Source organism: Pseudogemmobacter bohemicus (assembly GCF_003290025.1).
GTDB lineage: Bacteria > Pseudomonadota > Alphaproteobacteria > Rhodobacterales > Rhodobacteraceae > Pseudogemmobacter > Pseudogemmobacter bohemicus.
On the sequence record NZ_QNHG01000002.1, the window covers coordinates 55,758 to 110,476 of the forward strand.

Annotated in this window: 57 protein-coding genes, 1 pseudogene and 2 riboswitches (2 of these 60 cut by a window edge); of the genes and pseudogenes, 20 read left to right on the top strand and 38 right to left on the bottom strand. The window is 65.5% G+C overall.

All coding sequences use genetic code 11. The annotated features are described in order from the left end of the window. From DRF71_RS08275 to DRF71_RS08300, 6 genes and pseudogenes are all read right to left on the bottom strand, one after another. On the bottom strand, positions 1-36 hold the start of the coding sequence (locus tag DRF71_RS08275) for a 4a-hydroxytetrahydrobiopterin dehydratase (RefSeq protein WP_112310120.1). The gene continues 354 nt to the left of window position 1, outside the view; 36 of the gene's 390 nt are visible here — the first part of the coding sequence; its start codon is at positions 34-36; its stop codon lies beyond the left edge, outside the window. Between the two features lie 16 nt (positions 37-52). Continuing rightward, positions 53-1,210, bottom strand: coding sequence for a GNAT family N-acetyltransferase (locus DRF71_RS08280; RefSeq protein WP_112310121.1), 1,158 nt, complete (start codon positions 1,208-1,210; stop codon positions 53-55). Between the two features lie 60 nt (positions 1,211-1,270). Beyond that, on the bottom strand, positions 1,271-2,041 hold the full coding sequence (locus DRF71_RS08285; RefSeq protein WP_112310122.1) for a glycerophosphodiester phosphodiesterase family protein: 771 nt from the start codon (positions 2,039-2,041) through the stop codon (positions 1,271-1,273). A 2-nt stretch (positions 2,042-2,043) separates the two neighbouring features. Then, positions 2,044-2,502 carry a RidA family protein gene (locus DRF71_RS08290; protein WP_112310123.1) on the bottom strand — a complete coding sequence of 153 codons (459 nt, stop codon included), beginning with the start codon at positions 2,500-2,502 and terminating at the stop codon, positions 2,044-2,046. A 119-nt stretch (positions 2,503-2,621) separates the two neighbouring features. Continuing rightward, positions 2,622-3,941 (bottom strand): HlyD family type I secretion periplasmic adaptor subunit, encoded by a 1,320-nt coding sequence (locus DRF71_RS08295; RefSeq protein WP_112310124.1) that lies wholly within the window; start codon positions 3,939-3,941, stop codon positions 2,622-2,624. Further along, a pseudogene (locus DRF71_RS08300) lies at positions 3,938-4,882 on the bottom strand (type I secretion system permease/ATPase); the annotation flags it as partial. The gene DRF71_RS08295 and the pseudogene DRF71_RS08300, both read right to left, overlap by 4 nt. A 341-nt stretch (positions 4,883-5,223) precedes the next feature. Here DRF71_RS08300 and DRF71_RS08305 point away from each other — a divergent pair. Both DRF71_RS08305 and DRF71_RS08310 read left to right on the top strand, forming a co-directional pair. Further along, positions 5,224-6,012 (top strand): MlaA family lipoprotein, encoded by a 789-nt coding sequence (locus DRF71_RS08305; protein ID WP_112310126.1) that lies wholly within the window; start codon positions 5,224-5,226, stop codon positions 6,010-6,012. Positions 6,013-6,028: 16 nt separating this feature from the next. Next, a complete protein-coding gene (locus DRF71_RS08310) occupies positions 6,029-6,640 on the top strand; it encodes an MlaC/ttg2D family ABC transporter substrate-binding protein (RefSeq protein ID WP_112310127.1) in 612 nt (203 codons plus the stop codon). A gap of 210 nt (positions 6,641-6,850) precedes the next feature. Here DRF71_RS08310 and DRF71_RS08315 read toward each other — a convergent pair whose 3' ends face one another. Both DRF71_RS08315 and DRF71_RS08320 read right to left on the bottom strand, forming a co-directional pair. Next, positions 6,851-8,200, bottom strand: coding sequence for an ammonium transporter (locus DRF71_RS08315; protein WP_112310128.1), 1,350 nt, complete (start codon positions 8,198-8,200; stop codon positions 6,851-6,853). Between the two features lie 36 nt (positions 8,201-8,236). Next, positions 8,237-8,575, bottom strand: a complete 339-nt coding sequence (locus tag DRF71_RS08320; protein ID WP_112310129.1) for a P-II family nitrogen regulator — start codon at positions 8,573-8,575, stop codon at positions 8,237-8,239. A gap of 271 nt (positions 8,576-8,846) precedes the next feature. Between DRF71_RS08320 and DRF71_RS08325 the strand changes: the two genes are divergently transcribed. Continuing rightward, positions 8,847-11,159, top strand: coding sequence for a transglycosylase domain-containing protein (locus DRF71_RS08325; protein ID WP_112310130.1), 2,313 nt, complete (start codon positions 8,847-8,849; stop codon positions 11,157-11,159). Between the two features lie 134 nt (positions 11,160-11,293). Here the strand turns inward: DRF71_RS08325 and DRF71_RS08330 are convergent, their stop codons facing one another. From DRF71_RS08330 to dapA, 6 genes are all read right to left on the bottom strand, one after another. After that, entirely contained in the window at positions 11,294-12,469 is a 1,176-nt protein-coding gene (locus DRF71_RS08330; RefSeq protein WP_112310131.1) for an amino acid aminotransferase, read from the bottom strand. Between the two features lie 59 nt (positions 12,470-12,528). Then, positions 12,529-13,404, bottom strand: a complete 876-nt coding sequence (gene sseA / locus DRF71_RS08335; protein ID WP_112311222.1) for a 3-mercaptopyruvate sulfurtransferase — start codon at positions 13,402-13,404, stop codon at positions 12,529-12,531. A gap of 243 nt (positions 13,405-13,647) precedes the next feature. After that, entirely contained in the window at positions 13,648-13,938 is a 291-nt protein-coding gene (locus tag DRF71_RS08340) for a hypothetical protein (RefSeq protein WP_112310132.1), read from the bottom strand. 145 nt (positions 13,939-14,083) lie between these two features. Then, the gene (smpB, locus tag DRF71_RS08345; RefSeq protein WP_112310133.1) at positions 14,084-14,566 is read right to left on the bottom strand and encodes an SsrA-binding protein SmpB; all 483 of its coding nucleotides are present in this window, start codon (positions 14,564-14,566) and stop codon (positions 14,084-14,086) included. Positions 14,567-14,644: 78 nt separating this feature from the next. After that, a complete protein-coding gene (locus DRF71_RS08350) occupies positions 14,645-15,526 on the bottom strand; it encodes a DMT family transporter (RefSeq protein ID WP_198672118.1) in 882 nt (293 codons plus the stop codon). Between the two features lie 20 nt (positions 15,527-15,546). Beyond that, a complete protein-coding gene (dapA, locus tag DRF71_RS08355; protein WP_112310134.1) occupies positions 15,547-16,461 on the bottom strand; it encodes a 4-hydroxy-tetrahydrodipicolinate synthase in 915 nt (304 codons plus the stop codon). A gap of 157 nt (positions 16,462-16,618) precedes the next feature. Between dapA and DRF71_RS08360 the strand changes: the two genes are divergently transcribed. Continuing rightward, on the top strand, positions 16,619-18,535 hold the full coding sequence (locus DRF71_RS08360; RefSeq protein ID WP_112310135.1) for a lytic transglycosylase domain-containing protein: 1,917 nt from the start codon (positions 16,619-16,621) through the stop codon (positions 18,533-18,535). A 66-nt stretch (positions 18,536-18,601) separates the two neighbouring features. Here DRF71_RS08360 and DRF71_RS08365 read toward each other — a convergent pair whose 3' ends face one another. Then, on the bottom strand, positions 18,602-18,862 hold the full coding sequence (locus DRF71_RS08365; RefSeq protein WP_112310136.1) for a hypothetical protein: 261 nt from the start codon (positions 18,860-18,862) through the stop codon (positions 18,602-18,604). Positions 18,863-19,108: 246 nt separating this feature from the next. Between DRF71_RS08365 and cobF the strand changes: the two genes are divergently transcribed. After that, positions 19,109-19,870: a precorrin-6A synthase (deacetylating) gene (gene cobF / locus DRF71_RS08370; RefSeq protein WP_112310137.1), complete on the top strand. Its 762-nt coding sequence runs from the start codon at positions 19,109-19,111 to the stop codon at positions 19,868-19,870. A 35-nt stretch (positions 19,871-19,905) separates the two neighbouring features. Here cobF and DRF71_RS08375 read toward each other — a convergent pair whose 3' ends face one another. The 7 genes from DRF71_RS08375 to cbiE all read right to left on the bottom strand — a co-directional run bounded on the left by DRF71_RS08375 (position 19,906) and on the right by cbiE (position 25,470). Then, positions 19,906-20,670, bottom strand: a complete 765-nt coding sequence (locus tag DRF71_RS08375; RefSeq protein ID WP_112310138.1) for a CbtA family protein — start codon at positions 20,668-20,670, stop codon at positions 19,906-19,908. A 1-nt stretch (position 20,671) separates the two neighbouring features. After that, a complete protein-coding gene (locus DRF71_RS08380) occupies positions 20,672-20,842 on the bottom strand; it encodes a CbtB domain-containing protein (RefSeq protein WP_112310139.1) in 171 nt (56 codons plus the stop codon). 32 nt (positions 20,843-20,874) lie between these two features. Continuing rightward, positions 20,875-21,065, bottom strand: a riboswitch (cobalamin riboswitch). Between the two features lie 32 nt (positions 21,066-21,097). Continuing rightward, positions 21,098-21,817 carry a uroporphyrinogen-III C-methyltransferase gene (gene cobA, locus DRF71_RS08385; RefSeq protein WP_112310140.1) on the bottom strand — a complete coding sequence of 240 codons (720 nt, stop codon included), beginning with the start codon at positions 21,815-21,817 and terminating at the stop codon, positions 21,098-21,100. Continuing rightward, entirely contained in the window at positions 21,814-23,121 is a 1,308-nt protein-coding gene (locus DRF71_RS08390) for a cobyrinate a,c-diamide synthase (RefSeq protein ID WP_269814352.1), read from the bottom strand. The genes cobA and DRF71_RS08390 overlap by 4 nt, the downstream gene beginning before the upstream one ends. Then, on the bottom strand, positions 23,118-23,891 hold the full coding sequence (cobM, locus tag DRF71_RS08395; protein WP_112310142.1) for a precorrin-4 C(11)-methyltransferase: 774 nt from the start codon (positions 23,889-23,891) through the stop codon (positions 23,118-23,120). The genes DRF71_RS08390 and cobM overlap by 4 nt, the downstream gene beginning before the upstream one ends. Beyond that, positions 23,888-24,292 carry a cobalamin biosynthesis protein gene (locus tag DRF71_RS08400; protein WP_232831392.1) on the bottom strand — a complete coding sequence of 135 codons (405 nt, stop codon included), beginning with the start codon at positions 24,290-24,292 and terminating at the stop codon, positions 23,888-23,890. Before DRF71_RS08400 ends, cobM begins: the two co-directional genes overlap by 4 nt. Beyond that, entirely contained in the window at positions 24,289-25,470 is a 1,182-nt protein-coding gene (gene cbiE / locus DRF71_RS08405) for a precorrin-6y C5,15-methyltransferase (decarboxylating) subunit CbiE (RefSeq protein WP_112310143.1), read from the bottom strand. Before cbiE ends, DRF71_RS08400 begins: the two co-directional genes overlap by 4 nt. Between cbiE and DRF71_RS08410 the strand changes: the two genes are divergently transcribed. Continuing rightward, positions 25,469-26,212 (top strand): cobalt-precorrin-6A reductase, encoded by a 744-nt coding sequence (locus DRF71_RS08410; RefSeq protein WP_112310144.1) that lies wholly within the window; start codon positions 25,469-25,471, stop codon positions 26,210-26,212. The genes cbiE and DRF71_RS08410 overlap by 2 nt on opposite strands. Here DRF71_RS08410 and cobJ read toward each other — a convergent pair. From cobJ to DRF71_RS08445, 7 genes are all read right to left on the bottom strand, one after another. Further along, the gene (cobJ, locus tag DRF71_RS08415; protein WP_269814354.1) at positions 26,191-26,907 is read right to left on the bottom strand and encodes a precorrin-3B C(17)-methyltransferase; all 717 of its coding nucleotides are present in this window, start codon (positions 26,905-26,907) and stop codon (positions 26,191-26,193) included. The genes DRF71_RS08410 and cobJ overlap by 22 nt on opposite strands. A gap of 86 nt (positions 26,908-26,993) precedes the next feature. Then, positions 26,994-27,701, bottom strand: a complete 708-nt coding sequence (gene cobI / locus DRF71_RS08420) for a precorrin-2 C(20)-methyltransferase (RefSeq protein WP_112310145.1) — start codon at positions 27,699-27,701, stop codon at positions 26,994-26,996. Between the two features lie 2 nt (positions 27,702-27,703). Next, complete coding sequence (locus tag DRF71_RS08425) at positions 27,704-28,333, bottom strand: precorrin-8X methylmutase (RefSeq protein WP_112310146.1); 630 nt, start codon at positions 28,331-28,333, stop codon at positions 27,704-27,706. Continuing rightward, positions 28,317-29,459, bottom strand: coding sequence for a hypothetical protein (locus DRF71_RS08430; protein ID WP_112310147.1), 1,143 nt, complete (start codon positions 29,457-29,459; stop codon positions 28,317-28,319). The genes DRF71_RS08425 and DRF71_RS08430 overlap by 17 nt, the downstream gene beginning before the upstream one ends. Next, positions 29,456-32,776, bottom strand: coding sequence for a cobaltochelatase subunit CobN (cobN, locus tag DRF71_RS08435; protein WP_112310148.1), 3,321 nt, complete (start codon positions 32,774-32,776; stop codon positions 29,456-29,458). Before cobN ends, DRF71_RS08430 begins: the two co-directional genes overlap by 4 nt. Positions 32,777-32,785: 9 nt before the next feature. After that, entirely contained in the window at positions 32,786-33,802 is a 1,017-nt protein-coding gene (cobW, locus tag DRF71_RS08440) for a cobalamin biosynthesis protein CobW (RefSeq protein WP_112310149.1), read from the bottom strand. Between the two features lies 1 nt (position 33,803). After that, entirely contained in the window at positions 33,804-34,154 is a 351-nt protein-coding gene (locus DRF71_RS08445; RefSeq protein WP_112310150.1) for a DUF1636 domain-containing protein, read from the bottom strand. 107 nt (positions 34,155-34,261) lie between these two features. Next, a riboswitch (cobalamin riboswitch) is annotated at positions 34,262-34,468 on the bottom strand. Positions 34,469-34,504: 36 nt separating this feature from the next. On the opposite strand from DRF71_RS08445, the gene cobO reads away from it, so the two are divergent. The 8 genes from cobO (at position 34,505) to DRF71_RS08485 (ending at position 42,137) form a co-directional block, all read left to right on the top strand. Then, on the top strand, positions 34,505-35,131 hold the full coding sequence (gene cobO / locus DRF71_RS08450) for a cob(I)yrinic acid a,c-diamide adenosyltransferase (RefSeq protein ID WP_112310151.1): 627 nt from the start codon (positions 34,505-34,507) through the stop codon (positions 35,129-35,131). Further along, complete coding sequence (locus DRF71_RS08455; RefSeq protein WP_112310152.1) at positions 35,131-36,591, top strand: cobyric acid synthase; 1,461 nt, start codon at positions 35,131-35,133, stop codon at positions 36,589-36,591. The genes cobO and DRF71_RS08455 overlap by 1 nt, the downstream gene beginning before the upstream one ends. Positions 36,592-36,627: 36 nt before the next feature. Next, entirely contained in the window at positions 36,628-37,788 is a 1,161-nt protein-coding gene (locus DRF71_RS08460) for an HPP family protein (protein WP_112310153.1), read from the top strand. 3 nt (positions 37,789-37,791) lie between these two features. After that, positions 37,792-38,427: a flavin reductase family protein gene (locus DRF71_RS08465; RefSeq protein ID WP_198672120.1), complete on the top strand. Its 636-nt coding sequence runs from the start codon at positions 37,792-37,794 to the stop codon at positions 38,425-38,427. A 71-nt stretch (positions 38,428-38,498) separates the two neighbouring features. Then, positions 38,499-39,005 (top strand): flavin reductase family protein, encoded by a 507-nt coding sequence (locus tag DRF71_RS08470; protein WP_112310154.1) that lies wholly within the window; start codon positions 38,499-38,501, stop codon positions 39,003-39,005. Between the two features lie 984 nt (positions 39,006-39,989). Beyond that, complete coding sequence (locus tag DRF71_RS08475; RefSeq protein ID WP_112310155.1) at positions 39,990-41,336, top strand: hypothetical protein; 1,347 nt, start codon at positions 39,990-39,992, stop codon at positions 41,334-41,336. Continuing rightward, a complete protein-coding gene (locus DRF71_RS08480) occupies positions 41,333-41,860 on the top strand; it encodes a DUF2249 domain-containing protein (protein WP_112310156.1) in 528 nt (175 codons plus the stop codon). The genes DRF71_RS08475 and DRF71_RS08480 overlap by 4 nt, the downstream gene beginning before the upstream one ends. After that, positions 41,853-42,137, top strand: coding sequence for a metal-sulfur cluster assembly factor (locus DRF71_RS08485; RefSeq protein WP_112310157.1), 285 nt, complete (start codon positions 41,853-41,855; stop codon positions 42,135-42,137). Before DRF71_RS08480 ends, DRF71_RS08485 begins: the two co-directional genes overlap by 8 nt. A gap of 61 nt (positions 42,138-42,198) precedes the next feature. On the opposite strand, the gene DRF71_RS08490 is transcribed toward DRF71_RS08485, so the two are convergent. After that, positions 42,199-43,404 carry an NnrS family protein gene (locus DRF71_RS08490; protein WP_112310158.1) on the bottom strand — a complete coding sequence of 402 codons (1,206 nt, stop codon included), beginning with the start codon at positions 43,402-43,404 and terminating at the stop codon, positions 42,199-42,201. A gap of 206 nt (positions 43,405-43,610) precedes the next feature. Here DRF71_RS08490 and nirK point away from each other — a divergent pair, with 206 nt between their 5' ends. The 4 genes from nirK to DRF71_RS08510 all read left to right on the top strand — a co-directional run bounded on the left by nirK (position 43,611) and on the right by DRF71_RS08510 (position 47,016). Further along, positions 43,611-44,735: a copper-containing nitrite reductase gene (nirK, locus tag DRF71_RS08495; RefSeq protein WP_112310159.1), complete on the top strand. Its 1,125-nt coding sequence runs from the start codon at positions 43,611-43,613 to the stop codon at positions 44,733-44,735. Between the two features lie 83 nt (positions 44,736-44,818). Then, positions 44,819-45,646, top strand: a complete 828-nt coding sequence (locus DRF71_RS08500; protein ID WP_112310160.1) for an SUMF1/EgtB/PvdO family nonheme iron enzyme — start codon at positions 44,819-44,821, stop codon at positions 45,644-45,646. A gap of 106 nt (positions 45,647-45,752) precedes the next feature. Further along, positions 45,753-46,460, top strand: coding sequence for a Crp/Fnr family transcriptional regulator (locus DRF71_RS08505; RefSeq protein WP_232831394.1), 708 nt, complete (start codon positions 45,753-45,755; stop codon positions 46,458-46,460). A gap of 118 nt (positions 46,461-46,578) precedes the next feature. Continuing rightward, positions 46,579-47,016 carry a pseudoazurin gene (locus tag DRF71_RS08510; RefSeq protein WP_112310161.1) on the top strand — a complete coding sequence of 146 codons (438 nt, stop codon included), beginning with the start codon at positions 46,579-46,581 and terminating at the stop codon, positions 47,014-47,016. Between the two features lie 23 nt (positions 47,017-47,039). Here DRF71_RS08510 and DRF71_RS08515 read toward each other — a convergent pair whose 3' ends face one another. Then, complete coding sequence (locus DRF71_RS08515) at positions 47,040-47,705, bottom strand: NnrU family protein (protein ID WP_112310162.1); 666 nt, start codon at positions 47,703-47,705, stop codon at positions 47,040-47,042. Positions 47,706-47,737: 32 nt separating this feature from the next. Between DRF71_RS08515 and DRF71_RS08520 the strand changes: the two genes are divergently transcribed. Then, positions 47,738-48,454 (top strand): Crp/Fnr family transcriptional regulator, encoded by a 717-nt coding sequence (locus DRF71_RS08520; protein WP_112310163.1) that lies wholly within the window; start codon positions 47,738-47,740, stop codon positions 48,452-48,454. Here DRF71_RS08520 and DRF71_RS08525 read toward each other — a convergent pair. The 6 genes from DRF71_RS08525 to DRF71_RS08550 are packed head-to-tail and all read right to left on the bottom strand — an operon-like array spanning position 48,447 to position 53,833. Next, entirely contained in the window at positions 48,447-48,683 is a 237-nt protein-coding gene (locus tag DRF71_RS08525) for a cytochrome C oxidase subunit IV family protein (RefSeq protein WP_408634528.1), read from the bottom strand. The two genes, DRF71_RS08520 and DRF71_RS08525, sit on opposite strands and share 8 nt — an antisense overlap. A 14-nt stretch (positions 48,684-48,697) precedes the next feature. Next, positions 48,698-49,234: a cytochrome c oxidase subunit 3 gene (locus DRF71_RS08530; RefSeq protein WP_112310165.1), complete on the bottom strand. Its 537-nt coding sequence runs from the start codon at positions 49,232-49,234 to the stop codon at positions 48,698-48,700. Beyond that, positions 49,234-51,171: a nitric oxide reductase activation protein NorD gene (locus DRF71_RS08535; protein WP_232831396.1), complete on the bottom strand. Its 1,938-nt coding sequence runs from the start codon at positions 51,169-51,171 to the stop codon at positions 49,234-49,236. The genes DRF71_RS08530 and DRF71_RS08535 overlap by 1 nt, the downstream gene beginning before the upstream one ends. Positions 51,172-51,174: 3 nt before the next feature. Continuing rightward, positions 51,175-51,990 (bottom strand): CbbQ/NirQ/NorQ/GpvN family protein, encoded by an 816-nt coding sequence (locus DRF71_RS08540; protein ID WP_112310166.1) that lies wholly within the window; start codon positions 51,988-51,990, stop codon positions 51,175-51,177. A gap of 4 nt (positions 51,991-51,994) precedes the next feature. After that, on the bottom strand, positions 51,995-53,368 hold the full coding sequence (locus tag DRF71_RS08545) for a cbb3-type cytochrome c oxidase subunit I (RefSeq protein ID WP_112310167.1): 1,374 nt from the start codon (positions 53,366-53,368) through the stop codon (positions 51,995-51,997). Positions 53,369-53,380: 12 nt separating this feature from the next. Next, entirely contained in the window at positions 53,381-53,833 is a 453-nt protein-coding gene (locus DRF71_RS08550) for a c-type cytochrome (protein ID WP_112310168.1), read from the bottom strand. Positions 53,834-53,974: 141 nt separating this feature from the next. On the opposite strand from DRF71_RS08550, the gene DRF71_RS08555 reads away from it, so the two are divergent. Continuing rightward, entirely contained in the window at positions 53,975-54,235 is a 261-nt protein-coding gene (locus tag DRF71_RS08555) for a hypothetical protein (protein ID WP_112310169.1), read from the top strand. On the opposite strand, the gene DRF71_RS08560 is transcribed toward DRF71_RS08555, so the two are convergent. After that, positions 54,227-54,719 carry the 3' portion of an NnrS family protein gene (locus tag DRF71_RS08560; RefSeq protein WP_112310170.1) on the bottom strand. The gene runs 707 nt beyond the window's last position, so 493 of the gene's 1,200 nt are visible here — the last part of the coding sequence; the start codon falls outside the window, past its right edge — the gene reads right to left on this strand; the stop codon is at positions 54,227-54,229. The two genes, DRF71_RS08555 and DRF71_RS08560, sit on opposite strands and share 9 nt — an antisense overlap.

A 54,719-nucleotide genomic window follows, 5' to 3' on the forward strand; every position in this document is an offset into this window, starting at 1 on the left:
TTCTTCGCGTTCGGTTTTGGTCAGTGGCGTGGCCATGGCACCCTCCCTTTGGTCAATCGGCCTCTCCGCTGCGGCGGAACGGGCCGTAATGGGTGAGGATTTCGATCTCTTCATCCATTGCAAGCGATTCGCGTGCCACGAAATCGGCGACGGCGCAGCGGAAGCCCGGATCGGTGATATGGTGCAGGGACCAGGTCTCCTGGGGCAGGTAGCCGCGCGCGAGTTTGTGTTCGCCCTGGGCGCCGGCCTCGACCCGTTGCAGGCCCTGCGCGATGGCATAGTCGATGGCCTGGTAGTAGCAGAGCTCGAAATGCAGTGCCGGGTAATCGGCCAGCGCGCCCCAATAGCGGCCGAACAGCGTGTCGCGGCCGATGAAGTTCAGTGCGCCCGCCACCGGGGTAGCACCGTCAAAGGCCAGGACCAGCAGCATGTCATCCCGCATCGTCTGGTGAAACGCGCGGAATGCCTCGCGGGTAAGATAGGGGCGGCCCCATTTGCGGGACCCGGTATCCTGGTAGAAAGCCCAGAAAGCATTCCAGTGTTCGGGCTCGATCTGGTCGCCGCTGAGGGCGCGGATGGTCAGGCCATGGACGCGGGCGGCCTCGCGTTCTTTGCGGATCATCTTCCGTTTGCGCGAGGACAGATCGGCGAGAAAATCGTCAAAGCTGGCATAACCCCGGTTCAGCCAGTGGAATTGCTGGCTCTTGCGGGCGATGAGGTCCTGGAATCCTTCCAGGGCCTGCGCCTCTTCTGCGGTGCAGAAGGTGACATGCAGCGACGAGATCTGATTGCTGCCGGTGATCGAAATGGCGGCCTCGGCCAGCGCCTCGCGACAGCGGGCCGGGCCAAGGAGGCGCCGGCCGGTCACCGGGGTGAAGGGCACCGCCGCCTGGAGTTTCGGGTAATAGCGGCCGCCGGCGCGCTCATAAGCCTCGGCCCAGCCATGGTCGAAGATATATTCGCCCTGGCTGTGGGTCTTGAGCCAGAGCGGCATCAGCGCGGCGGGGCGGCCGCCCTCCGAGAGGATCAGGGGCTTCGGCAGCCAGCCGGTCTTGCCGCCGGTCGAACCGGAGACCTCCAGCGCCAGCAAAAAGCGATGGGTGGTGAACGGGTCGATGGGGCGGCCCCGGGCCTGTTCCGGCGCGGCAATCGCATCCCAGAGGGCGGCAGGGATTTCGGCCAGACTGTCAGCGAGGGTGATATCGGCCATCGCGATCCTGTTCCGGGGCGGGGTCTTCCTGCGGTTAAGATGGGGCGGGATGCCTTTGGGTCAAGCCGGGATCACCGCGAGATAGGATTCAAAGGTCACATTCTGCGCGATGGTGCGGGCCTTTGCCTCGGCCCCGGGCGAGCGGATCGTCCAGCACAGGATCGCTGCGCCCTGCCCCTTCAGCGCGGCCACACGCGGGCGGGCAAGATCGGCGGCCTCATGGCTGATGAAAGAGGCGCCTGTACAGTCGTAATCCGGAATGTCGCGCAGGCGGTCGCAGGTGGCCCGGTCCAGCGGCGCCCAGTCATCAGGGTCATAGGCCGATGTGGTGATCCCGCGCGGAACCTCGGGCGCGAGCCGGGCCATATGGGCGATGGAATGCGGGTTGAAGGACATCACCGCCACATCGCCCCGATAATCGGCCAGCAGGCGGGCAGTTTCGGCCTCCAGCCTGCCATCGGTGTCGGACATGGTCAGGCTCTGGTCCTTCAGCTCGATCAGCAGCGGCACCTGGCCGGCGACGAGATCCAGCACCTGGGCGAGGGTGGGAATGGGGTCCTCACCGTCTTTCAGGATGATCCGGCCCAGCTCTTCGGCTGTGCGTGCATTTACCGGGCCGGTCTCAGCGGTCAGACGGTCGAGACCCTCATCGTGAAAGACCATCGCCACACCGTCCTGCGACAGCTGCAGGTCGACCTCAATAGCATAGCCGGCACGAATGGCGGCCCGGATCGCGGCCGGAGAATTCTCGATGACCCCCCTGCCACGATCATGCAGCGCGCGATGGGCGACGGGCAGATGCAGGAACGAGGCCGGCAGGGGGATCCGCATGATCAGGCGATCTCGAAAATCGCGTCGATTTCCACCGCAACGCCAAGCGGCAGCGAGTTCGACGATACGGCAGCGCGGGCGTGGCGGCCTTTATCGCCCAGCACCTCGACCATGAAGTCGGAGGCGCCGTTGATCACCTTGGGCTGGTCGGTGAAATCGGGAGTGGAATTGACGAACCCGGTCAGTTTGACCAGCCGGATGATGCGGTTCAGATCACCGCCGCAGGCGGCTTTAGCCTGGGACAGGAGCGAGATCGCGCAACGCCGCGCGGCATTGGCGCCCTGTTCTACCGAGAGGTCAGAGCCCAGCTTGCCTTTGATCGGGCCGTTTTCGTCTGCACTGATCTGGCCGGAAACATAGACCAGAGTGCCGCTTTGCACGAATCCCACATAGTTCGCGACCGGGGCCGGCGCCTCGGGAAGGGTGACGCCGAGCGCTTTCAGACGGGCTTCGATGGACATGGGATTCTCCGCTGATGGGTTTCGCAGCAGAGCCTAGCCGCAGCCCGCCCGGGCGACAAGCAGGGCACCGCAAACGATTTCTTGCAAGAAATCGTGCCGGAGTTTTGCAAAACTCCGGCTCAGCTCTCGCGGAAAGCGCGGTTGAAATAGTCCATGAAGGGTTTCACCAGATAGCCGATCGGGGTGCGGGCATCGGTCTGGATAAAGGCTTCGACCGGCATCCCGGGCATCAGTTGCAACCCTTCAAGCTTGTCGATCTCGCCCTCGTCCGGCACGATCTCGACCCGGTAGTAGCTGGCTTGGGTCGCCTGATCACTGAAGGCATCCGCCGATACCACCGTCACCTTGCCCTGAAGATGCGGCGTGGTGCGCGAGGAAAAGGCCGAGAAGACCAGTTCCACCGCCTGGCCGACATGCAGCTGGTCAATGTCGATGGGGGAGACCTGGGCCGCAATCACCAGCGGCCGGTCCTGCGGCACGATATAAAGCAGCGGATCTGCGGGGCGGATCACGGCGCGGGGCGTGGTCACACCAAGCCCCAGCACAATCCCGGCCACCGGAGTGCGGATATCCAGCCGCGCCACCTGTTCGCGCAATGCGCGGCGGCGCTCGGCCAGTTCCAGCTCCATCGGCGCAATCTCGCGCAGCCGGTCGGTCGCTTCCTCGCGGCGGCGGATGTCGATGCTGCCGATCACCACATTGATCTCGGTGATGCGTTCCTCGGCCTGGGCGCGGGTGGAGATCAGGTCACCCGTCTGGCCCAGAAGCCGCGCCTCTTCGCGCTGCAACGCCAGCACCGAAGCCGCCTGGGTCAGCCCGCGTTCCAGGAGGCTCTTCTGGCTGGTCAGCTCCTGGCGGATCAGATCCAGCTGGATACGGATCGCCTCGGATTGCGCATCAATCCCGGTGATCCGCGCATTGATCTGGTCGATCTGGCGGATCAGCTGTTCCGCCTCTTTCGCCGAGGTCGCACGCCGCGCCTCGAACAGGCTGATCTGGCCGTCGATCTGGCCCTGTACCTCGGGGCGGATTTCAGCCTCGGCCAGCAAGTCTTCGGGGAATGCCAGTTCGGCGACATTGTCACGCTCGGCCTCAAGCCGCACCCGTTGCGAGATCACCTCGGAAAGCTGGCCTTCGACAATCGCCAGTTCCGAATGCAACAGCGTGCCGTCCAGCCGGATCAGCACATCGCCGGCCTCGACCTTCTGACCCTCGATCACCTCGATTGCGGCCACCACACCGCCATCAGGATGCTGGATGACCTGGCGGTTCTGTTCGACCTCGATCTGGCCGACGGCCACGATGGCGCCCGAAAGGCTGGCCATCGCGCCCCAGACGCCAAAACCGCCGATCAGCGCGAAAAGTGCCAGAAAGCCGATGATCATCGGGCCGCGCATCGACCATTGGCTCAGGCCGGTATCGGAAGCAGGCCCGCTCATTGCACGCCTCCCTGGCTGGCGGGGCTTTGCACGCCCTGGATCGGCCGCGCGATATCTCCGGCATTCTTGACCGCCTCGCGCAGCACCTGGTCACGCGGGCCGAAATTCTGCACCATTCCGTCTTTCATCAGCATCAGGAGCTCGCATTCCTGGATCGCCGCCGGCCGGTGCGCCATGATGAACACCGCGCAGCCATCGGCTTTGGCCTGGCGGATCGCCTGGTTCAGGGCCAGCGAGCCGTCATTGTCGAGATTGGAGTTCGGCTCATCCAGCACCAGCATTACCGGATTGCCGTAAAACGCCCGGGCAAGTCCGATCCGCTGGATCTGCCCGCCCGAAAGCTGGCCGCCCATGCTGGTCACCGGCGTGTCATAGCCCTTGGGCAGATGCAGGATCAGATCATGCACCGCCGCTTTCTTCGCCGCCTCGACGATCTTTTCCGGATCGGCCTTCTCATCAAGCCGCGAGATATTCTCGGCGATAGTGCCATCGAACAGGGTCACGCGCTGCGGCAGATAGCCGATATAGCTGCCCAGCACGTCCGGATCGTATTGATCCAGCGTCGCGCCATCCAGCCGGACCGTCCCCGCCGCCGCCGGCCAGACCCCGCAAAGCGCCCGCGCCAGAGAAGATTTCCCCGATCCCGACAGCCCGATCACCCCGATGGCCTGGCCCGGATCCACCCGGAAGGACACACCGCGCAACACGGGGCGGGTATCGCCGGGCGGCAGCACCGCAAGCCCTGCGACCTCGATCCGGCCGGTCGGGCGCGGCAATGCGGTGCGGGGCACCTCGCGCGGCACATCCGAGAGAAGCTTCGCCAGCCGGTCCCGCGCCGCCCGGGTTCTGGCCAGCATCGGCCATTGCCCGATGGTCTGCTCGATCGGCTGCAATGCGCGGCCAAGCAGGATCGAGCCCGCGATCATCGCCCCGGGGGACAATCTGCAGCATGTAAAGCGGCGAGGTCAGCATCAGCAGATTGGCAAAGACCGAGAAGAGGAATGCCGCCAGCAACGCCCCCCGCGAGAGCGACCGGACCGAGGCAAGCTCACTCAGCCCGGATTGCGTGCTGTCTTTGGCCAATGCAATTCTCCAGATGTCACAAAAATCTCTCAGTAAACGCCCGGATTTTGGCCGAAGCCTGCCGCCCCGGGCCGCGTCGCACGAATGTCCGTTGTCTTGAGCTTTGCCACACCGTAAGCCTCTGACGCAATATGCCTGCAATCTTGCCCGTGTTTTGTGGCCCCGGCCACCCGTCATATGCCGCCCCGAGATCCTGTTGATGACCGCAACCTGCCCGCCTTTTCCCTTTGCGCCCCGCCCCATTCTGCTCGCCCTCGGGCTGAGCGCATTGAGCGCCTGCGCCCAGGCGCCCTCGGCCGATGGCGTCAGTGACCCGCTTGAGCCGGTGAATCGCGGTGTTCACGCGGTGAATAAGGGGCTTGATACGGTAATCGTGCGGCCGGCCTCGAAAGCCTATGGCACGGTGGTGCCGGGGCCGGTGCGCCAGGGGGTTTCCAATGTGGCGGATACGCTGGATCTGCCGGGCGTGGTGGTGAATCAGGTGCTGCAGGCCCGGATCGGCGAGGCCACCACCAACACGCTGCGCCTTGCGGTGAATGCGACTGCGGGGATCGGCGGGCTGTTCGATGTGGCCTCGGTGCTGGGCATGCCGAAGACGGATGCCGATTTCGGCCAGACGCTCGCCGTCTGGGGTGTCGGCGAAGGCCCCTATGTCGAGCTGCCCATCGAAGGGCCCTCGACCGCGCGCGACACGGTCGGGCTTGTGGTCGATCTCGCGATGAACCCGCTGAACAATGTCTTCGACGGCAATGATGCGGATGCGACCCTGGCGATTGAGGGCCTGTCACGATTGAATGATCGCTACCGCTATTCCGATACGATCGATTCGATCCTATATGACAGCGCTGACAGCTATGCCCAGCTCCGGCTGCTTTACCTGCAGAACCGGCGGCATGAGATCGCGAAAGCGAAGGGTGGCACGGGCGGGGAAGATGGTGACTTCATCGACCCCTATGAGGAAGATTTCATTGATCCCTATGCGGATTGACGCTGCGAGGACTGACATGTCTGGTACTTTTGTTTCCGGCCTTTCGCGCCGCCACTTTCTCGGAACCGGGCTTGCGGCTGCCGCAGCCCTGGGTGCCATGCCCGCTTTCGCGCTGTCTGATGCCGAGGCACGGGCGCTGATCGACAAGGCAGTGGCTGATATCAACGCGATCATCAATTCGGGCCGCTCCGAGGCCCAGATGTATCCCGCCTTTGAGAAGCTCTTCGCGACCTATGCGGATGTGCCGCAAATCGCGCGCTCGGCGCTTGGCCCGGCGGCGAAGACGGCCTCCAAGGCGCAGCTCCAGTCCTTCACCACGGCCTATCAGGGCTATGTCAGCCGTAAATATGGCCGCCGCTTCCGCGAATTCATCGGCGGGCGGATCGAGGTGACCGGCGCCCGGCCGGTAAAAAGCTATTTCGAGGTGATCTCGACCGCCTATCTGAAAGGCGAAAGCCCCTTCGAGGTGCGCTGGCATGTCTCGAACAAAAGCGGCAAGAACCTGTTCTTCAATATCATCATCGAGGGTGTGAACATGCTCGCCTCGGAACGCACCGAGATTGGCGCGATGCTTGATAAGCGCAAAGGCGATGTCGATGCGCTGGTGCAGGATCTGCAAAGGGCCTGAGCCCCGCTTGCGACCAGCCGGGGAAGCCTCCGGCGGGAGTATTTGGGTCAAGAGGAAATGCCGTCTTCCTCTTGACGAAAATACTCCCCGCGGAGCGATCCGCAGCTGCGGCGATCACCACGCTTAACCCAGAGAAAAGCCCGCCGGATCCAATCCGGCGGGCTTTGTCTTCCGGGGCAGTACGGGGCCGCGCGGCCCCGCACCGTCTGATCAGTAGTGATAGGCGCGCTCGCCATGCGAGGTGAGGTCGAGGCCTTCCCGCTCGGCTTCTTCCTTGACGCGCAGACCACCGGTCACGGCGCCGACCACCTTGTAAAGGACAAAGGACAGCACCGCGCAGTAGATGATGGTGATCCCGACCGCAGCAATCTGGTAGTAGACCTGCTCTGCCATGCCGCGCTCGGCCGGATAGCCCTGACCGCCCAGCGACGGGGCTGCGAAGATGCCTGCGCCGACCGCGCCGACGATGCCGCCGATGCCGTGGATGCCGAAGACATCGAGGCTGTCATCATAGCCCAGTTTCACCTTCACGACGGCGACGAAGTAGTAAGCCGCAGCCGAAGCGATTGCGCCGAGGAAGATCGCGCCGATCGGGCCGACCGCTCCGGCGGCCGGGGTGATGGCGACGAGGCCCGCAATCATGCCCGAGACACCGCCCAGCATCGAGGCCTTGCCGCGCAGCAGTGCTTCAACCAGAACCCAGCCGAGAATGCCGCCGGCGGTTGCGGTGAAGGTGTTGATCATCGCGAGGCCTGCCAGCGGGCCGGCACCCAGAGCCGAGCCGACATTGAACCCGAACCAGCCAACGAAGAGGATCGAGGCGCCAACCATGGTCAGCGTCAGCGAGTGGGGCTGCATGTTCTCTTTGCCATAGCCGACGCGTTTTCCAACGCAGATCGCGCCAACCAGGGCCGCGATACCGGCATTGATGTGAACAACCGTGCCGCCTGCAAAGTCAAACACTTCCCAGCCGAAGAAGAGACCATTCGGGTCCCATGCCATATGCGCGACCGGGTAATAGACCACGGTGACCCACAGCAGCGAGAACAGAAGCGCCGCCGAGAATTTGATCCGCTCGGCAAAGGCGCCGATGATCAGCACCGGGGTGATTGAGGCGAAGGTCATCTGGAACGCGATGAAGACATATTCCGGGATGGTGCCCGAAAGGCTCTCCGGCCCCACACCGGCGAGGAAGAGTTTGCTGAAACCGCCGAAATAGGGGCCCTCGGCACCGCCAAAGGCAAAGGAATACCCGTAGACCACATAGGCGACCATCATCAGCGCGGCGATGGTGGTGGTCTGCATCAGCACGGAAAGCATGTTCTTGGTGCGGACAAGACCGCCATAGAACAGCGCGATCCCCGGGAAGATCATAAAGAGCACGATGACGGTCGAAACCATCATCCAGGCGGTGTCACCGGTATCAAGGGTCGGTGCGGCCTCGGCCACTTCGACAACCGCTTCCGCTGCCGCCTCGGTGGCTTCCTGAGCCAGGGCGGGCAGGCCGGCCACAAGCGACAATGCCGCCGCAAGACCGGTATATTTGACGAGTTTGTTCATTTTTACTGATTTCCCCTAATTCCCTCGGGTCCCTGTTCAGATCGCGTCGTCGCCGGTCTCGCCGGTGCGCACCCGCACGGCCTGTTCGACATCGAGCACAAAGATTTTGCCGTCGCCGATCTTGTCGGTCTTCGCGGTCTTCGCGATGGTCTCGACCACCTGTTCGGCCAGCGCATCGGCCACGACGATTTCCAGCCGGACCTTCGGCACGAAATTCACCGCATATTCGGCGCCACGATAGATTTCGGTATGACCTGATTGCAGGCCGAACCCTTTGATCTCGGTAACCATCATTCCGCGCACGCCGATCGTGGTCAGCGCCTCGCGAACCTCGTCAAGCTTGAACGGTTTCAGTGCAGCAATGATGAGTTTCACATCTGTCCCCTTCCTGAGAGCAAGCCCGGGGCGAGCGGGCCTCTGAGCGAAAGAAGGCGGCGTTTTGCAGGTGCAGCACAAGAAAACGGCGTGTTCTGAACGGGTGCTTTGCGGTGCAGTTGCAAATTTTTTGCACTAATCAAGGCATATGCCTGATTTTTAATCAGCGGATGGATTCGAATCGTCTCCACCTGCCCTTCGCAAAGCCGGCCGAACCCGCTATTCTCCGCCAGATTCAGAAAGAACACGCTTCGAGGCGGGCAGCAGGCATATGGCGACGAGTGGCGGGGGCAAAAGCCCTCTGGTGGCAGACAGACGATATCCCCCCCGTTCTTCCGGAGGGGCATCCTCGGGTGGCTCCGGTGGGGCGGGACGGGGTGGAAATGGTGGTGGCGGTGGCGGCAGGCCGCCGCAAAAGCCGGCCCCGCGTAAACCGGCGCCCAAACAGCCCCGGAAACCCACCCGCACCCGGCGCAAACACGGCTTTGTCCTTGGCACGATCCTGTTCTTCTGGCGGATGATCTGGGGCGTCCTGTGGCGCGTCACCGCCGTGGGGGCGCTGGTCGTCGGCGCGGTCGTGGCCTATTTTTACAGCCAGCTGCCACCGCTTGATGCACTGCTTGACGGTCGCGCGCGCGGCTCGGTCACCATGCTTGACCGCGACGGCAAGACCTTCGCCTGGCGCGGCGAGATGTTTGGCGGCCAGATCACTGCCGATACGGTCTCACCGCATCTCCTCAACGCCATCGTCGCGACCGAGGATAAACGTTTCTACTGGCATCTCGGCGTTTCGCCCCGGGGTATCGCCAGCGCGATCCGCATCAACCTCGCCGAAGGGCGCGGCGCGTTTCAGGGCAATGGCGGCTCGACCATCACGCAGCAGGTGGCGAAACTCCTGTGCCTTGGCGTGCCCTTCGATCCGGCGCAATGGAAGACCGAGACCGCTTATGAGGCAGATTGCCGGGGCGGCGGCATCAAGCGCAAGCTGAAAGAAGTGCCCTATGCCATCGCGATGGAGCTGAAATACTCCAAGAAAGACATCCTCTCGATCTATATGAACCGCGCCTATCTGGGTGCCGGCGCGCGTGGATTCGAGGCTGCGGCGCAGCGCTATTTCGGCAAATCCGCCTCCGAAGTGACCCCGGCCGAAGCGGCGATGCTGGCTGGCCTGTTGCAGGCCCCCTCGGCGCTGGCGCCAACGAACAACCTCGAACGCTCGCAAAACCGCGCCAATGTGGTGATCGGGCTGATGGAGGAACAGGGTTACCTGACCAAAGCCGAGGCTGACGAGGCCCGCGCCAACCCTGCCGCGCCGACCGAGGCCGCGCGGCAGAAATCCGGCGGCTATTTCGCCGATTGGGTGATGGAGACCACGCCGGGTTATCTCGCCCGCGACACCACCGAGGATGTGGTGATCGAGACGACGCTGGACCAGGAGTTGCAGCGCAAGGCCGAAGAGGCGCTGAAATACGTCTTTGACACCAAGGCGAAAGACGGCTCCTCTGCCCAGGCCGCAATTGTGGTGATGAGCTCGGACGGCGCGGTGCGCGCGATGGTTGGCGGGCGGGCGATCCCGCGCGCGGGCGATTTCAACCGCGCAACCCAGGCGCTGCGTCAGACCGGGTCCGCCTTCAAGCCCTTCGTTTATGCGGTGGCGCTGGATCTGGGTTACAGCCCGCTCGATTACGTCGATGACAGCCCCTATACGATCAACGTTCCAGGCTCCGGCCCCTATAGCCCCAAGAATTACGACGATCAGTTCAAGGGCATGATCACACTCGTCCAGGCGCTGAAGGAAAGCCGCAATATCCCGGCGGTGAAGATCTCTGAACTGGTCGGGCGCGATCTGGTGAAACAGGTGGCGTCGGAATTCGGCGTGGCGTCGAAAATGGCCGACGGCCCGGCGCTGGCGCTTGGTGCAAGCGAGTCGACCCTGATCGAGATGACCGGCGCCTATGCCGGCATCCTGAACGGCGGCTCCTCGGTGACGCCCTATGGCTTACGCGCCCTGAAACTCCGGGGCGAGAATGACGAGCTGTTCGGCCAGGGCGGCGGCATTGGCGAGCGGGTGATCTCGGAAACCGCAGCCCATGCGCTGATCTATATGATGACCGAGGTGATCAATTCCGGCACCGGCACCCGCGCCCGCCTGCCCGACCGTGAGGCCGCCGGCAAGACCGGCACGACGAACTCCGCCCGCGACGCCTGGTTTGTCGGCTTCACCTCGGATTATGTGGTCGGCGTCTGGCTCGGCTATGACGACAACCGCCCGCTGGCCGGGGTGACCGGCGGCGGGTTACCAGCCGATATCTGGCGCGAGGTGATGGTCAGGATCAACGAAGGCGTGCCGCCGATGCCGCTGCCGAAAGAGATCCCGCAAAACACCGTGCAAAACGGCGGCGCACTGGGCCCCTCTCCCGATATCGGTGGTGTCGAGCGCCCGATCCTGCCAGAGGAAGTGCCTTATTTCGACGGCTCCAACGCCCCGACCTATGATGGCGGCTCGGTCCAGCAGGGCACGCCCTCCTCGCAGAACCAGGAAGAAATCGACCGCGCCATCCGCGAAGCCATGGGGATGAACTGACCAGACCGCCCGGCCTCTTCCTCTTGAGAAAAATACTCCACGGGGGTGTGGGGGTGTGAAACCCCCACCACACCATCAGCCAAACGCAAAAGGGCGGGAGAAAGCTCCCGCCCTTCACACATCTGCCAACCGGCTTACAGCACCGAAGCAATCGCCCGCGCCAGAACCGGCACGGTATCCTTGTTCAGCCCGGCAATATTGATCCGCGAATCGCCGACCATATAGACACCGAATTCCTCACGCAGTCGGTTCACCTGCGCCTCGCTCAGCCCAAGGCGCGAGAACATGCCGCGGTGATCCGCCACGAAATCAAACCTATCCGAATTGGTCGCGCGGCGCAGTTCTTCCGCCAGCTGCACCCGCAGGCCCAGCATGTTGAGGCGCACCTCTTCCAGTTCGGCCTTCCAGTCGGCGGTCAGGGCGGCGTCTTCCAGAATGGTCGTCACGATCCGCGCGCCATGATCCGGCGGGAAGCTGAAATTCTGCCGGTTCAGGAAGTTCAGATTGCCCTGCACCACCGCTTTGCGCTCGGGCGAGGTCAGCGCGATCAGCACGCCGGTCCGCTCGCGATAGATACCGAAATTCTTCGAGCACGAGGCAGCGATCAGCATCTCGTCAAAAGCCGCCGCAACTTTGCGGGTGGCTTCCGCATCGGCATCCAGCCCGTCGCCAAAGCCCTGATAGGCCAGATCGACCAGCGGCACCGCCTTGCGCGCTTTCAGAACCGCAATCACCTCATCCCATTCTGCAGATGACAGGTTCGCTCCGGTCGGATTGTGGCAGCAGCCATGCAGCAACACGACATCGCCCTCGGCGACGCGGCCCAGATCCTCGATCAGACCGGCGAAATCCAGCCCCGAGCTCTTCACGTCGAAATAGCGGTACTCCGCCATCGCCATGCCGAGGAATTTCACGATCGAGGGATGGTTCGGCCAGGTCGGCGCGGAAAGCCACACCTTCGCCCCCGGATTGGCAAGCCGCACCAGTTCAAACCCCTGGCGCAGCGCGCCGGTGCCGCCCGGGGTCGAGACCGAGGCGGCGCGCTCGCCGTAACCCTCACCCAGGATCAGCGAGACAATCGCCGTATTATAGGCAGGCTCGCCGGCAAGGGCGGTATAGGTCTTGGTGGTCTCGGCCTCCCAGATCTTCTTTTCGGCCGCTTTCACCGCCCGCATCACCGGGGTCAGGCCGGTCGGGTCCTTATAGACACCGACGCCAAGGTCGATCTTGCCATCCCGCTTGTCCTCGCGGAACATCGCGATCAGTTGCAGGATCTTGTCCTGCGGCTGCTGGGTCAAAGCCTCAAGCATGTCTTCCTCACATCATCGGGCCATCCCAGGCCCCATTGCGCCCGTCCCGGCGGGTCTGCCTACGCAGCTGGGCCCGTCTCGACCGGCAAATCCTCATACATGCCCCATTCGGCCCAGGAACCGTCATAGAGCGCCCAGTTCCGGTGCCCGATCCGCTCCAGCGCCAGCGCCAGGATCGCGGCAGAGACCCCCGAGCCGCAGGTCGTGATCAGCGGTTGCGTCAGATCCACCCCCGCCTCCTGGAAAATCATCCGCAAAACGGCGGGGTCTTTCATGGTGCCGTCCTGGTTCAGCACCGATTGCCAGGGCAGATTGCGCGCGCCCGGAATATGGCCGGCACGCAGGCCGGGCCGCGGCTCGGCGGCCTCGCCCGCAAAACGCGCGGGGGGGCGGGCATCGACCACCACCGCCTGTTTCAGTTTCGCCGCATGGGCCACCTGGGTCACGTCTTTCACCAGCTGGTTCTGGCGCGCCGTGGTCATATGACGGTCGCGCACCACCGGAGCGAGGTCTTCGGTCTCGCGGCCCTCGGCCAGCCATTTCGGCAGGCCACCATCCAGCACAGCCACATCATTCTTGCCCATCAGCCGGAAGGTCCACCAGATGCGCGGCGCCGAAAAGAGGCCGGTCGAATCGTAGATCACCACCTGATGCCCGTCACCAACCCCCATAGCCCGCATCCGGGACATGAATTTCTCGACCGGGGGAGCCATATGCGGCAGGTTCGAGCGGTGATCGGAAATCTCTTCCAGATCGAAGAACCGCGCGCCCTGGATATGCGCCGCCTCATATTCCGCCTTCGCATCGCGATCGGTTCCGGGCAGGAACCAGCTGGCATCAAGGATCCTCAGATCGGGATCCTTCAGATGGCTGGCAAGCCATTCCGTCGAGACGAGGGTTTGCGGATCATCCTTCGGGGCGGGGGTCAGCGACATGGCGGCCTCGGAACAAAGGGGGCGGTTCAGGGTGAGCGGCACCTGCGGTTCCGCTGCGGTCACCGTCCTATAGCCCGCCTGTATGCGCGTGCAAGCCCGCAAGCAGGCGCCATTGCCCGGCCAGCGCCGCTTTGCCCGTAAAAGACAGAAATCCTGCCCGGAGTCTCCTCCGGACAGGATCATCATCCGAAACCGAACCCCGCAGGGCTGCCCGATCCGGTGGCCCGGCCCGGGCGTCGCCTCTTACTTCACCAGAGCTTTCTTGATCGCGCCGACAATGGCGACCAGAATGCCGCCACCGGCACCGCCGCCGACCACGCTCTGGAGGATCGCAGAAATATCAAGGTTCGACGCCGCTGCAGCCGCCTCGCCTGCACCACCCATGCCCAGCATGGACAGGATCTGCCCGCCGCCAAGCCCGCCAAGCAGACCGACAACCGAGTTCAGGATCGGACCCATGTTCAGGTTTTTCAGGGCCGAGCCCGCAGCATTGCCGCCGATAAGCCCAGCGATCAGTTGAATGATCATTTCCATTGAGAAGCATCCCTCTAAAGGACCGGTATGTTCCGGCCTTGCACCCGGCAAACTGGCTTATTTTTTGCGCGCCGGGCAGGGGGAATGCTGCCCTATCCTTCCCATCATGGCAAATACTGTATGAAGCAGGGATGAAAATACCAGATCAGCCCTGGTGACCCTGTTTCATAATGCGGGATTTCTGACGCTCCCAGTCGCGTTTCGCGCTGGTTTCGCGTTTGTCGGCATTGTTCTTGCCCTTTGCCACGCCGAGCGCGATCTTCACCATGCCGCGTTCGTTGAAATACATCCGCAAGGGTACGATGGTCATCCCCTCGCGCTTTGTCGCATTCCAGAGCCGCGAGAGCTCTTTCTTCGAGACCAGCAGCTTGCGGCGGCGGCGCTCTTCATGGCTGTCCCAGGCATTCGACTGCCGGTAAGGTGCGATATAGCCGTTGATCAGCCAGAGCTCGCCCCCTTCGACCGAAGCATAGCTGTCGGCGATGTTCGATCCACCCTGGCGCAGGCTTTTGACCTCGGATCCCTGCAGGATGACCCCGGCCTCAAGGTCGCTTTCGATATGGTAATCGAACCGCGCCCGGCGGTTTTCGGCGATGAGTTTGGAATTGGGATCGTGTTTCTTCTGCATGATCGCGCAGAGATAGGGGATGGAAGGGCCTGAGTAAAGGCGCCCCTCTGAGTAAAGGCCCTCGCGCGCGCGGCGCTTTCAGCCCGGAATGGCGCGTTTACGCGCGCGGGTCAGGGTATAAAGCCCGCTTGCCACGATGATGGCGCTGCCTGTCAGCGTCAGACGGTCGGGCATCTCGTTCAGGAAAATCATCGCAAGGATCATTGCAAAGACAAGACGGGTATAGCGGAACGGGGTGACCGCCGCGACTTCGCCCGTCCGCATCGCAGAGGTCAGGAAGTTATAGCCGACCAGGCCGAAAGCTGTGGCGCCGAGGATCAGGCCGGCGCCGGTGGCATCCGGCCAATGCGCGCCGCCGGTAAAGCCAAGCACGATCAGCCCGGCAGTCCCCAACATTGAAAAGCCAAGAATACCCAGCTGACGGTTCGACATGGTCTTCGGCGCGGCGCGGGTGGCAAGGTCGCGCCCGGCAAAGCCCGCCATACCGGCAACCGCCAGCAGCGACATGACCGAGAAACCGTCAAGCCCGGGACGCAGCACGATCATCACTCCAAGGAAGCCAACCGCCACCGCCGTCCAGCGCCGCCAGCCGACCTTTTCGCCAAAGATCAGCGCCGCCCCGGCCAGCACGACAAGCGGCGTCGCCTGCAAAATGGCAACCGTGGTGGACATGGCGGTCAGCGCGATGGCGAGGCTGTAGAAAAGCCGCCCGGCGATCTCGAATCCCGAGCGCACCAGCATCGCCCGGGACAGAAAGACCCGGGGGAAAACCGGCTCACGCGCCGCCAGGGCCAGCAGCGCGAAGATACAGGCGCCGCCAAAGCCCATCATCGCCATGACCTGCCCCACCGGCACATGGGCCGAGGCCTTGCGGATAAAGAGATCCTCGACCGCAAAGCCCGCCATGGCCGCCGTCATCAGCGCCGCACCACGCAAATTCGGCGAAATGCCCTCAGCCATGCCGCGCGCCTCCGGAGTTTTCAAAAACTCCGGGCCGGTTCCTGTTCAGGAACCGGGCGCTGGTTGATAAGCCCGGCATGGATCATGGCCGCGCGGATCTTTGCCTTCGTCTCATCGGCGAGGCCGACCAGCGGCAGACGGACCTCTTCGCTGCAACGGCCCAGCAGCGAAAGCGCATATTTCGCGCCGACCAGCCCCGGCTCGATAAAGATCGCTTCATGCAACGGGAAAAGCCGGTCCTGGTAGTCCAGCGCCGTGGCGTAATCACCGCGCAACGTCGCGGCCTGGAATTCTGCGCAGAGCTTCGGCGCCACATTGGCGGTCACCGAGATCGCACCCCGGCCGCCATGCGCGTTGAACGCCAGTGCCGTATCGTCATTGCCGGAAAGCTGGATGAAATCCGCGCCGCAGGTCTCGCGCTGCTGGCTGACCTTGCCGATATTGCCGGTTGCATCCTTCACGCCCACGATGCGCGGCAGTTTCGCCAGTTCGCCCATGGTCGCAGGCGACATATCGACCACCGAGCGGCCCGGGATATTGTAGATGATGATCGGTAAAGTGCAGGCCTCGTGCAGCGCCTTGTAATGCGCGATCAGCCCGGCCTGGTTCGGCTTGTTGTAATAGGGCGTCACCACCAGCGCCGCATCGGCGCCGACGCGCTCGGCATGCCGGATCAGCCGGATGCCCTCGACCGTGTTGTTCGAGCCCGCCCCGGCAATCACCGGCACCCGACCGGCGGCGAATTTCACCACCGCCTCGACTACGGCCTCATGCTCTTCATGGCTCAGCGTCGGGCTTTCGCCGGTGGTCCCCACCGGCACCAGCCCGGTCGAGCCCTCGGCGATCTGCCAGTCGACAAGTTTCCTGAGCGTGCCCATATCCACCGCGCCGTCCTTGAACGGCGTCACCAAAGCGGGAATCGACCCCTGGATCATGGCACGCGTCTCCTCATCTGGGGGCCCTTCGCCCCTGGCTGCAACGGGCTTTCCTTACTCTTGCAAAAGCCCCTTGCCAAGCGCCGCATGCGGCGATGACACCTTCTGACAGGATCGTGGCTTGTGGCGGTCCGGTCGCTTTGGCAGAGTCGCCGCCATGACCCTTCTCATCCGCCTTGCCCTTGTCCTGACCCTGATTTTCCCCACCACCTCCCGCGCCGATCAGGTGCAGGAGATGCGCGCCGCGCTGGAGCTTGTGCGCCAGAAAGACTGGGCCGCCGCGCTGGCTGCAGCCCCTGCCGGTCCGGGCAGGGATTTCGTGCTCTGGAGCCAGCTGCGCGACGGAGAGGGGCGGCTGAGCGATTACGAGGATTTCCTTGCCCGCCGCAGCGACTGGCCCGGCCTCGCGCTTTTGCGCCAGAAGGGCGAAGAGGCGGTGGCCCGCTCCGAGACGCCCTCGCGGGTGGTGGAATATTTCCGCCAGTCTCCGCCGCGCACCGGCCCGGGCGCGGTGGCGCTGGTTCGCGCCCATAAGGCGCTTGGCCAGATCGGCATGGCCGAGACCGAGGCGATGCGCGCCTGGGCTGAACTCTCGCTGACCGCCGATCAGGAGGCCGAGCTGCAGCTTCTGATGCCGGAGGCGGTGGCGATGGTGAATGAGCTGCGCCTTGAAAACCTGCTCTGGGAGGGGCGCCGGGCAGAGGCTTTGCGCATGTTGCCCCGGGTGCCCGAGGCAAAGCGCAAACTGGCCGAGGCCCGGCTCGCCTTGCGCGCGGGCCAGGCCGGGGTCGATACCCTGGTCACCGCTGTCCCCGAGGCGCTGAAATCCGATCCGGGTCTGGCTTATGAACGCTTCCTGTGGCGGATGAAGCGTGATCTTTACCCCGAGGCGGCCGAGCTGATCCTCTCGGTGGCGCCGGAAAACCTGGGGCGGCCCGAGGAATGGGCCCAGAGGCGCGCGCTGCTGGCGCGCTGGCTGATGCGGCAGGGGCGTGCGCAGGATGCTTATCGCGTTGCGGCGCGGCATGGGATGACATCGGGCAGCGCTTATGCCGATCTGGAATTTCTGGCGGGGTTTATCGCGCTCAGGCAGCTGAATGATCCCGACACTGCGCTGAAGCATTTCGCGCATCTGCGGGCCGGTGTTTCCACCGCGATCTCGGTGGCGCGGGCCGATTACTGGCAGGGCCGCGCCGATGAGGCGGCCGGGCGCGGCGACAGCGCGAAGGCGTATTTCCAGCGCGCGGCGCAGCATCAGACCGCCTATTACGGGCTGCTGTCGGCGGAGAAGCTGGGCCTCTCGCTGGACCCGGCGCTTCTGAACAACAGCCCGGCTGCCGGCTGGCAGCAATCCTCCTTTGCCGGATCTTCGGTTCTGGCGATGGGGCGGCTTTTGCTGGCTGCGGACAACCGGGTCGAGGGCAAGCGGTTCCTGTTGCACCTCGCCGAGGGGCAGGATGTCCAGGGCGTGGCGCAGCTGGCGGATATGGCGCTGGAGATGGGGCAGCCGCATATCGCGCTGGTGCTGGCAAAACAGGCGGCAGAACGCGGTGCGATCCTGCCGCGGACCTATTACCCGGTCCCCGATCTGGTTCCGGACGGATTGCATGTCAGCCGGGCGCTGGCGCTGGCGATTGCGCGCCGTGAAAGCGAATTCGAGCCGATGGCGCGCTCGGGCGCCAATGCGCGCGGGCTGATGCAGGTGCTGCCCGAGACCGCCGAGCGGATGGCGAAGGGGCTTGGCCTCGAATACGCGCTTTCAAAGCTTTATGAGCCGTCGTTCAACACCCAGGTGGGATCGGCCTATCTGGCGAAGATGGTCGAGGAATTCGGGCCGTCGATTGCGCTGATCGCCTCGGGCTATAATGCCGGGCCGGGGCGCCCCCGGCGCTGGATCGGCGAGCTGGGCGATCCGCGCCTGCCCGGGGTGGATGTGGTCGACTGGGTCGAGATGATCCCGATCGGCGAGACGCGGACCTATGTGATGCGGGTGGTCGAGGGCGTGGTGATCTACCGCGCCAAGCTGCGTGGCTCGGTCGGGCCGGTCAGGGTGACGGAAGAGCTGAAAGGGTAAGCGACGCGCCTTGTGTTGGCGGCGGATGCCTCCGGCGGGAGTATTTTCATCAAGAGGAAATACGGATCACCCGGCCTTGCGGCTGCGGGTAATATGGCTGGGGATCGTGATGGCGATCAGCCCGCCGATGACGGTGAGATGGTTCTCGCTTGCCGGTTTTTCCTGGATCGCGACGGCGCCGGCCATAGTCCACCAGGCATGCAGCATCGGGATGGTTTCCAGCGTGAAGACCACCAGCATCCCGGCACCATACCAGGCGAAGCGTCCATGGATCACCAGCGCCGCGATGGTCAGCGCGGCGCTGGTGGTGAAGCCCTCGGCCTGCATGGTGGCGCTGGCGCCCTGAAAGTCGGACAGGAAGCCAGGCCCCGCATATCAATACATGAAGGTTCCGGGGATCCGGGCAAGGATCCAGCTTGCGGGATTTTCGGGGATAGGATTGGCGATCCGGCGTTCCATGGCTCTCTTTGTAAACGGGAAACTGGTGTATCGGGCAATGCCCTTGCCGCAGAAAGGGTTCCCTTCCACCCTGCAAACTGGTTTCTGGGCCGAAAGGCAGCAGGAGGCGCGGCGATGGAGCTTGTTCTGATCGGCATTGGCACCGGCAATCCGGATCATCTGACTCTGCAGGCGGTCAAGGCGCTGAATGCGGTCGATCTGATCCTGATCCCGGAAAAGGGAGAGGAGAAGGCCGATCTGGCCGGGCTCCGCCGGGCGATCTGTGCCGATGTGCTTACCAATCCGGCGGTGAAGATCGTGGGGTTTGAGATGCCGGTGCGAGATCCGGCGAACCCCGGCTATCTGTCGCGGGTCAATGACTGGCATGATGAGATCGCCGGGGCCTGGGAGGCGGCGATTGCGGCGTATCCCGGGACACGGCGGGTGGCCTTGCTGGTCTGGGGTGACCCCTCGCTTTACGACAGCACACTCAGGATCGCGGCGCGGCTCTCCGGGGATCTCTGCGGAATTGAGGTCAGCGTGGTGCCGGGGATCATGTCGCCCCAGGTGCTGGCGGCGGCGCATCGCATTCCGCTGAACGGGCTTGGGGCGCCGTTTCTGGTGACCACGGGGCGGCGGCTGCGGGAAGAGGGCTGGCCCCCGGGTGTCGACCGGGTGGTGGTGATGCTGGATGGCGGCTGCGCCTTTCAGGACCTGCCGCCCGAGGGGGTCACGATCTGGTGGGGCGCCTTTGTCGGCATGGCGAATGAGATCACCGAATCCGGACCTCTGGCCGAGGCCGGGCCGCGTATCCTGGCCCGCCGCGAGGCGGCGCGGGCGGAACATGGCTGGCTGATGGATATCTATATTATGGAACGCAAGACCCCGGCGGAGTGAACCGCCGGGGCTTTGGTTGTCCGGGTCTTCGGGGGTTATGCTTCGCGGCTGCGGCTCCAGAGCCAGGCGGCAAAGAGGCCGAGGATGGTCCAGGAGACGAGGCCCACGCCGATCGCACGGCCCGCAAATTGCGCGGCAAGTTCAGGCGGCGTCGGACCGGCATAAGCACTCGGTTGCGGCGCCCCTATGAGGTGGGGAGCGGCCACCAGCGCGATTGCAGCCGCGAATGCGACCCAATTCCTTCCGAAAGCAATCAGCCAGAAGCCAATGGTGCTGGCGACCACCGTTGCCACCCACCAGACAGCGCGGGTGGTGGTGTCAGCCGCTGCCATACCCGGCATCCCTGGCGCGAGACCAAAGGCCGGAGCCATCTGCACCGCTGCGAAACCCGCGATACCCCAGATCAGGCCCTGACGCGCCGTGATCTTTTGGCCGTTATTCTCTGCAAATGCCATGGCGGCGACCAGCATCAACCCATAACCCGCATAGACCATGATCGTGAACAGGATCGACAGCCCGTCACGCGGCGCGTCAAAGCCGATACCGGGAGCCCCGGCCGCGCTGCCGTTATCCTGCGGGACGGGGGCGGCATGGCCCTGATCCGCAGGTGCCGTGGCATCCGGGTCAGCCTCGGCCCCGTGATCAGGCCCGGACGGGGCAACGAAATGCGTTCGCTCTCCACCCTCATAAAGTTCGGCATGAAGCAGCACGGGCTGCACGAAAACAAGCTGCAACAGGGCGGCAATCAGCCCCACAGCAGCGCCAGCGATCAACGCGCTGGTCAACAGTCTTTGCAGCATGTCAGTGGCAGGGGAATCCGACCGCGTGACGCACATCATGGGCGGCGTCATGCAGGGTTTCCGACTGGGCAAGACCGGCGACGAAGATCAGCGCAGCGCCCAAAAGCGCCACGACGATGATATTCGCCAGCTTGACATCAGCCTTCTCCCCAGAGCGGGCAATGGTGGACATATGAATAACTCCTTGCCGTCATCCCCGACGGCGGTTCCATCAACGCGAAGGTCGGTCTCCTGACTTGCAGGTCATTGCCTCTGCCCTCCTTCCCATGGATCGCTCCACAGTGGTTAACGGGGTTGGCTCGCTGCGCACAGTCGCGGGGGCGGTCGGGTCGGGGATTGCGCACCCCGCCCTGTTCCCATGCCGGTTGCCCGACACCTTCACGACAATGAGAGTGACAGGCCCGTGACGCCTGGTCAAGATGGCCGGTCAGGAAGCCAGCGCGCCGTAAAGGATGAGCGTCGGTGCCGGATCGGGGGCGGCGCCTTCCAGATGCGCGGCGAGGCCCTGAACCGTGTCACGGCGGAAGGATTGTGCCGGCGTAGAGACGCCTTGCGCCATCAGCGCGGGTGTCCCGGGCGGCAATCCGGCGGCGATCAGCTTTGCCGCCAGCTGCGGGAAGGTTGCCCGCGCCATAAAGACCGAGGTGATGGCCTGCGGGTCTGCCAGCGCCGCCCAGTTCAGGCTTTCGGGCAGGGCACCTGTCACATCATGGCCGGTCACGAATTGCACACGCCGCGCATTCACCCGCCGCGTCAGCGGGATCCCTGCCGCCGCAGCAGCGGCCGAGGGCGCGGTGACGCCGGGCACGATCTCATAGCCGATACCCGCCTCGCGCAGCGCGGTGATCTCCTCCTCAAGCCTGCCGAACATGCCGGAATCGCCGGATTTCAGCCGCACGACCTTCAGCCCGGATCGCGCGTGATCCACCAGCAGCCGGCTGACATGATCCTGTCTGGGCGAGGCCCGCCCGGCGCGTTTCCCCACCGAAATCAGATCGGCATCGGGCGGTGCCAGATCAAGGATCGGCCCGGCGGAGAGGTCATCATAAAGCACCACCTCGGCCTCTTGCAGCCGTTTGACGGCGCGGACGGTCAGCAGATCGGGATCGCCGGGGCCGGAAGAGACGAAGCTGACGAAATCGCTCATGTGGCTGCTCCGATCAGATGGAAGAAGGTGCCGGTGACCTGGCCTTTGCGCGATCCGGTCTCGGGAACCGGCGCGCCTTCGGCATCCCCGACGCGGGCCAGGGCAGCATCGGGCTGGGCGAGGATGGTGGAATAGTGGAACTCATGGCCGCGCAGACGCGCGCCGGCCTGGTGGCCCGGGATCGGCGCGGCAAGCTCGGCCAGCCGGTAGCCCAGATGCATCCTGCGCTTCTCGTAGGAGGTCACGAGGCCCAGCAGCCCTGCCATCTGATGCCTTGTGCCTGCGGCATCGACCAGCGCCTCACCCAGCACCATATAACCGCCGCATTCGCCATGGACGGGCTTTGTCGCCGCGAAATCGCGCAGTCCGGACAGGAAGCGGCTGGCCGATGCCAGCCTGCCCGCATGCAGTTCGGGATAGCCGCCGGGCAGCCAGCAGAGATCGGCCCCGGGGGGCGGCTGATCGGCCAGCGGCGAGAACGGGAGCACCTCGGCCCCGGCCTTGTGCCAGGCGTCCAGCAAATGCGGATAGGTGAAGGAAAACGCCTCGTCCCGGGCGAGTGCGATGCGCTGGCCGGGTGGTTTCGGGGCCTTGCCGGGGTTCAGGACCATCCCGCCCGCCGCCGCCGCCTTCAGCGCGTCAAGATCGGTATGGGCGCGCAAAAAGCCGGCATAGTCACTGATGGCGCGTTCCAGATCGGGGTGTTCAACGGCCTGGACAAGGCCCAGATGCCGCTCGGGCAGGGTCAGGTCGCCACGCCGGGGCAGCGCGCCGAAAACCGGCAGGCCAACCGCCTCCATGCCCAGCCGGCAGAGCCGCTCATGCCGGGGCGAGGCGACGCGATTCAGGATCACCCCCGCGACCCTCACATCCTTGCGGTAAGCCGCCATCCCCGCAGCCATGGCCGCCACCGTCTGCGCAGCACCCGAGACATCCAGCACAATGATCACCGGCCAGCCGGTCAGCGCCGCGATATCGGCGCTGGCGCCGGTGCCGGTCTCGCCCCTGAACGCCACGCCATCGAACAGCCCCATCGAGCCCTCGGCCAGCGCCATCCCGCCCCCCCGCGCCAGCTGCGCGGCCATGAGATCCGGCGCCATCGCCCAGCTGTCGAGGTTGAACGACGCCCTCCCCGAGGCCGCCAGGTGAAAGGCCGGGTCGATATAGTCAGGCCCGCATTTATAGGGCTGCACCGCGATGCCATCATCGCGCAAGGCCCTGAGCAGCCCCAGCATCACCGTCGTCTTGCCCGCGCCCGAACGCGGGGCGGAAATGATCAGGCCTGGTGTTTTATAACCCGTCACGATTTCACCGCATCAGCCCGGCCCGCGCGGAAACGGCGGTCATAATCGGTGGAATAGAGACTGGATTCGATGAACCCCTCCTGCCCCAGAGACGGGCCGACCAGGATCAGCGCAGTGCGCTCCATTGTGTCGCCGACCAGCCCGGCGATGGTCGCCAGCGTGCCGCGCAGCACCCGCTCATCGGGCCATGAGGCACGCCAGACCACCGCCACCGGACAATCAGCGCCGTAATACGGGATAAGCTCCGCCGCCGTCTCCTCCAGCCGGTGGATCGAGAGGTGGATGGCCAGCGTCGCGCCGGTCGCCGCGAAAGCGGCCAGCGTCTCACGCTCTGGCATCGCCGAGGCACGGCCCGGGGTGCGGGTCAGGACAAGGCTCTGCGCAAGGCCCGGCAGCGTCAGCTCCATCCCGAGGGTCGCGGCGGCGGCGGCGAAAGAGGGCACGCCGGGCGTCACGTCAAAGGGGATCCCTTCGGCCTTCAGCCGGCGGATCTGCTCGCCCATCGCCGACCAGACCGAAAGATCGCCGGAATGCAGCCGTGCCACATCAAGCCCGGCCTGATATGCGGTGCGGATCTCGGCGATGATCGCATCCAGATCCAGTGGCGCGGTGTTGATGATTTTCGCGCCGGGCGGGCAATGGGCCAGCACTGCCTCGGGGATCAGCGAGCCGGCGTAAAGACAGACCGGCGAGGCCGCGATCAGATCCCGCCCGCGCAGCGTCAGAAGATCGGGCGCACCGGGGCCGGCGCCGATGAAATGGACGGTCATGGCGCGGCTCCTTGCGACAGGTCTTCTGGGGGGGACGGGTCTTTTTGGGCGATGGCAGCGGTGGCCCTGCCATCGGCGGAAATCTCACGCGGTGCGGCGAGCGAGGCGCCCGGGCCAAGCGCTGCGAGGGCGCAGGCCTCGGAAACCGAGCCCGTGCCATGCGCCGCGCGCGAGGCGGCGCTGTCGGTCAGGGTGGCGGGCGCGGCCAGCGCGGCGGCGGAAACCGGGTGCAGCTGATAGCCCAGCCGCGACAGCTGCATCGCCGCATGGTGGCGCGCCTTGACCGCCGGCAGCGCGATATGGCGCAGGTCGCCCGCTCCGGCCCGTTCAAGCGCATCAAGGATCGATTCGACCTGGGCGGTCTCGCGAAAGCCGATACCGGCAATGCGGGAGGGCATCATCGCGTCACACTCCATTGCACGACCGGGTAGCTGGATTTCCAGCCCCGCCTGCGGCCCAGCGGGGCGGCCTCGGCCAGCTCGAATCGGAACAACTGGCCGCCTTTCGCCCCATGCCAGGCCGCCAGCAGCGCCTCGGTTTCCAGTGTCACGCCATGCGCGACCAGCCGAACGCCCTGCGGCAGGCAGGCCCAGAGCGCGTTCAACAGATTGTCATCCGCGCCGCCGCCGATGAAAACCGCATCGGGGCGCGGCAGCAAGGGCAGCAGTTCCAGCGCCCGCCCCTCGCGTATTTCCAGCCGGTCGACGCCCAGCCGCGTGGCATTCCCCCGCGCCCGCGCCGCCCGGGTCGGGTCGAATTCGACGCCGATCGCCCGCATCGCAGCATGGGACAGCAGCCATTCGATCCCGACAGAGCCCGAACCCGCGCCGATATCCCACAGAAGTTCCCCGGCGCGCGGCGCCAGCGCTGACAAAGCCAGCGCCCGGATCGGGCGTTTGGTGATCTGGCCATCGTGGTCGAACAGGTCATCCGCCCGGCCCGAGGCCAGCGTCGCCGCCCGGCCAGCCCCCCGGATCTCAATCGCCGCAACCACCAGATCGGCCGGCTTCTCCGCTGCGAAGGCTGCGGCTGTGGTTTCGCGCACCCGCTCCTGCGGCCCGCCCAGATGTTCGAAAAGCGTCACCAGGCTTGCGGAAAAGCCACATTCCTGCAGGAATTCCGCCAGCGCTGCCGGAGCCTGGCCATCGCGCAGCGTCACGATCAGCCGCTGGCCAGGCGCCAGATGCGGAGCAAGCCGCGACAAAGGTGCGGCGTGAAGACCCAGACAGGTGGTCTCCTCCAGCCGCCAGCCCTTGCGCGCCGCCACCAGCGAAAAGACCGGAGGCGCGGGCCAGGCCCGCCATTCCCCCGGCATCAGGTCACGCGCCAGGCTGCCGCCCGCGCCGAACCAGAACGGATCACCCGAGGCCAGCACCGCCACCCTTTGCCCGCGCAGGGCCAGCACCGGCGCCGGGGTAAAAGGCACCGGCCAGGGCCGCTTGTCGGGATGCCCGATCATCGCCAGGTGACGCGGGCCGCCAAAGACGACATTGGCCGCCGCCAGCGCCTGACGGCTTGCATCCGACAGCCCCGCCGCGCCATCTTCGCCAATACCGATGATCGAAAGCCATTCAGCCATGAACCCGACCCTTCTCATCCTTGGCGGCACCACCGAGGCAAGCCAGCTTGCCCGACTGGTCGCGGATCGCGGGATCGGCGCCACGCTCTCTTATGCCGGCCGGGTGGAAAGCCCACGCGCCCAGCCGGTGCCGGTCAGAACCGGAGGCTTTGGCGGCGGCGAAGGCCTTGCCGACTGGATCAGGGCGCATCGGGTCACCCATCTGATCGACGCGACCCATCCTTTTGCCGCGCAGATGAGCCGGAACGCCCATGCGGCAGCGGCGCTGACCGGGATCCCACTCTTGCGCCTGATGCGCCCGGCCTGGACACCCGGCCCGGGCGATGACTGGACCAGCCTGCCAGACCTCGCCGCTGCGGTGGCGCGGCTTGGCGGACCGTCGCGCCGGATCTTCCTCGCCATCGGCCGCCTGCATCTCGCGAATTTCGCCAGCCAGCCGCAGCATGATTATCTTCTGCGCCTCGTCGATCCGCCGGGGGATTTGCCTCTGCCTCAGGTGACGCTGGAAATCGCGCGCGGCCCCTTTGACCTCGCCTCCGACCTCGCGCTGCTGCGCAGCCACCGGAGCGATCTGATCATCGCCAAAAACGCCGGCGGCTGCGGAGCGCGCGCCAAACTTGACGCGGCGCGGCAACTGGGCCTGCCGGTCTGGCTGATCGACCGCCCCGCCTTGCCGCCCGCTGACACCGTCTCCGACCCGGCGGAAATCCTCGCCCGGCTTCATGCCGACCTCGGCGTATAGACAAAGCGCCCGACCCGCCGCGTCAGCGATGAGCCGACCAGAACCATGGTCCGCATATCGACCATCTCTGGCTCCAGATCGCGCAATTCCACCACCCGCAACTCCTGCTCAGAGGTCGAGACCGCGCGGGCCAGCACCACCAGCCGCCCCGGCTCACAGCCCTCGCGCAGCACTTCAATCACCCGCTCGAACCGCCCCGGTCGCGATTTCGAACGCGGGTTGTAAAACCCCATGGCGAAATCGCCCTCTACCGCCAGGCGCAGCCGCTTTTCGACCAGCTCAAACGGCTTAAGGTTATCCGAAAGGTTGATCGCACAGAAATCATGGCCCAGCGGAGCCCCCGCCGCCGCCGCCGCCGCCAGCATGGCGGTGATCCCCGGCAGGATCCGCACATCCGTCTCGCGCCAGACCTCCGGCCCCGCCTCCATCGCCTCGAACAAAGCCGATGCCATGGCGAAAACCCCCGGATCGCCCGACGACACCACGACAACGCGCCGCCCCGTCGCCGCCAGGTCAAAGGCGTGACGCGCCCGGTCCAGCTCGACCCGGTTATCGGTCGGGTGCTTCACCAGCCCGTCGCGATCCGCCACCCGCGCCACATAGGGGATATAGCCGATCACATCCGTGGCCTCAGCCAGAGCCGCCACCACTTCCGGCGTCACCATCGCTTCTGCCCCGGGCCCGAGACCGGCCACAACGACCCATCCTTTCCTCTTGGCAGAAATACTCCGGGGGGAGTCGCCTCCGGCGACGGGGGGCTGGCCCCCCCTGTCCACATCACTCACGGTCGCCGCCCTTTCCCATGAATGATCGCAATCGAGAAATAGGGCGCCTCATCGCCAACTTCCGCCAGCAGCCGTACCCGTTCCGCCGGCATGGTGCCATGTTCCACCAGCCAGGCATCGGGCAAGCGCCCCGCCGCATCCAGCACCCGCCGCAGCTTGGAAAGATTGCGGCCAATCTTCATCACCACCAGCGCATCGGTATCCGCCACCCGCCGCGCCAGTTCCGCCTCGGGAAGCGTCGCAGGCAGCACCGTCAGCACATCATCGCCCCAGGTCACCGGCTGACCGGTCGCATGCCAGCAGCCGACCATGCCGGGAATACCCGGCACCACCTCGACCATGCCCTCCGGCAGCCGCGACTGCAGATGCATGAACGAGCCGTAGAGGAAAGGATCCCCCTCACACAGCACCACGACATCCTGCCCGGCAGCCGCCAGTCGTGCCGCCCAGCCGTCGTAAAACGGCGCCAGCGCGGCGTTATAGCCGGGATCATGCACCGGAATCTCGGTCGTCACCGGATATTCCATCGGCCATTCCTCGGCATCCGGGGCCAGCAGCCCCTCGACCATCCGCCGCGCCTGTCCCTCACGCCCGGGCTTGCGGAAATAGGCCACGATCCGCGCCGAGGTCAGCAGCCGATGCGCTTTGACGCTCATCAGCTCCGGATCACCCGGCCCTAGGCCGATGCAGATTACCCTCGCCATGCTCACTCCTTGCGGCTGGCCAGCGCGTTGACCGCCGCCACCGTGATCGCCGAACCGCCGAGGCGCCCATCCACCACACACCAGGGCAGCGGATTGTCCTGCGCCAGAGCCTCTTTTGATTCCGCCGCGCCGATGAAACCGACCGGACAGCCAATGATCGCCGCGGGGCGCGGGAAATCCGGGTCTTGCAGCAGATTCAGAAGGTGGAAAAGCGCGGTCGGCGCATTGCCGATCGCCACCACGGCGCCAGCGAGATGTGGCCGCCACAGCTCCACCGCCGCAGCCGAGCGGGTATTGCCGATCTGTGCCGCCAGCCCCGGCACCGAAGGATCCTGCAGCGTGCAGATCACCGCGTTCTTCGCCGGCAGTCGTGCGCGGGTGATCCCTTCACTGACCATCTTCGCGTCGCACAGGATCGGCGCACCGGCCTCCAGCGCTGCCCGCGCCGCCACCGCAAAATCCGGAGCAAAACGGATATGCGGCGCGAGTTCGACCATGCCGCTGGCATGGATCATGCGGACGGCAACCACCTCTTCCTCGGGGGTAAAACGCGCAAGCTCCGCCTCGGCGCGGATCGTCGCGAAAGAGGCGAGATAGATCTTCGCGCCGTCGGTTTCATAGCTGTGGGTCAAGGCGGCCTCGCAAAATTGCCGGAATATCATCGGGGGAAAGCCCGCGCAGAACGGGGGTGGCAGAGGCCGGGCCATTCTCGATCAGATCGAAGCCGCCCACGCCGGCGGTCAGGGTCAGACGGGCCGCTCCGGGATGGGCGCAGCCCTTGGCGCAGCCCGAGACATGCAGATGCCGCCCGCGCGGCACCAGCGGCGCCAGCGCGCGGGCCAGATCCCGCACCGGCGCCGCAGCCGACAGGCATCCCGGCGCGCCGGTACAGGCCGCGACGCGCAACAACGGATCATCCGCCGTCTCGATCAGGCCCTGGACCGGCGCCGCGCCAACCCCTTCAAGGATAACCGAACGCCAGGGCGTCAGCCGCAAAGGCGCAATGGCCAGCGCCCGCAACATATCGGCCTGCAACTGGCCAAAGGGCAGCGCGAGGCAGAGCCCGGCCCCGGTCATCCCCGGCGACAGCGCGGGACCGCTCAGCGGTGCTTCGGTCGCGGCCAGCGGCGGCGTGGCGGTCAGCCGGGCCATCCGGGTCGCGCTGCCCTGCGCAAGGAACCAGCCGAGGATCTCCATCAGGCGCGGAATGGCGGTGGCGGCGGTGACAGGCTCACCCCGCACCATTCCTTCGGCGCGCAGAATCAGCCCGCTGGCGGCGCGCTCGATCCGGAGATCGGCCGAGGCAGACCCAAGGATCGCCCGCGCGCCGGTATCCACTGCAAAGCCGAATTTCGCGGGCAAGGGCGGCGCCTCGCGCAGAGCCTCTTCCAGGGCCGCGACCAGCGCGAGGGTCTCATCGCCATCGCGATGCAGCGGTGTGGTCAGGATATTGCGCCGTGCCTCGGCCTCGGCGCTGGAATCAAGCAGATCCAGCTGTAACAGAGACTGATGCAGCGCCGGCAGCCCGGCCTCTGTCACGCCGCGCAGCTGCAGATGGGCGCGCGATCCAAGGTCGATCAGCCCGTTGCCATGGGTCCCGGCCAGATCGGCCAGCGCCCGCGCCTGCGCCGCGCCAAGCCGGCCGGCATGGGGGCGGATGCGCACCACCAGCCCATCGCCCGAAACCATCGGCCGGAGCGCGCCGGGACACCAGCCCTTGATCTGGCCGCTGATCTGGTCCTGCACCCTGCCGCTCATGCCGCGCCCTCCGGAGAGAGCCTTGCGGCACGGGAATTGGAGCGGCTTTGCCACAGGCCCGCCGCCGCCAGCGCGCTGAAACAATCCTCCATCGCGGCCAGGGCATCGGGGTTGGCGCTTTCCAGAAAGGCGCGGATGGCGGGATCGTCCAGCGTCGCATCGCGGTAGAGGTCGAAAAGATGCGAGGGCACCACGCGGGCGAGATGGGCAAAGGCCGCGAGATGCTCCAGCGTGGCGGCGATCTCGGCGGCCCCCCGGAACCCGTGCCGGGTCATTGAGGCCAGCCAGACCGGGCTGGCGGCGCGGGCGCGGGTGACACGGGCGATTTCTTCGGTCAGGGCGCGGGCGCGGGGCTGGTCGGGGCGGGTGGCGTCAAGGTGGTAAAGCGCCGGTTCTGCCGCACCCAGCCGCGCCATCGCGGCGGCGAAGCCGCCCTCATGGCTGGCATAATCCATCGCGAGCAGCAGATCGGTTTCCGGCATGTCCTGGGCGTGGATAAAGGCATCCGCGCCGCGCAGCCTTGCCTCAAGCAGATCGCGGGCAGGCAGACCTTCGGCGGAATGATCCGAAGCGGCAAGCCAGGCCTCGCCCGCAGCCTGGCGGGCGCTGTCGCTGTAATCGCTGTCCCTTATGCCCAGCCCATAGCTGCCCGGCGCCGGGGCAAAGACCCGGGCGCCGCGCAGCGCGGTGGTATAGGGGTTCATATCGGCGGCCTCGTCGCGCTCGGCCAGGGCCTCGCAACCGGCATCGAACAGCCGGGCGAGATCTGGGAAAACGTCTCTGAACAGGCCGGAAGCGCGGATCGAGACCTCGATCCGGGGGCGATCCATCAGGGTCAGCGGCACGATGCCGAAACCGGTGACGCGATCAGAACCTTCGTCCCATATCGGCTCCAGCCCGGCGAGGTGGAGCGCCATGGCAAATTCCTCGCCCGCCGTGCGCATGGTGGCCGAGCCCCAGAGGTTGAGGATCAGCCCACGCGGGTAATCGCCATGATCCTGGAGATGGCGGCGGATGAGCTCTTCGGCAAGCCTGATACCCTGGGCATGGGCGGCGCGGGACGGCACCGCGCGCGGATCGGTTCCGTAGAGATTGCGCCCGGTGGGCAGCACATCGGCCCGGCCCCGCCAGGGTGAGCCGGAGGGGCCAGGCGGAACCGGCTGGCCGTTCAGCGCGGCGATGAGATTGTCGCGTTCGGAGGTCAGAGAGGCGGGATCGCCTGTGGCTGGCCGCCTGGGGCTCTGTCCCAGGAACCCCGGGATATTTTCCGACAGATGAAACGGGGTTCCAGCGGGCGTTCCTCTGGCCCAGATGTGCAGGCCTTCACCGAACTGGCTTTCTTTCAGGTCGCAGACGAAACGGTCGATCCTGGGGATGGCTTCGGCGGGCGAGGCCTCCTCGGGGATGTCGAGATCCTGTTCGACATGGGCGGCGCGGGCCTCTTGCCGGATGGCGGCGATCAGGCGGTCGCGGCGGGCCGGGTCGAGACCATCGGCGGTGGAATATTCGTCGAGCAGCCGTTCCAGTCGGGCCAGCGCCGGCGGCATCGCGGCATCGGACAAGGGCGGCGTGAGATGGCCAAGCGTCACCGCGCCGATGCGGCGGCGGGCCTGGGCGGCCTCGCCAGGGTCATTGACGATGAAAGGGTAGAGGACGGGGAGCGGCGCGATCAGCGCTTCGGGCCAGCAGGCGTCGGAAAGCGCCACCGCCTTGCCCGGCAACCATTCGAGCGTGCCATGGGCACCAATATGGAGAAGCACATCGGATTGCGCCCTGAGCCAGAGATAGAAGGCCACATAGGCATGCGAAGGGACGCGCGACGTATCATGGTATTCGCTGTCACGGTCGGGGCGACGGCTGCGCTCAGGCTGCAGGGCGATCAGCAGATTACCGCGCCTTGTGGCCGGAAAGGCGAAGGCGCCCGCCCGGATCAGCGGATCGTCTTCCGGGCGGCCATGTGTCTCTGTGAGGGCGGTTTTCAGGGTTTCAGGCAGCGAGGCCAGGGCCGCGCGATAGGCGCCCAGTGGCCAGGAGAGAGTCTCTGTCTGCAGCACCTGATCAAGGGGGGCGCCCTGGCTGATGGAGAAACCGGCGGCGGTGAGATCTTCGGCCATCGCCCCGGCAGAGGCCAGCACGTCAAGACCGACCGCATGCGCCATGCGCCAGGATTTGCCGGGATAGGTCGAGAGAACCATGGCGATGCGGCGCCGGGCGGGCGGCTCGGAGGCCAGCCGGAGCCAGGCCATCACCTTCGCCACCACGGCCCCGATCCGCCCGGGGTCGGGCGCGTGGCTGGTGCGGGCAAATTGCAGATCGGGATCGCGTGGCGCCTCGTCCTTGAACGAGATCACGCCGGCGGTGATGCGGCCATCGACCTCGGGCAGCGCCACATGCATGGCGAGATCGGCGGGGGAAAGGCCGCGCCCGGCGGCCTCCCAGGCCGCGCGGGTCGAGGTGGCGTGGATGACCTGGAAGACCGGCACACCGGCAGAGTCAAGCGGCGAGCCGTGACTGGCGCGGGCGGAAAAGGCGGTGGCATTGACAAGCGCCGCCGGCGCAAGGCCGGGAAGGGTCTCGCGCAGCCAGGCGGCGGCGGCAGGGTCTTTCAGGCTGGGCAGGAAGACACCGGCAGCACAGAGCCCATCTGCCTCGAAAGCGCGGATCAGCGCGTCGATGGCGGCGGTGTCGCCGGCGGCGGCCCAGGCGCGGTAGAACGGGATCAGGATCAGCGGCGCCTCGCCTGCGGCCACCGCGCGCAGCACCCCGGCTGAGGGATGCCAGAAGCCGAAAGCCGGCAGCGATTTGGCCCCCGGGACCGGACCGGCATAAAGACCGGCGGCCAGCGCCAGTTGCGCCAGCGCGCCCTGGGCGGCAACCGCGCCGCCAGCCTCACACAGCGCCGACAGCCGGCGCAGCGTGGCGACCGGCAGCGTCGATGCCGCATCAAGGCCCGGATCGGGGCGTCCGTCAGCGGGCAGCAGCGCCAGCGCAATTCCGCGCGATCTGGCAAGCTCAGAGACTTGTTCGACGCCGTAGGACCAGTAATTCACCCCACCGATCAGCCGGATCAGGATACCCTTCACCCCCGGCAGCGCCTGGTCGATCCAGGTATCGACCGACAGCGGATGCGTCAGCCGCGACAGGTTCGCAAGTCTCAGCGTGGGCAGGCTGTCTCTGCCCCGTCGCCACCCCGCCGCGAAAGCGCCGAGGTCACTGTCGGAAAACGACAACACCACCAGATCCGCGGGCGTCTGCCCGAGATCCTGCGGTGTGTCGGTCTCGGCAAGACCATGGCTTTCGCGGAAGAGGACGTGCATCGGCCCCCCTTATGCCCCAAGCGCCGCGCGGACTTCGGCGGCGTTGATATTGCCGTGTTCGGCAATCACCACCAGCTGCGAGCGGCGCGGGCTGTTGCCCCAGGCGCGGTCGAACTGATGGCGCACACGCGGGCCGACCGCCTGGATCAACAGGCGCAGCGGCTTGCCCTGAACCGCGACATAGCCCTTGACGCGCAGGATATTTTGCGACGCGGCCAGCGCGGCCACGCGGGCGGCCAGCGCCTCGGGATCGGTGATCTCGGGCAGGTCAACGACGATGGTGTCGAAATCGTCATGGTCGTGATCGTCCTCGCCATCGTGATGCGAGGGACGGGCGCCCAGGTCATCCTCGGCCGCCGCGCCGATCCCCAGCACCACACGGGCGTCGATCACGCCTTCGGTCAGCGGCAGCATCGGCAGCGGGCGGGGTGCCTCGGCCCCGATCACCGCCTTTGCTTTGGCAATGCCCTCATCCCCGGCGAGATCGGCCTTGGACAAAAGCACGATATCGGCGCAGGCGATCTGATCCTCGAACACCTCGGAAAGGGGCGTCTCGTGATCGGCCTCGCCGTCGCCGGGATGGGCCGGATCGGGCGCGAAAAGGCCCGCAGCCACGGCCTCGGCATCGGCAACCACAACCACCCCGTCAATGGTGATCTTTGAACGCAAGGCCGGCCAGTCAAACGCCTTCAGCAGCGGTTTCGGCAGCGCGAGGCCCGAGGTTTCGATCACGATATGATCCGGGCGCGGCTCCATCGCCATCAGCTTTTCGATCGAGGGGATGAACTCGTCGGCGACGGTGCAGCAGATGCAGCCATTGGTCAGCTCGAGGATCGCGCTTTCCGGGCAATTGGCATCCGCGCAATCGCGGATCAGGTCGCCATCGACGCCGACATCGCCAAATTCATTGACCAGAACCGCCAGGCGCCGACCGCCCGGGTTTTGCAGCAGATGCCGGATCAGCGTGGTCTTCCCGGCGCCAAGGAAGCCGGTGATGACGGTTACGGGGGTTTTCTCAAGTGACATGTCAGATCTCCATCGGAGGGATACGGGCGATTGTGTTCTTGCGGATGACCTCGGGCCGTTCGCGCCAGGGGACGATGCCATCCGGCGTCGCCGCAAAGGCGCGATACATGGTGACAAGGTCGTCCAGGTGCAGATCGGGGTCGAGACGGCCCTGCACATAGGTCCAGCGGCCGGGGCCGCGCAGCACCACGGCACAGCCGTTCGAACAGGCGGAAAGGCATTCCTGGCGGCGATGCGCCACGCCCCCGGCGCTCAGCGCATCGGAAAGCCGCGCACCGTCGCGCGGCGCTTCGGGGCTGCTGCCCGGCAATCTGCATGTGGTACAGACCACAAGCTCGGCTTCACCCGCCATCTGCCCCTCCGGCATGGCTCTGGCGGGCGGGGTGCAGGTGGCGCTGCGCGGGTCGCACGGCACAACCTGCGGCCACCCCGGCCGCCCGTTACGACTGATGCGCCACGGGGGCGGCACCGGCGCTGGCAGGTCTCCCGGCTTGCGGATTTCGGGGATACCCCCTGCGGGCGCCCTGCCTTCCCGGCCTGGCGGCCAGTGGCGGTTGGGCGACCTTTCCGGTCACGGTCGCGGGGGCGGCTGCGCCTGGGCCTTTCGGCCTGTCGCATTCCCTCTTCGCCTGCTGTATTGCAGGAACCAGCGATGGCCACAGCCAAGCCACCAGCGCCACAGAATGTCAAGCGAGGCCAGGAATGACTGACGCTCCCGATCCCATCTCCGAGACCGCGCGCCACGCCGCGAAAAAGGCGAAGATCAAGGCCGCGCGCGACAGGATGATGGCGGAAAAGACCGGCGAGAAGGGGCTGATCATCGTCCATACCGGGCCGGGAAAGGGCAAAAGCTCGTCGGCCTTCGGGATGATCCTGCGTTGCATCGCGCATGGGATGCCCTGCGGCGTGGTGCAGTTCATCAAGGGCGCGATGTCGACCGGAGAGCGCGATCTGATCCTGAAGAACTTTGGCGGACTTTGCCAGTTCTACACCATGGGTGAGGGCTTTACTTGGGAGACTCAGGATCTGGAGCGCGACCGTGCCGCCGCCGCCCGGGCCTGGGAAAAGGCGCAAGAGCTGATCCGGGACGAGCGAAACCGCATGGTGCTGCTGGATGAGATCAATATCGCGCTGCGCTATGACTATCTCGACCTCGGCGAGGTGCTGACATTCTTGCGTGATGAGAAACCGCCGATGACCCATGTTGTGCTGACCGGACGCAATGCAAAGCCGGAACTGGTGGAACTGGCCGACCTGGTGACGGAAATGGCGATGGTGAAGCACCCGTTCCGTGCCGGTGTGAAGGCCCAGGCGGGGGTTGAATTCTGATGCCTGACCAGACAGCCGGCCGCGCCCTGATGATCCAGGGCACCGGCTCGAATGTGGGGAAATCGCTGCTGGTCGCGGGGCTCTGCCGGGTGGCGCGGCGGCGCGGGCTGGTGGTGCGGCCCTTCAAGCCGCAAAACATGTCGAACAATGCCGCCGTGACGGTGGACGGCGGCGAGATCGGGCGCGCCCAGGCGCTGCAGGCGCTGGCCTGCGGGGTCGGGCCGCATAGCGATATGAACCCGGTTCTTCTGAAACCCGAGACCGATACCGGTGCACAGGTGGTGGTGCAGGGGCGTCGGCTGACTTCGGTACGGGCAAAGGACTATGCCGCCCTGAAACCAAAGATCGCCGAGGCCGTGCAGGAGAGTTTCCGGCGCCTGAAATCCCGGGCCGATCTGGTCATTGTCGAGGGCGCCGGCAGCCCGGCCGAGGTCAATCTGCGCCAGAATGACATCGCCAATATGGGCTTTGCTCTGGCCGCCGATGTGCCGGTGGTGCTGGCGGGCGATATCGACCGGGGCGGCGTGATTGCGCAGATCATCGGCACCCAGGCCGTGCTGGACCAGGCCGACAATGCGCAGATCGCGGGCTTTCTCGTGAACCGTTTTCGCGGCGACCCCTCGCTGTTCGAGGATGGCTACCGGCTGATCGCAGCCCGCACCGGCTGGCGCGGCTTTGGCGTGCTGCCCTGGTTTCGCGATGCGCGGCTTTTGCCGGCGGAAGATGCGCTGGATCTGGCACCTTCGGGCAACGGGCGAGTGAAAGTGGCCTGCCTCGCGCTGAGCCGGATCGCGAATTTCGACGATCTCGACCCGCTGAAGCTGGAGCCCGATCTGACGGTTCAGATGATCCTTCCCGGCCAGCCGATACCGGGGGATACCGATCTGGTGGTGATCCCCGGCTCGAAATCGACGCGCGGAGACCTCGCGTTTTTGCGCGAACAGGGCTGGGATATCGACATTCTGGCGCACCACCGGCGCGGCGGGCGGATCCTGGGCGTCTGCGGCGGCTATCAGATGCTGGGCCGCCAGGTCGCCGACCCGGACGGAATCGAGGGCGAACCGGGGGTGACGCCGGGCCTTGGCCTTCTCGATGTCGAAACGGTGATGAGCGGCGATAAAAGGCTGGCGCGGGTCACGGCCCGCCATGCCGCCACCGGCCTCGATGTTGACGGCTACGAGATCCATATCGGCGTGACCTCCGGCCCCGACCGCGCCCGCCCCTTCGCCTTTCTCGGCGATCAGCCGGAAGGCGCGCGCTCGGCGGATGGCCGGGTCGAGGGCAGCTATCTGCACGGGCTGTTCACCAGCGACGCCTTCCGCACCGCCTGGCTGAAACAGTTCGGCATCACCGCCGGCGCCACGCAATACAGCGCCGGGGTAGAGCAGATCCTCGACCGCCTTGCCGATCACATGGAAACCCATCTCGATTGTGACGGGCTGCTTGCGCTCGCCCGCTGATCGGGCAGAGTGGCCCGCGCAACAGGGAACCCGGCCATGAGATCATTTCTGAGGCAGACCCTCCGCCATGCCGGCCCTGCCATGGGGTTCACCGGCTGGACCGAGAGCCTTCGCGCCACCGCCGGCATGTTTGTCGGCATGGTGGCGCTGATCCTGTTTCTCAGCCCCGACCCGGGCGCCTCGGCCTGGGGTCTGTTTGTCATCGCGCCCTTCGGGGCCAGCGCGGTGCTTCTCTTCGCACTGCCGAACAGCCCGCTGGCACAGCCCTGGTCGGCGGTGGTGGGAAATGCGGTCTCGGCGCTGGTGGGGGTAGCGCTGGTGCTGACCATCGACGTGGCGGATCTGCGGGTGGTGCTGGCGCCGGCGCTGGCGGTTCTGGCCATGCATCTGTGTCGCGCGCTGCATCCGCCTGGGGGCGCCGTGGCGCTGGCCACCGTGCTGTCCCCGCATGCGGCCGAAGAGCTGGGCTTCCTTTATGTACTGATGCCGGTAGCGCTAGGCACAGCGGCGCTGGTGCCGGTGGCGGCGCTTGCGGCGGCGATGACCGGCCGGCGCTATCCCTTTCGCCAGCCCAGCCAGCCCGGCCCCCAGGGCACCACCGATCCGCGCCCGCTGGAACGCCTTGGCGTCTCGCGCGCCGAACTTGCCGGGCTTTTGCAGGATTTCCGCCAGAGCGCCAATATCGGCGTTGAAGACCTTGCGCGGCTGATCTCGGCTGCCGAGCTCCTTGCGGCGCAGCACCATTCCGAGGGCGTCACCTGCGGCGAGATCATGTCGCGCGACCTCGTGACCGTGCGCCCCGATACGCCTTTGACCGAGGTGGCCGCGATCTTTCGCAGCCGGGGTTTCACCTCGTTGCCGGTGGTCGAGGCCGATGGCAGCTATAAGGGCGTGATCTTCCAGATCCACCTGATCCGGCGCGGTGTCGAAGAGGCACAGCTGCGCGGCACCCGCTTTGTTGCCGGCCTTGCGCGGATGCTGGGCGCCGGCGGCAGTCCTGTCGTCAGGGCCCGCGATGTGATGGACCCGCATGTGCCGGTGCGAACAAGTGAGACGCCGATCCACGCGCTGCTGCCGCTGCTGGCCGAAGGGCCGAATGACGCGGTGCCCATCCTTTCGGGCGCGCGCATCGCCGGTATCGTCACCCGCACCGATCTGATTGCCGCGCTGGCCCATCAGCGCAAAGAGGAGGGCTGAGCCTTGCATTTCGATCTGGACAGCACAGGACCCGGCATCGCCTATAAGCTGCTGGTCGCGACCGTCATGCCGCGCCCCATCGCCTGGGTGGTGACGAAATCCGCCGCTGGCATCGTGAACCTCGCCCCGTTCAGCTTTTTCAACGTGATGGGGGATGAGCCGCCGACCGTCGTACTGGGGATCAGCCCGGGCCGCGATGGCGGGCTGAAACATTCGGCGCAGAATATCCTGGACAGCGGCGAATTCGTGGTGAACCTGGTGCCCTTCGCGCTGGCCGGAGCGATGAACCTGACCTCGATCGACGCGCCCGCCGGGGTCAGCGAGGCAGAGCTTGCCGGCCTTGATCTGACGCCATCGGCCAAGGTCGCCCCGCCCCGGGTCACCGCCAGCCCGGTCGCGCTGGAATGCCGGCTCTCTCACCGGCTGGATACCGGGCCGCGCCAGATGCTGCTGGTGGGCGAGGTGCTGTCGATCCATATCGAGGACCGTTTCGTGCTGAATGCCGCGCGCGGCCATGTCGATACGCCGGGGCTTGATCTGGTTGGTCGCTCTTTTGGCGCAGATTATGTGCGCACAGGCGAGGTCTTCAGTCTGGAGCGCCCGCTCTGGCGGGATTACACCCCGAAAGACCGCGCCTGAGCCGCAATTTTCGCTGGCTTTCCTCGCCGGTGCGATGCAATGTAATTGTACAAACGTACAGGAGTCTGAGAATGGACCCGGAACTGCGCAGATGCTTTGTCGAAGGCATGAGCCGGGCGGCGACCTTTGTTGCCGTCGCCACCACCGATGGCGAGGCCGGGCGCTTTGGCGTGACGATCTCTTCGCTGACCTCGGTTTCGGCGGATGGCGACCATCCCTCGCTGCTGGCCTGTATCCATCACCGCAGCTCGACCGCGACAGCGATCCTGAAGAACCGCGCCTTCTGCGCCAATCTGCTGCATGAGGGCCAGCATGAGGTCGCCAATATCTTTGCCGGCCGCAGCGGTATGGCCGATCATGGCGAGCGGTTTTCCCAGGTGCCCTGGCAGCCCGGCAATCTGGGTCAGCCCAATATCGCCGGCGCAACGGCCGTGTTCGAATGCCGCCTTGCTACCGCGCTATACTGGGAGACCCATCATATCTTTGTCGGCCATGTCGTGGGCGTCACCCTGTCCGGGGATCCGGCAGCGCTGCTTTATGGCCAGCGGGCCTATCGCCGGGCTGTGGATATCAGCTGAGCCGCGCGGCGAAGCACCGCGCAACGCAGATGGCAGGCCTGCCGCGACAGCGCGGCGCTTCTGGTGGCGCTGTCCGCTCGGCTGGCTGAACGGCACACCCCCGTTTCACCTTTCGTCGCGCCCTGCGGTTGCCCGCCTGGAAACGCGGCTGATGCCCGGGTCTGGAACCAGACAGACTTCCCTCAGGTATACCCGTGCCGCGCTGGAAAGGGTCGACCGGGCTATCGGCATATCCCGCCTGTCGATGCTTGACCTCAGCCGCAGCTTTGGGACCCTCAGCCCTGTGCCACCGGCGTCGCGGATGGTGAACGGATTCCAGGGCGGAAACCGGAAACGGCCATGGCCGCGGTGATTGGGAGCCGCGCCATTGTCGCAACTGCGCCGCTCCCGACCAGAGCGATTATGGTGATCACCCGATCCGCATTTCAATCGCAGCAACAGAAGGGCGGAATGCCGTGCCACTGCCAGCGGCCGGCATCTTTCCAGATCTCTCCGATGTCGAAAGCCGCCCTGCCATTCCGTTTCCGGATATTGGGCTTTGTCGGGCGTGCAGCCCCTGCCGGTCTATGTGAGATCTGTGTAAGGACGGCCCGCCCCCCGGTCCGATTTCGGCGCGGCGAAACAGTCCTGGGGCGGGGCCACGTCAACACGCCCGCACGCGCCATTGCGGGGCAAGACCCACTACATGGGTTACGCAGATCAGGGCCATGATGGGTCTGAATGCGCCAGGCGGGCGCTATCCGTTTCGCGCACGGATCAGGGCCGGTGCCGGTATCGCCAAAATCGTTGATGCGGGCACCTGCCGCTTTGCCGGGAGAGCCCGTCAGACTATCCCGCCCCGGCGCGGTTCCCCCGTCTTTCATCCCCTTGCCCGGAGACGCCGGGACATGCGGAAGCCGGCGCTCTTGCGCCCCTGTTTGATGCGGCGCAATGACGCTCCTTCGCATCCCTGTATCTTCGGGTCTGGATTTCCGAGGGATCAGGATGCCGGGAAAGTCACTTTCACCCTGGACGCTGAGCTGGTTCGGCAGCGCGATGATCGCCCTTTTGCTGGCGCTTGTGCTGGCGCTGGCGGCGGGTATCGGCCCGGAGGATTTCGACCGGCCGGAGGCGCTTGCCATCGTGCATCTCTTTGCGCTTGGCTGGCTGGCGCAGGTCATGCTGGGGGCACTGGTGCAATTCGTGCCGGTGCTGGCCGCGCGCCCGCTGGCCTTTTCGCGCCTTGCCCTGCCGGCTTTGCTTGCCTCATCGCTTGGCACCCTGGCACTGGCGGGCGGCTTTCTCAGCCTTGACGGTTATGAGATCGCCCGGCCCTTCTTTCTGCTGGGGCCGGTTGCCCTGGGCCTGGGCTTTGCGATGCTGGCGGTGATGATCCTGGCCACACTGGTCACCCGGCAAACCCTGCGCCTGCCAGAGGTCAGGATGGTGCTTGTCGCGCTGGCGGGGCTCGCAGGTCTCTGGCTCAGCGGGGCCGCGATGGTCTCGACCCTTGCCGGCAGCCGCGTTGCTGTCGATCTGAGCCAGGCACTGCCCCTGCATATGCTGTTCGGCATTGGCGGCTTTCTGACCTTTGCGGCTTTCGGGGTCAGCTACAAGCTCTTTGCTATGTTCCTGCTGGCACCCGAAGCGGCCAGCTGGCAGCGCCGCGCGGTGTTTGCGCTGGCCGCAATGATGGCAGGGCTGATGCTGACCGGACTTTTGATGCTGGCGGGTGATGCCGGCATAACGCCCCTGCTGATCGCGGTTTGCGGGATCTCGCTGGCAGGAGCCGCGCTTTATCTCGATGATGTCCGGCGGCTCTGGCAGGCGCGCAGGCGCGCCCATCCCGAGCTGAACATGTCCTGGAGCCGGATGGCGCTTGGCTTCCTCGCGCTTTCCGTGCTGCTTTTGCCCTTCGCGATCTGGCAGGGCGGCGCGCTGGCCCGGGCCAGCGTCTTCGCGGCGCTTGTCGGCTGGCTGTCAACGCTGACCCTCGCGCAGATGATCCGCATTACCGCCTTTCTGACCTGGATCCAGATCTTCGCGCCGCTGATCGGGCGGCGCAAGGTTCCGACCGTGCAAAGCCTGACCCATCCGCGCCGCGCAGGCCTCGCGCTGACGATCTGGAGCCTCTCTGCCGCGATCGGCACGCTTTCGCTGGCGACCGGCTTTCACGCGGGCTTCCGTCTCGCGCTTTGCGGCCTGTTGATTGCCGCAACGCAGATCCTGTGCGAGCTGGTGGCGATCCGCAGCCTCTCGCATTTGCCCGCACCCGAGCGCCCGGGCCTCCTGCCGCCCCTTATCCTGCCCGCCTTCCTGAAATCCCAGCACTCCGCAGAGAACCAGATATGACAACGCCCCCTCCCCATGAGCTTGATGTCCGCCCGATCCTTGCGCAAGGCGAAGAGCCTTTCGGCGCCATCATGGCGGCGATTGATGCGCTTCAGCCCGGCCAGGCACTCAGGATGCTGGCACCGTTCCGGCCGGCGCCCTTGTTCAATGTCATGGCCAATCGCGGCTTTGACTGCGCCGACCGGCGGCGCGAGGATGGCGTCTGGGAAGTGACCTTCACGCCGCAGGGCAGCGGCCCTGCCGATGCGGGCATGGCGCCCGGGTCGGCGCCCGGAGCAGGCTTCTGGCCCGACCCGGCGCTGGTGCTGGAGCTGATCGGGCTGGAGCCGCCGGAGCCGATGGTGCGTATTCTGGAGGAGGTCACCATGCTCGAACCCGGCCAGGTTCTGTTTGCGCTGCTCGACCGCGAGCCGATGTTTCTCTTCCCCGAACTCGCGCAGCGCGGCCATGAATGGGCGGGGAATTACGCGGCTGATGGCCAGAGTTATCGGCTGATGGTGCGGGCGGGGGCGAAGGATGACTGACATCGCCGCCGGATTGGAACAGGCTTTGCGCGGGGTCTGCGACCCCGAAACCGGCCGCGATCTGATCGCGATGGGCATGATTTATGAGGCGCGCATCGTAGGGGTCTCTGCCCATGTCACCATGACCACCACCACGCGCGGCTGCCCTTTGACCGAAATGCTGCGCCTCGGGGTTGAGGCGGCGGTGCTGGCGGTGCCGGGGATCGAGGCAGCCGAGATCCGCCTCAGCTGGGACCCGCCCTGGACGCCGGAGCGGATGGAGCCTCTGCCATTCTGAGACATCTGGCATTCTGAGACAAAAGGGCAGCAGAAGCTGCCCTTTTTGGCTCATGCCCGGATCAGGCCCCCTCACCGCGTGGCTTCCTGCGGACCCGGATCAGCATCGGGCCATATTCCAGGATGAAGAGGGTAAAGGCGAGGATCCAGAGCGCGCCCGAGGCCTCCATCACGCCGGGCCAGCCGGTCAGATCCGCCAATGGTCGCGCCAGTGCCGCCGCAAAAAGGCTCAGGTAAGAGGCGATGGTCAGGCCTGTGGCTGCCAGCGGCCTGCCGGTATGGCCCCGCGTCGCCCGCGTCATCACCGCCAGCATCATAGTGGCGATCACCCCCACCGTCAGCACATGCAGCGCCGAGACCGGCTGGATCATCCCGAGCGCGGCAAGCGCAATGGAGACGAGGCCAAGCGGCACGAAAGCATAGGCGAGATGCAGCACCATGAGCAGCCATTCGCCCGTAACCGACACCCCGCGCCAGCGTGCCAGCCGCGCCACGTTCAGGGCCGCTGCGACCAGCGCCGGACCCGCGATCAGCCGCTCTTCCGGCGCAAAGACCCAGGCCACCAGCGCCCCGACCGAAAAGACAATCACCCCCATGTCAAAGCGGTTATAGGCCACCGGCAACAGCGTCGCCCCCCGCTGGTTCAGCCAGTTGCGGGTAAAGCTGGGGATGATGCGGCCGCCGATGATCAGGATCAGGGCGACATAACCCGCCACCGCTCCGCGCAGCCACAGATGCGGATCGCCCCCCAGATGCAGCGAGACATGAAAGCCCAGATTGCCGAGACTGATGGCGAAGACCCCTGCCAGCACCTTCAGGTCATTCCATTTGCGGCCCCGGATGATCTCACGCGCGCAAAGGGCCAGGAACACCGGCAGGAAGGCTGCATCCAGCAATGAGGCCGCAAGCGTGCCCGTGACACCCGCGCAGGCCATCGCGATCCGACCGGCCAGCCACAAAGCCACCAGCCCGATCAGCGGGCGGCCTGAGACCGGCAGGCTGCCGGTCCAGTTCGGGATTGCGGTCAGCAGGAACCCCGCCAGCACCGCAGGCGCAAAGCCGAAGACCATCTCATGGGCGTGCCACAAGGGCGCGCCGAAATCGCCGCCCAAAGGCAGGCCCCGCGCCAGCGCGAGGATCCAGAGCAGCATGGTCAGCACCGCCCAGACTGCTCCGCCAAGAAAGAACGGGCGGAACCCATAGGACCAGATCGCAAATCCGTCCTGTTTCAGGCCGCGCGGAATACGGGGGCGTTTTGGTGAGATCATGGCGTTGGTTCTTTCGGGGACCTGGGCGATTTGTCCAAGAGCTAGAGCGGAAATCTCTCTGCTCTTTGTGCTGCCGCAAGCAACGGAGCATTTCGCCACCTGGCATTTGATCCGGCTCAACGAAGGGGGGGCAAGACCAGGGCATGATTGGCTCAACCGGATCAGAACCGGAAGCAATTCAGTGACATGAGCGAAAGGAACCAGCCATGCCCACCCTGCCCGTAAGCCGCCGCACCATCCTTGCAGGCGCCGCCATTGCAGGCGCGATGACCCAGATCCGCCAGGCCGCGGCCGAGACGAAAGAGGTGCTGACCCCGGCAGCCGCGACCGATATTTCCAGCCTGCCGCGCGTCAAGGTCAAGCTGGTCGATCCGCCCTTTGTCCATGAACATGAACAGGTGGCAACCGGCGGCCCGAAAGTGGTCGAATTCGAGATGACCATCATCGAGAAGAAGATCACCCTTGACGATTCTGGCGCGACCTACTGGGCCTCGACCTTCAACGGCACGGTGCCGGGCCCGCTGATGGTGGTGCATGAGGGCGATTATGTCGAACTGACGCTGATCAACCCCGACACCAATGAGCTGATGCACAATATCGACTTCCACAGCTCGACCGGAGCGCTTGGCGGCGGGGCGCTGACCCAGGTGAATCCGGGCGAAAAGACCGTTCTGCGCTGGAAGGCCACCAAGCCGGGCGTCTTCGTCTATCACTGCGCCCCTCCGGGCATGGTGGCCTGGCATGTGGTCTCGGGGATGAATGGCGTGATCATGGTGCTGCCGCGCGACGGTCTGAAAGGCCGCGAGGGCGAGCCGGTGAAATATGACAAGGTCTATTATGTCGGCGAACAGGATTTCTATGTGCCGCGTGATGAGGCCGGCAACTGGAAGCAATATGACAGCCCCGGCGAAAGCTATGAGGATGTGCTGGCCGTGATGCGGACGCTGACGCCGACCCATGTGGTCTTCAATGGCGCGGTGGGGGCGCTGACCGGCGATAATGCGATGACGGCGAAGGTCGGCGAGACGGTCGCCTTCATCCATGGCCAGGCAAACCGCGACACCCGGCCCCACCTGATCGGCGGGCATGGCGATTATGTCTGGGCCACCGGCAAGTTCAACAACCCGCCCGAGCGCGGTCTGGAAACCTGGTTCATCCCCGGCGGCACGGCTGGCCTGATGGTCTATACTTTCGAGCAGCCCGGCATCTACGCCTATGTAAACCACAATCTGATCGAGGCTTTCGAGCTTGGCGCCGCCGCCCATGTCGTGGTCGAGGGTGAGTGGAACGACGACCTGATGATGCAGGTCCTGGCCCCCGGCCCGATCTGATCACGGGCCGATCTGAGCCGCAACCGCCCCCCCCCCCGCTGCGCAGATCTTGCGCAGCGGGACGTTCTGACGGGAGATCTGCCATGCAAATCAGCACCATATTCCTCTCGGGCCTCGTGACCGCCCTTGCGGGCACATTGCAGCTTGTGCTGCCGGGAACGGCCAGTGAACCCTTGCCCGAGGGGCCATTCTCGCCAGCTGTGGTGCGGCTGGAGCCAGCGCCCTTTGAGCATCGCATCGACGGCGACTGGCAAAGGAATGGTCTCGCGGTGGATGCACCGCTGGCTGTCGTCTCGATCCCGGCCCCGGTTGAGATCATGGCCATGCCGGTCAGCCATGGCGACTGGATGGATTGCGTGGCGGCAGACGCCTGCGCGGCCCCCGGCCAGATCGCCGCCACGCCTGATCTGCCGGTCACGGCGGTGAACTGGTATGACGCGCAGGCCTATGCCACCTGGCTCTCTGAGCAGACCGGCGAGACCTGGCGGCTGCCTTCGGACGTCGAATGGGCCCATGCGGCGGCGGAACTTTTCCGCGATGATGCGCTTGGGGTCGAAAGCGATCCCGCCAACCCATCTGTGCGCTGGCTGGCGGAGTACCAGGTTGAATCGGCACGCTCACGCGATCTGGACCGCGAGATCCGGCCTGTCGGCAGTCTGAACGTCAATTCGCTGGGCGTGCATGATATCGGCGGCGCGGTCTGGGAATGGACCTCGACCTGTCTGCGACGGGGCGAGATTGACGCAAGCGGCACCATCCTGCGCGAAACGGAAAGCTGCGGCATCTATATCGCCGAAGGGCTGCACCGCGCCGCGATCATTGATTTTGTCCGCGATCCGAAATCGGGCGGCTGCTCGGTCGGCGTGCCGCCGACCAATCTGGGGTTCCGGCTGGTGAGAGAGACCCGTTGATCGCTGGCTGGCCTGCCGGGAAGCCTCCGGCGGGAGTATTTTCGTCAAGAGGAATATCAATGCTTTGCTTTCACCTCATTTTGCGGCACCGAAGGGAAAGGTCCGGGTGAAAGCGCAAAGCGTGGCGATCGACATCTCTCTTGTGCGAAATCTTCCCTTGTTCCGGCAGATGGAACCGGCGGCGCTGACGCGTCTGATGACGCGCGCCACGCCGGTCAGGATCCTGCAGGGCGATACGGTTTTCGAGCAAGGCGGCGAGGCGGTGGCCTTTTACCTGCTTTTGCATGGGCGGCTCAAGGTCAGCCAGGTCACGCCTGACGGCCAGCAGGTCATGGTGCGGGTGGTCCATCCCGGTGACCTGTTCGGCTTTGCCCGGGCGCTGGCGCGGCCCGATTATCCCGGCACCGCAAAGGCTGCGGTGGAATCGCTGGTGATCTCCTGGCCGATGGCCGACTGGGATGCGGTGGTCGAGAACAATCCCCGCCTTGCGATCAATGCGATGCAGACCATCGGCCAGCGGCTGGATGAGGCCCATACGAGGCTGCGCGAGATGTCGACCCAGGAGGTCGAGCGCCGCGTCGCCCATGCCGTTTTGCGCCTGGCCGAAAAGGCCGGCCGGATCGAAGAGGCAGGCACCCGCATCGACTTTCCCATTACCCGCCAGGACATTGCCGAGATGACCGGCACCACGCTGCATACCGTTTCCCGGCTCCTGTCGGCCTGGGAGGCGCGCGGGCTGGTCGAGGGCGGGCGCCAGAAGCTGACCGTTACCGATGCCGAAGGGCTGGCGAAAATCGCCGATCCCGAGGAGTAAGGCGGCGCGGCAAAGATGTTTTCTGCTCTTTGCGATATCGCAAAGTGCGCGCGGCAGAATCGCCCTAGATCTGGTCTCAACGGATCGGAACCCCGGTCCGCATGACCGGAGATCTGATATGAAACTTGCCACCCTTCTCGCCGCTCCCGCTTTCGTTCTTGCGCTGGCAGGGGCAGGCTTTGCCGCCGAACACGAAGTCCTTATGCTGAATAAGGGCGAATCCGGCACCATGGTGTTCGAGCCCGCCTTCGTGAAGGCTGAGCCCGGCGACACCATCAATTTCATCCCGACCGACAAGAGCCACAACGTCGAGGCGCTCAAGGACATCCTGCCCGAAGGGGTCGAGGTCTTCAAAAGCAAGATCAGTGAGGCATATACGCTGAACGTCACCGAAGCCGGGCTCTACGGTGTGAAATGCACCCCCCATTTCGCCATGGGCATGATTGCGCTGATCCAGGTCGGTGATGCGCCAACCAATCTCGATGCTGCCAAAACTGCCAAGCTGCCGAAAAAAGCGCGTGAGCGGATGGACGCTGCAATCGCCCAGGTTCAGTGACCTGACAGCCCCTTTGCCCGATCTCAGGGCAAGGGCGACACCCCGATGACATGCGGATGGGCGGCAAGCACGGCCGCCCATAGTGCTGCGAAAGCCAGCAGGCGGGGCAGCGTCACGGCAGGCAGCAGCCGCAGGGGGCGCGGCAGGTTTGAGGTGCCATGGGCCAGGCGATGCCACTCTGCCTCCCCCATTTCACGGCGGCGGCGGCGGTCCAGCATACCCATCCCGATGAGGCAGAAACCCGCGAACCCGCCGAAGAGGATCACATGCGCCAGATCGCCATTCACCAGAAGATGGGCCACCGACCACAGGAACAGCGCCCACAAAAGCGGATGGCGCGCAAAGCCCGCAATACCGGGACGTGCCGGGTCAAAGCCGGCGCGGCGCCCGCCGAAGCTCAGCGGATTGGGGCTGCCCACAGCCAGCACCAGGATCAAAAGGGCGACCGGCATCAGCATATTGGTCGCCCATCGCATCCAGGGATATTGCGGCCAGACCCCGACATAGGGCGCACGTCCCGCCGCGATCACCACCCAGACCAGCACCGCCAGCGAAAGGATACCAAAGACCGCACTATATCCCGCCCGCCCCAGAACCACCTTGCCCCGGGTCTTGACCACTGGCACGGCGGGGATCGCATGGCTTGCGAAGAAAGCCGCCAGTGCCAGTGCAAAGTTCAGCCAGTCCATATGTCATCTCCCTACCCGAAAGGCCGAACCGGATGCGCCCGCCTCTGACCCCGCTCCATCGCAGGATCGCCTGCCAGTCGCGGCTCTTTTCCAGCCTGCCGCCCGGGATTGCCGGACGCCTGCTGGACGGCGCGCATGTCAGAAAGCTCCGGCGCGGGCAAGCGCTGTTCCATCACGGCGATACGGCGCAGGCGATCCATATCGTGACCGAGGGCTGGGTGAAGCTTTACCGGATCGCGCCGAATGGCACAGAGGCGGTGGTCGGCGTGATGACGCGCGGCCAGAGCTTTGGCGAACCGATCGCGCTGCGCCGCGCGGCCTATCCGGTCTCGGCCGAGGCGACAACGGTGGCCGAAGTGCTGGCAGTTCCCGCGCAGGGGTTCCTTGATCTTCTCCACGCCCATCCCGAAACCGCAATCTCGGTTCTGTCGGCGACGTTCCTGCATCTGCAAGGGCTTGTGGAACAGATCGAGCAGCTGAAGGCCCGATCCGGCGCGCAAAGGGTGGCGGAATTCCTGCTGGAGCTGTGCCCCGAAGGTGCGACCACCGCCACCGTCACCCTGCCCTATGACAAGGCGCTGATTGCCGGACGGCTGGGGATGAAACCCGAGAGCCTCAGCCGCGCCTTTGCCCGGCTGCGCGATTTCGGGGTAAGCGTGACCCAGACCAGCGCCGCAATTGCCTCGGTGACCGCGCTGCAGGCGCTGGCCCATAATGACGGCTCGGGCGCGCTCAGCCGCGCTATCTGAGGGTAAGCACATAGCCCGCTCCGATCAGACATAGCCAGAACCCGACCGGCAGGGTGAAGGCCGCAAGCCAGCCCGGCGGCGCCTCAAGATGCAGGAAGCGGCCAAGGATCAGCCGCGCCTTCAGAAAGGCGAGCAGCAGCACAAGGATCACCGCCAGCGGGCCAGAGACACCGGCAAGCGCCGTGGTGGCTGCGGTCAGCGCGATCAGCAGGGCCCAGGTTCTGGTCAAGGGGTCCATGCTATTCACCAGATCAGCCAGATTGCGGGCAGGATCAGCACCCAGACCAGATCCACCATATGCCAGAACATCGCGCCGGCCTGCACCGGCTCGGGCTGCGCGCGGCACGCGACCAGCAGCAAAACCACAACGCCCGCGACGACATGGGCGGCGTGAAACCCGCTGAGCAGGTAGTAAAAGGTAAAGAACGGATGGCTTTCGATGCCGATACCGGCCTGAATGTCGCGGGCATATTCCACGCCCTTCACGATCAGAAAGATCACACCCCCCAGGGCCGCCAGCAAAAGCCCGCGCCGCGCTTTTGCCGCCTGGCCCGCGAAGGCCGCCCGTTCGGCCCGGGCGGCAAAAAGGCCCGAGGTCACCAGAACGACCGTGTTCAGCGCCGCCGCCCGCCCGTCAAGCTGGGCCTGCGCCTGCGCAAAGCCCTCTGGGTCCATCAGACCCAGTACCACCATGACCGAGACCCCGGCCATGAAGACCGCCAGCTCTGACGCGATCAGGATCCAGAGGATCAGTTCGCCCGGCAGATCGTCCACCTTCATCACAGCACCAGCTGGCGGTAGATTTCGGGCAGCGCGGTGACCAGGCGGTCGGGTTCGCGGATCACCTGGAAACCGCCCTGGCCAAAGATCTTCGGGAACCAGCTTTGCGCATCGCGGTCGATGGTGATGCCGAACACCGCATGTCCCGCGCGTCTTGCTTCGCGCACGGCCATGGCGCTGTCCTCGATGCCGTGGCGGCCCTCGTAATGGTCGAGGTCATTGGGCTTGCCGTCAGTGATCACGATCAGCAGCCGGCGCGAGCGGCCTTCTTCCGCCAGCCCCTTTGCGGCATGGCGGATCGCGGCGCCGAGGCGGGTGTAGAAGCCCGGGCGCAAAGCGTGGATGCGGGCCTCGATCCCCTGCCCCATCGGCTCGTCAAAGCCCTTGCAGTCATGGATCCAGACCCGGTCGCGTTTCAGCGAGGAAAATCCCTGAATGGCAAAGCGGTCACCGCAGGCGTCAAGCCCCCAGGCCAGCGCGGTCAGCGCCTCACGCGCGATGTCGATCACCGCGCGGCCCGTGACCGCGCTTTCGGTCGAGCGTGAGACATCCATCAGGATCGACACCGCCAGATCGCGGTTTTCGGGGCGCGACTGCTGCCAGATCCGGTCCGATCCGCGCCCGGTTGCCCTGAGGTCGGTGAAACTGCGCAAAGCCGCATCAAGATCGAGATCCTCGCCATCGGGCTGGGCATGGTGGATCAGCTTCGCCGGGCGCAGCGCCTCAAACTGGCGTTTCACAGCACGGATGCGCTTGCGGGCGGCGCCATCGGTGATGCCCTGCCAGCCGGGCACCGGCTCGGTGGGCGTCGCCAGCACGCGGCAGTGATCGGGCAGCCAGGCCCCGCTGCGCGCATCCCATTCGGGATAGGTCGAAACGCCTGCGATACGCTCACGATCCACATCCTCGGGGGCGAGGTCGAGATGCAGTTTCAGCTTCGTCGCCGGGGCCTGAGAGAGCTGACCGAGCACGATTTCCTCGTGGTCCTCCGCCGCCTTCTTCGCATTGTCGAGATCGTCATCCTCGACCCGGCGATTGATGTTCATCATCTCGGCCCAGGTCAGCATGGCCTCGAATTTGTAGAGGATCAGGCTGTCTTTGCGTTCGGCCTGATCGGCCTTCATCCGCCGCGCCTTGCGGGCGGTGCCGTCACCGGATTCCTCGGGCGTGCCCTCGGTCGGCAGCGTCGCCACCTCGGTCGGATTGCCGCGTGCAAGCGCCCTGAGATCGGGCCAGAACGGCACCGGCAGGAAGGGGCGATAGCCTTTCGGCGCCTGCCAATGGGCGGGCATGTCGTCGTAATGCCGCAAAAGATCGGGTTCGGGCGCGGCGGGGCCCCCAAGCAGGTGACGGATCAGGGTCTCGATATGCGCCTCGGTGCCGCGCAACACGGGGCGCTGGCGCAAAGCGAGATGCGCCGCGCGAAGCCGGGCATGGACGGCGCAAAGACCCGGGGCGGCGGCCAGTGTCGCGCGGGTCATGGCCATGCCCGCCCGGATCGCCGCCAGATCGGCGCGCAAAGGGTCGTTTTCCAGCGCAATCTCGGGGGCATGGGCGGCGGCGGCGGCCAGCCAGAGATAGAGCGTCTCATTGTCTTCGCGATTGGAAAAGGCCGCAATCTCAACCGGAAGGCGCAGCGCCTCGCCGTCGAAACTGGCACGGGGCAGCTGTTCCGCATCAAAGGCCAGCCAGCGCCGCCAGGAGATCCGGTGGCGCGAGGTTTCATCCGCCACCGGTTTCAGTTCGACATCCGCATCGCCGCCAAGTCCACGAAACAGCACTGCGATCCGGCCGCGCATCTCGTCAAACCGCACCGCCGCCTCTGGGAAGCGGACGGGCGGGTCCATGCGGGCGGCCAGCCGGTGCCAGACCTTGCCGACGGTTTCTTCCGGCTCCCACAATGTGAAGTCATGGGGCGTGATGTCGGGATGTGCCACGGCTTACCCCACCACTGCCACGACCAGATCCATCAGGCCACGGCGGGTGTCGGGGTCATCGGTCAGCGGCTCGATCATCGCGGCGCGGATGGCACGGTTCAGGTCCATGCCGCCTGCGATCAGGGTTGCGGCATAGACGACGAGGCGGGTGGAAACGCCCTCCTCCAGGTCCTGGCCTTTCAGCCCGCGCAGCTTGCCCGCAAGCCTGACCAGCAGCGATACGCGCCCCTCATCAAGGCCGCTTTCACGCATCACCACCGCACTCTCATGCGCCGGTTTCGGGAAGGTGAACTCGACCGAGAGGAACCGCTGCCGCGTCGAAGGTTTCAGCGTTTTCAGGATGTTCTGGTAGCCGGGGTTGTAGCTTGCCACCAGCATGAAGCCGGGCGCGGCCTGCAATTCCTCGCCCGTCCGGTCAATGGGCAGAATGCGGCGGTCGTCGGTCAGCGGGTGCAGAACGACGGCCACGTCTTTCCTTGCCTCGACCACCTCGTCAAGGTAGCAGATCGCGCCTTCGCGCACAGCGCGGGTCAGGGGGCCATCGACCCAGGACGTCTCGCCCCCTTTCAGGAGATAGCGCCCGATCAGATCGGCGGCGGAGAGGTCGTCATGGCAGGCGACCGTATAAAGCGGACGCCCCAGTTGCGCGGCCATATGGGCGACAAACCGGGTCTTGCCGCAGCCGGTCGGGCCTTTCAGCAAAAGCGGCAGGCGGTTGGCGAAAGCAGCGGCGAAAACATCGCATTCATCGCCCTGCGCGAGGTAGAAGGGGGCCTGAGCCCCCTCCCCATGTTTCCTGGTCGCAAGATTGCCGTCCATGGGATCACTCCGCTGCATGTTTGATGACAGGGCCGGGTTCGATGATCTCGCGGCGGCGCGGCACCAGCAGCGCATAGATCAGGATATAGACCCCGATCACCACCGCGACGCCCGAGCCAAGCCGCATCCAGTAGAAGAGCGCGATCTGGTCCTGCACCTCCATGTAATACTGGCCCATGACACGTTGCAGATGGGTCTGGATGGTGCCCGCGAAGGTCAGCACAAAAGTCATAAAGACCATCCCCGCCGAGGTCAGCCAGAAGCCGACCATGTTCAGCACCTGGTTATAGGGGTCGCGCTGTCTCAGGATCGGCAGCGCATAGGTGAAGAGCGCGAGGTTGACGCAGACATAGGCGCCGTAGAAGGCCAGGTGCCCGTGGGCCGCCGTCACCTGCGTGCCGTGGGTATAGTAGTTCACCCCGTGCAGCGTGTGCAGAAAGCCCCAGACACCGGCACCGAAGAAGGCCAGAACCGAACAGCCGAGGCTCCACAGGAGGGCGGCCTTGTTCGGGTGATCGCGCCGCCCCTTCCAGACCATCACGAAGGCGAAGGCCATCATCGCAAAGAAGGGCACCACCTCGAAGGCAGAGAAGATCGAGCCGATCCATTGCCAGTAGCCGGGCATCCCGATCCAGAAATAGTGGTGACCAGTACCGAGAATGCCCGAGAAGAGCGCGGTGGCGACAATGACATAAAGCCATTTTTCCACGACCTCACGGTCAACCCCCGTCAGCTTCAGCATCAGGAAGCCGAGGATCGAGGCCATGATCAGCTCCCACACGCCTTCGACCCAGAGATGGACGACGTTCCACCAGTATTGCTTGTCGAGCGCGAGGTTGTCGGGATTGTAGAAGGAGAAGAGGAACAGAAGCGCCAGGCCCCAGAGGCCGATCAGCATGATCGTGGAGATCACCGTCTTGCGGCCTTTGGCGACCGTCATGGTGACGTTCCACAGGAAGATGAGTGCTGCGACAACGATGCCCGCTTTGACCCATTTCGGCTGTTCGAGGAACTCGCGACCCTCACGGCCCAGAAGGAAATTGCCCTCGAAAAGGTTGAAGAGATAGGTGACGACGACGCCCGCCGTGCCAATGACCAGAATGGCCAGCTGGATATAGGCGGCTTTCACCGAGTGGATTTCGCGTTCGGCCTCTTCCGGGATCAGGAAATAGGCCGCGCCGAAGAAACCCGTGAGCAGCCAGACGATCAGCGAATTGGTGTGCAGCATCCGCGCCACCGAGAAGGGCAGCACTTCCGCGAGGAAGTTGGGCTGGACATAGATATAGCCCAGCACGACGCCCATCGTCACCTGCACGGCGAAAAGGGCCAGCGCGACCAGGATATAGGCCAGCGCGATCTTTTGGGATTGGTATTTCATCTGCTTGGCTCCTTAACCGGCATCATTCGGGGGCCAGCCCTGGGTGTTGATCTTGCCCGTCCACAGAAGGAAATCGGTCAGCCCCCGGATGTCTTCGTCCGAGAGGTTGAATTGCGGCATCTGGCGGCGGCCCTCGACGCCCGAGGGCTGGGCTTCCATCCAGCCTTTCATGGTCTCGAATGCGGCTTCGGGATCGTCTGCGACGCCCCAGCGGGCCATGACATTGCCGACCTCGGGGGCGAAATAGGCGCCTTCCCCAAGGATCGAATGGCAGTTCACGCAGGCCTTCTTTTCCCAGACATGTTTGCCGCGCGCGACGGATTCGGTGATCCCGGCATGGTCGGTCGAGACGTTCACGATGTACCAGTGGCCATGAATGAACAGGCCGATGAAGATAAGGATGAAGAACAGTGACCCGCCATAGAAGATGTTCCGGGCCATGCTCTTCGTCAGGACTTCGCGCATGGCGAGGGTCTCCCGGAGCTGTTGGCGTTGGAACCGGCTTGCGCCCTGGAGGCGAGTCTCACCTTAACAAAAGTCAAGGATGCGGGATTTCGCGCGTGGCAAAACCGGACGGGCAGGAAGATGTCGGCAAAGGGGGCCAGAATGGGACAGGAGAGCAACCAGAGATCTGCCCCATATTGGAGCGCGGGAAAGCTCGCGGTTCTGCTTTACGTCTTTGCGGCGGCAGCGGTGGCGATCAATCTCTTCATGCTGGGGCTGTTGTTGCAGGCCTTCGGCTTCACCGCACTGTCGCCGGTGTCCGCATTGATGGCCGCGGGCCCGCTGGGGGTTCCGGCGGCCTGGGCGGCGGGCCGGTGGGTGCGCCATTTGCTGGATGAGGCGGACCAGAAGCCCTCAGTGTAGCTGCCCCAGCGTCGCAGGATCGCGCAAAGCGGGCCAGTAATCCCAAAGCCACAGCAGAAACCCCGCAGCCCAGGCCAGCGCGGCAAAGCCGTGCAGAGGGCCGGGAGGCCAGGGCAACAGCCCCATTTCCGGCAGCGCCCTGAGGCAGGTGGCAAGGGCGATCAGCGCGAAACCCGCCCTGGTGCGGCGTGAAAGCCCCAGCCCCTGGCCGGTGTGAAACCGCCCCGCAATCGCCAGCACCGCAAGCACACCAAGGCCAGGCCCCCCCATCACCACCAGATGCAATGCCGCCGTCTCAGACCAGGATGCGCCAAGCCTGGCAGCCCCAAGCGCCAGCATGCCAGCCCCCGAAAAACCCGCCGCCGCCATCAGCCCGATGATCTCACAGCGAAAGGCGGCGCGGCCGATGAATCCCTCTGCCATCCGCTCCATGAACGCGGCCCCGGCCCCCAGCCAGAGATAGCCGGTCACGGCAGGCGTGGCC

Excerpts from the sequence above, each read along its gene's own strand:
- DRF71_RS08410 (WP_112310144.1), top strand. The coding sequence starts at position 25,469 with ATGAACCCGACCCTTCTCATCCTTGGCGGCACCACCGAGGCAAGCCAG.
- cobI (WP_112310145.1), bottom strand. The coding sequence starts at position 27,701 with ATGGCGAGGGTAATCTGCATCGGCCTAGGGCCGGGTGATCCGGAGCTG.
- cobN (WP_112310148.1), bottom strand. The coding sequence starts at position 32,776 with ATGCACGTCCTCTTCCGCGAAAGCCATGGTCTTGCCGAGACCGACACA.
- DRF71_RS08545 (WP_112310167.1), bottom strand. The coding sequence starts at position 53,368 with ATGAAATACCAATCCCAAAAGATCGCGCTGGCCTATATCCTGGTCGCG.
- DRF71_RS08325 (WP_112310130.1), top strand. The coding sequence starts at position 8,847 with ATGGCGACGAGTGGCGGGGGCAAAAGCCCTCTGGTGGCAGACAGACGA.
- DRF71_RS08315 (WP_112310128.1), bottom strand. The coding sequence starts at position 8,200 with ATGAACAAACTCGTCAAATATACCGGTCTTGCGGCGGCATTGTCGCTT.
- DRF71_RS08530 (WP_112310165.1), bottom strand. The coding sequence starts at position 49,234 with ATGAAGGTGGACGATCTGCCGGGCGAACTGATCCTCTGGATCCTGATC.
- DRF71_RS08480 (WP_112310156.1), top strand. The coding sequence starts at position 41,333 with ATGACAACGCCCCCTCCCCATGAGCTTGATGTCCGCCCGATCCTTGCG.
- dapA (WP_112310134.1), bottom strand. The coding sequence starts at position 16,461 with ATGATCCAGGGGTCGATTCCCGCTTTGGTGACGCCGTTCAAGGACGGC.
- DRF71_RS08455 (WP_112310152.1), top strand. The coding sequence starts at position 35,131 with ATGCCTGACCAGACAGCCGGCCGCGCCCTGATGATCCAGGGCACCGGC.
- DRF71_RS08340 (WP_112310132.1), bottom strand. The coding sequence starts at position 13,938 with ATGGAAATGATCATTCAACTGATCGCTGGGCTTATCGGCGGCAATGCT.
- DRF71_RS08360 (WP_112310135.1), top strand. The coding sequence starts at position 16,619 with ATGACCCTTCTCATCCGCCTTGCCCTTGTCCTGACCCTGATTTTCCCC.
- sseA (WP_112311222.1), bottom strand. The coding sequence starts at position 13,404 with ATGTCGCTGACCCCCGCCCCGAAGGATGATCCGCAAACCCTCGTCTCG.
- cbiE (WP_112310143.1), bottom strand. The coding sequence starts at position 25,470 with ATGGCTGAATGGCTTTCGATCATCGGTATTGGCGAAGATGGCGCGGCG.
- DRF71_RS08555 (WP_112310169.1), top strand. The coding sequence starts at position 53,975 with ATGGGACAGGAGAGCAACCAGAGATCTGCCCCATATTGGAGCGCGGGA.
- cobO (WP_112310151.1), top strand. The coding sequence starts at position 34,505 with ATGACTGACGCTCCCGATCCCATCTCCGAGACCGCGCGCCACGCCGCG.
- cobF (WP_112310137.1), top strand. The coding sequence starts at position 19,109 with ATGGAGCTTGTTCTGATCGGCATTGGCACCGGCAATCCGGATCATCTG.
- DRF71_RS08500 (WP_112310160.1), top strand. The coding sequence starts at position 44,819 with ATGCAAATCAGCACCATATTCCTCTCGGGCCTCGTGACCGCCCTTGCG.
- DRF71_RS08550 (WP_112310168.1), bottom strand. The coding sequence starts at position 53,833 with ATGCGCGAAGTCCTGACGAAGAGCATGGCCCGGAACATCTTCTATGGC.
- DRF71_RS08330 (WP_112310131.1), bottom strand. The coding sequence starts at position 12,469 with ATGCTTGAGGCTTTGACCCAGCAGCCGCAGGACAAGATCCTGCAACTG.
- DRF71_RS08485 (WP_112310157.1), top strand. The coding sequence starts at position 41,853 with ATGACTGACATCGCCGCCGGATTGGAACAGGCTTTGCGCGGGGTCTGC.
- nirK (WP_112310159.1), top strand. The coding sequence starts at position 43,611 with ATGCCCACCCTGCCCGTAAGCCGCCGCACCATCCTTGCAGGCGCCGCC.
- DRF71_RS08285 (WP_112310122.1), bottom strand. The coding sequence starts at position 2,041 with ATGCGGATCCCCCTGCCGGCCTCGTTCCTGCATCTGCCCGTCGCCCAT.
- DRF71_RS08280 (WP_112310121.1), bottom strand. The coding sequence starts at position 1,210 with ATGGCCGATATCACCCTCGCTGACAGTCTGGCCGAAATCCCTGCCGCC.
- DRF71_RS08430 (WP_112310147.1), bottom strand. The coding sequence starts at position 29,459 with ATGAGCGGCAGGGTGCAGGACCAGATCAGCGGCCAGATCAAGGGCTGG.
- cobW (WP_112310149.1), bottom strand. The coding sequence starts at position 33,802 with ATGTCACTTGAGAAAACCCCCGTAACCGTCATCACCGGCTTCCTTGGC.
- cobA (WP_112310140.1), bottom strand. The coding sequence starts at position 21,817 with ATGAGCGATTTCGTCAGCTTCGTCTCTTCCGGCCCCGGCGATCCCGAT.
- smpB (WP_112310133.1), bottom strand. The coding sequence starts at position 14,566 with ATGCAGAAGAAACACGATCCCAATTCCAAACTCATCGCCGAAAACCGC.
- DRF71_RS08445 (WP_112310150.1), bottom strand. The coding sequence starts at position 34,154 with ATGGCGGGTGAAGCCGAGCTTGTGGTCTGTACCACATGCAGATTGCCG.
- DRF71_RS08475 (WP_112310155.1), top strand. The coding sequence starts at position 39,990 with ATGCCGGGAAAGTCACTTTCACCCTGGACGCTGAGCTGGTTCGGCAGC.
- DRF71_RS08375 (WP_112310138.1), bottom strand. The coding sequence starts at position 20,670 with ATGCTGCAAAGACTGTTGACCAGCGCGTTGATCGCTGGCGCTGCTGTG.
- DRF71_RS08520 (WP_112310163.1), top strand. The coding sequence starts at position 47,738 with ATGCGCCCGCCTCTGACCCCGCTCCATCGCAGGATCGCCTGCCAGTCG.
- DRF71_RS08305 (WP_112310126.1), top strand. The coding sequence starts at position 5,224 with ATGACCGCAACCTGCCCGCCTTTTCCCTTTGCGCCCCGCCCCATTCTG.
- cobM (WP_112310142.1), bottom strand. The coding sequence starts at position 23,891 with ATGACCGTCCATTTCATCGGCGCCGGCCCCGGTGCGCCCGATCTTCTG.
- DRF71_RS08350 (WP_198672118.1), bottom strand. The coding sequence starts at position 15,526 with ATGGCTGAGGGCATTTCGCCGAATTTGCGTGGTGCGGCGCTGATGACG.
- DRF71_RS08380 (WP_112310139.1), bottom strand. The coding sequence starts at position 20,842 with ATGTCCACCATTGCCCGCTCTGGGGAGAAGGCTGATGTCAAGCTGGCG.
- DRF71_RS08515 (WP_112310162.1), bottom strand. The coding sequence starts at position 47,705 with ATGGACTGGCTGAACTTTGCACTGGCACTGGCGGCTTTCTTCGCAAGC.
- DRF71_RS08510 (WP_112310161.1), top strand. The coding sequence starts at position 46,579 with ATGAAACTTGCCACCCTTCTCGCCGCTCCCGCTTTCGTTCTTGCGCTG.
- DRF71_RS08540 (WP_112310166.1), bottom strand. The coding sequence starts at position 51,990 with ATGGACGGCAATCTTGCGACCAGGAAACATGGGGAGGGGGCTCAGGCC.
- DRF71_RS08400 (WP_232831392.1), bottom strand. The coding sequence starts at position 24,292 with ATGATGCCCTCCCGCATTGCCGGTATCGGCTTTCGCGAGACCGCCCAG.
- DRF71_RS08490 (WP_112310158.1), bottom strand. The coding sequence starts at position 43,404 with ATGATCTCACCAAAACGCCCCCGTATTCCGCGCGGCCTGAAACAGGAC.
- DRF71_RS08365 (WP_112310136.1), bottom strand. The coding sequence starts at position 18,862 with ATGCAGGCCGAGGGCTTCACCACCAGCGCCGCGCTGACCATCGCGGCG.
- DRF71_RS08295 (WP_112310124.1), bottom strand. The coding sequence starts at position 3,941 with ATGAGCGGGCCTGCTTCCGATACCGGCCTGAGCCAATGGTCGATGCGC.
- DRF71_RS08460 (WP_112310153.1), top strand. The coding sequence starts at position 36,628 with ATGAGATCATTTCTGAGGCAGACCCTCCGCCATGCCGGCCCTGCCATG.
- DRF71_RS08290 (WP_112310123.1), bottom strand. The coding sequence starts at position 2,502 with ATGTCCATCGAAGCCCGTCTGAAAGCGCTCGGCGTCACCCTTCCCGAG.
- DRF71_RS08470 (WP_112310154.1), top strand. The coding sequence starts at position 38,499 with ATGGACCCGGAACTGCGCAGATGCTTTGTCGAAGGCATGAGCCGGGCG.
- DRF71_RS08310 (WP_112310127.1), top strand. The coding sequence starts at position 6,029 with ATGTCTGGTACTTTTGTTTCCGGCCTTTCGCGCCGCCACTTTCTCGGA.